Source organism: Citrobacter sp. Cpo100, from assembly GCF_030332595.1.
Lineage (GTDB): Bacteria > Pseudomonadota > Gammaproteobacteria > Enterobacterales > Enterobacteriaceae > Citrobacter > Citrobacter portucalensis.
Map to the genome: position 1 here is coordinate 230,687 of NZ_JAOWHM010000026.1, position 56,930 is coordinate 287,616.

General features: G+C 52.4%; 55 protein-coding genes and 1 riboswitch (2 of these 56 running past the window's edge). Of the genes, 30 read left to right on the top strand and 25 right to left on the bottom strand.

Translation table 11 applies throughout. The features are described 5' to 3' along the window. On the top strand, positions 1–589 hold the 3' portion of the coding sequence (ttdR, locus tag OGX96_RS04585; RefSeq protein WP_048236787.1) for an L-tartrate utilization transcriptional activator TtdR. 353 nt of this gene lie to the left of the window's left edge; 589 of the gene's 942 nt are visible here — the last part of the coding sequence; its start codon lies beyond the left edge, outside the window; its stop codon occupies positions 587–589. Between the two features lie 31 nt (positions 590–620). Here ttdR and plsY read toward each other — a convergent pair whose 3' ends face one another. Further along, complete coding sequence (gene plsY, locus OGX96_RS04590; RefSeq protein ID WP_003828443.1) at positions 621–1,238, bottom strand: glycerol-3-phosphate 1-O-acyltransferase PlsY; 618 nt, start codon at positions 1,236–1,238, stop codon at positions 621–623. 106 nt (positions 1,239–1,344) lie between these two features. On the opposite strand from plsY, the gene folB reads away from it, so the two are divergent. Together folB and bacA are read left to right on the top strand one after the other, a co-directional pair. Continuing rightward, entirely contained in the window at positions 1,345–1,713 is a 369-nt protein-coding gene (folB, locus tag OGX96_RS04595; protein WP_003024659.1) for a bifunctional dihydroneopterin aldolase/7,8-dihydroneopterin epimerase, read from the top strand. 86 nt (positions 1,714–1,799) lie between these two features. After that, a complete protein-coding gene (bacA, locus tag OGX96_RS04600; RefSeq protein ID WP_198801758.1) occupies positions 1,800–2,618 on the top strand; it encodes an undecaprenyl-diphosphate phosphatase in 819 nt (272 codons plus the stop codon). Between the two features lie 109 nt (positions 2,619–2,727). Here bacA and OGX96_RS04605 read toward each other — a convergent pair whose 3' ends face one another. Next, positions 2,728–3,963, bottom strand: coding sequence for a multifunctional CCA addition/repair protein (locus OGX96_RS04605; RefSeq protein WP_048215522.1), 1,236 nt, complete (start codon positions 3,961–3,963; stop codon positions 2,728–2,730). 62 nt (positions 3,964–4,025) lie between these two features. Then, positions 4,026–4,646: a TIGR04211 family SH3 domain-containing protein gene (locus OGX96_RS04610; RefSeq protein WP_003828434.1), complete on the bottom strand. Its 621-nt coding sequence runs from the start codon at positions 4,644–4,646 to the stop codon at positions 4,026–4,028. Between the two features lie 241 nt (positions 4,647–4,887). Here OGX96_RS04610 and OGX96_RS04615 point away from each other — a divergent pair, with 241 nt between their 5' ends. The 4 genes from OGX96_RS04615 to glgS all read left to right on the top strand — a co-directional run bounded on the left by OGX96_RS04615 (position 4,888) and on the right by glgS (position 11,156). Next, the gene (locus OGX96_RS04615) at positions 4,888–6,189 is read left to right on the top strand and encodes a CYTH domain-containing protein (protein WP_048236782.1); all 1,302 of its coding nucleotides are present in this window, start codon (positions 4,888–4,890) and stop codon (positions 6,187–6,189) included. A 125-nt stretch (positions 6,190–6,314) separates the two neighbouring features. Next, positions 6,315–9,155, top strand: a complete 2,841-nt coding sequence (gene glnE, locus OGX96_RS04620) for a bifunctional [glutamate--ammonia ligase]-adenylyl-L-tyrosine phosphorylase/[glutamate--ammonia-ligase] adenylyltransferase (RefSeq protein WP_191226764.1) — start codon at positions 6,315–6,317, stop codon at positions 9,153–9,155. A gap of 59 nt (positions 9,156–9,214) precedes the next feature. Further along, positions 9,215–10,648, top strand: coding sequence for a bifunctional D-glycero-beta-D-manno-heptose-7-phosphate kinase/D-glycero-beta-D-manno-heptose 1-phosphate adenylyltransferase HldE (gene hldE / locus OGX96_RS04625; RefSeq protein ID WP_048215525.1), 1,434 nt, complete (start codon positions 9,215–9,217; stop codon positions 10,646–10,648). A 301-nt stretch (positions 10,649–10,949) separates the two neighbouring features. Continuing rightward, positions 10,950–11,156, top strand: a complete 207-nt coding sequence (gene glgS, locus OGX96_RS04630; RefSeq protein ID WP_008785836.1) for a cell surface composition regulator GlgS — start codon at positions 10,950–10,952, stop codon at positions 11,154–11,156. Between the two features lie 33 nt (positions 11,157–11,189). Here glgS and ubiK read toward each other — a convergent pair whose 3' ends face one another. Beyond that, the gene (gene ubiK, locus OGX96_RS04635) at positions 11,190–11,486 is read right to left on the bottom strand and encodes a ubiquinone biosynthesis accessory factor UbiK (protein ID WP_020996337.1); all 297 of its coding nucleotides are present in this window, start codon (positions 11,484–11,486) and stop codon (positions 11,190–11,192) included. A gap of 132 nt (positions 11,487–11,618) precedes the next feature. Further along, positions 11,619–11,768: riboswitch (FMN riboswitch) on the top strand. Between the two features lie 106 nt (positions 11,769–11,874). Here ubiK and ribB point away from each other — a divergent pair. Then, complete coding sequence (ribB, locus tag OGX96_RS04640; protein ID WP_003828424.1) at positions 11,875–12,528, top strand: 3,4-dihydroxy-2-butanone-4-phosphate synthase; 654 nt, start codon at positions 11,875–11,877, stop codon at positions 12,526–12,528. Between the two features lie 84 nt (positions 12,529–12,612). On the opposite strand, the gene dsbI is transcribed toward ribB, so the two are convergent. From dsbI to assT, 3 genes are read right to left on the bottom strand one after another with little or no spacing between them, the layout of a single operon-like run. Next, positions 12,613–13,290 carry a protein-disulfide oxidoreductase DsbI gene (gene dsbI / locus OGX96_RS04645; protein WP_048236780.1) on the bottom strand — a complete coding sequence of 226 codons (678 nt, stop codon included), beginning with the start codon at positions 13,288–13,290 and terminating at the stop codon, positions 12,613–12,615. A gap of 14 nt (positions 13,291–13,304) precedes the next feature. Then, a complete protein-coding gene (locus OGX96_RS04650; RefSeq protein WP_008785833.1) occupies positions 13,305–13,973 on the bottom strand; it encodes a thiol:disulfide interchange protein DsbA/DsbL in 669 nt (222 codons plus the stop codon). Between the two features lie 23 nt (positions 13,974–13,996). Continuing rightward, complete coding sequence (gene assT, locus OGX96_RS04655; RefSeq protein ID WP_048215529.1) at positions 13,997–15,793, bottom strand: arylsulfate sulfotransferase AssT; 1,797 nt, start codon at positions 15,791–15,793, stop codon at positions 13,997–13,999. 396 nt (positions 15,794–16,189) lie between these two features. On the opposite strand from assT, the gene OGX96_RS04660 reads away from it, so the two are divergent. Continuing rightward, the gene (locus OGX96_RS04660) at positions 16,190–16,366 is read left to right on the top strand and encodes a hypothetical protein (RefSeq protein ID WP_071446370.1); all 177 of its coding nucleotides are present in this window, start codon (positions 16,190–16,192) and stop codon (positions 16,364–16,366) included. A 65-nt stretch (positions 16,367–16,431) separates the two neighbouring features. Here OGX96_RS04660 and zupT read toward each other — a convergent pair whose 3' ends face one another. Next, the gene (gene zupT, locus OGX96_RS04665; protein WP_003024600.1) at positions 16,432–17,205 is read right to left on the bottom strand and encodes a zinc transporter ZupT; all 774 of its coding nucleotides are present in this window, start codon (positions 17,203–17,205) and stop codon (positions 16,432–16,434) included. 147 nt (positions 17,206–17,352) lie between these two features. On the opposite strand from zupT, the gene ygiD reads away from it, so the two are divergent. Further along, positions 17,353–18,141 carry a 4,5-DOPA-extradiol-dioxygenase gene (ygiD, locus tag OGX96_RS04670; protein WP_003828413.1) on the top strand — a complete coding sequence of 263 codons (789 nt, stop codon included), beginning with the start codon at positions 17,353–17,355 and terminating at the stop codon, positions 18,139–18,141. An 85-nt stretch (positions 18,142–18,226) separates the two neighbouring features. On the opposite strand, the gene OGX96_RS04675 is transcribed toward ygiD, so the two are convergent. The 3 genes from OGX96_RS04675 to tolC all read right to left on the bottom strand — a co-directional run bounded on the left by OGX96_RS04675 (position 18,227) and on the right by tolC (position 21,696). Then, the gene (locus OGX96_RS04675; RefSeq protein ID WP_198801759.1) at positions 18,227–19,387 is read right to left on the bottom strand and encodes a glutathionylspermidine synthase family protein; all 1,161 of its coding nucleotides are present in this window, start codon (positions 19,385–19,387) and stop codon (positions 18,227–18,229) included. Between the two features lie 5 nt (positions 19,388–19,392). Next, positions 19,393–20,070 carry a DUF1190 family protein gene (locus tag OGX96_RS04680; RefSeq protein ID WP_198801760.1) on the bottom strand — a complete coding sequence of 226 codons (678 nt, stop codon included), beginning with the start codon at positions 20,068–20,070 and terminating at the stop codon, positions 19,393–19,395. A gap of 147 nt (positions 20,071–20,217) precedes the next feature. After that, entirely contained in the window at positions 20,218–21,696 is a 1,479-nt protein-coding gene (gene tolC / locus OGX96_RS04685) for an outer membrane channel protein TolC (RefSeq protein WP_137378090.1), read from the bottom strand. Between the two features lie 199 nt (positions 21,697–21,895). On the opposite strand from tolC, the gene nudF reads away from it, so the two are divergent. The 5 genes from nudF to parE are packed head-to-tail and all read left to right on the top strand — an operon-like array spanning position 21,896 to position 26,301. Continuing rightward, the gene (nudF, locus tag OGX96_RS04690) at positions 21,896–22,528 is read left to right on the top strand and encodes an ADP-ribose diphosphatase (RefSeq protein WP_048215533.1); all 633 of its coding nucleotides are present in this window, start codon (positions 21,896–21,898) and stop codon (positions 22,526–22,528) included. Then, on the top strand, positions 22,525–22,947 hold the full coding sequence (locus tag OGX96_RS04695) for a DUF1249 family protein (RefSeq protein ID WP_003024582.1): 423 nt from the start codon (positions 22,525–22,527) through the stop codon (positions 22,945–22,947). The genes nudF and OGX96_RS04695 overlap by 4 nt, the downstream gene beginning before the upstream one ends. A 24-nt stretch (positions 22,948–22,971) precedes the next feature. Further along, a complete protein-coding gene (gene cpdA, locus OGX96_RS04700; protein WP_016154517.1) occupies positions 22,972–23,799 on the top strand; it encodes a 3',5'-cyclic-AMP phosphodiesterase in 828 nt (275 codons plus the stop codon). Continuing rightward, a complete protein-coding gene (gene yqiA, locus OGX96_RS04705; RefSeq protein ID WP_003024575.1) occupies positions 23,799–24,380 on the top strand; it encodes an esterase YqiA in 582 nt (193 codons plus the stop codon). Before cpdA ends, yqiA begins: the two co-directional genes overlap by 1 nt. Before the next feature lie 28 nt (positions 24,381–24,408). Further along, positions 24,409–26,301 (top strand): DNA topoisomerase IV subunit B, encoded by a 1,893-nt coding sequence (gene parE, locus OGX96_RS04710; RefSeq protein WP_003024571.1) that lies wholly within the window; start codon positions 24,409–24,411, stop codon positions 26,299–26,301. A gap of 106 nt (positions 26,302–26,407) precedes the next feature. Here the strand turns inward: parE and OGX96_RS04715 are convergent, their stop codons facing one another. The 4 genes from OGX96_RS04715 to qseB form a co-directional block, all read right to left on the bottom strand. Then, positions 26,408–26,722, bottom strand: a complete 315-nt coding sequence (locus OGX96_RS04715; protein ID WP_003024557.1) for a putative quinol monooxygenase — start codon at positions 26,720–26,722, stop codon at positions 26,408–26,410. A gap of 30 nt (positions 26,723–26,752) precedes the next feature. After that, a complete protein-coding gene (locus OGX96_RS04720; protein WP_003828397.1) occupies positions 26,753–27,334 on the bottom strand; it encodes an NAD(P)H-dependent oxidoreductase in 582 nt (193 codons plus the stop codon). A gap of 109 nt (positions 27,335–27,443) precedes the next feature. Further along, entirely contained in the window at positions 27,444–28,793 is a 1,350-nt protein-coding gene (gene qseC, locus OGX96_RS04725) for a quorum sensing histidine kinase QseC (RefSeq protein WP_048225549.1), read from the bottom strand. Continuing rightward, positions 28,790–29,449: a quorum sensing response regulator transcription factor QseB gene (gene qseB / locus OGX96_RS04730; protein ID WP_003828394.1), complete on the bottom strand. Its 660-nt coding sequence runs from the start codon at positions 29,447–29,449 to the stop codon at positions 28,790–28,792. Before qseB ends, qseC begins: the two co-directional genes overlap by 4 nt. 148 nt (positions 29,450–29,597) lie before the next feature. On the opposite strand from qseB, the gene OGX96_RS04735 reads away from it, so the two are divergent. The 4 genes from OGX96_RS04735 (at position 29,598) to ftsP (ending at position 34,790) form a co-directional block, all read left to right on the top strand. Continuing rightward, positions 29,598–29,996 (top strand): YgiW/YdeI family stress tolerance OB fold protein, encoded by a 399-nt coding sequence (locus OGX96_RS04735; RefSeq protein ID WP_003024544.1) that lies wholly within the window; start codon positions 29,598–29,600, stop codon positions 29,994–29,996. A 118-nt stretch (positions 29,997–30,114) separates the two neighbouring features. Continuing rightward, positions 30,115–32,373, top strand: coding sequence for a DNA topoisomerase IV subunit A (parC, locus tag OGX96_RS04740; RefSeq protein WP_003828391.1), 2,259 nt, complete (start codon positions 30,115–30,117; stop codon positions 32,371–32,373). A 195-nt stretch (positions 32,374–32,568) separates the two neighbouring features. Then, positions 32,569–33,306 (top strand): 1-acylglycerol-3-phosphate O-acyltransferase, encoded by a 738-nt coding sequence (gene plsC, locus OGX96_RS04745; protein ID WP_003024540.1) that lies wholly within the window; start codon positions 32,569–32,571, stop codon positions 33,304–33,306. A gap of 71 nt (positions 33,307–33,377) precedes the next feature. Continuing rightward, entirely contained in the window at positions 33,378–34,790 is a 1,413-nt protein-coding gene (gene ftsP / locus OGX96_RS04750) for a cell division protein FtsP (RefSeq protein WP_008785819.1), read from the top strand. A gap of 16 nt (positions 34,791–34,806) precedes the next feature. Here ftsP and OGX96_RS04755 read toward each other — a convergent pair whose 3' ends face one another. Then, entirely contained in the window at positions 34,807–36,282 is a 1,476-nt protein-coding gene (locus OGX96_RS04755) for a TrkH family potassium uptake protein (protein WP_153686662.1), read from the bottom strand. A gap of 199 nt (positions 36,283–36,481) precedes the next feature. On the opposite strand from OGX96_RS04755, the gene OGX96_RS04760 reads away from it, so the two are divergent. After that, complete coding sequence (locus OGX96_RS04760; RefSeq protein ID WP_003024532.1) at positions 36,482–38,653, top strand: YgiQ family radical SAM protein; 2,172 nt, start codon at positions 36,482–36,484, stop codon at positions 38,651–38,653. Positions 38,654–38,756: 103 nt separating this feature from the next. Here the strand turns inward: OGX96_RS04760 and OGX96_RS04765 are convergent, their stop codons facing one another. The 4 genes from OGX96_RS04765 to yqhD all read right to left on the bottom strand — a co-directional run bounded on the left by OGX96_RS04765 (position 38,757) and on the right by yqhD (position 43,113). Continuing rightward, positions 38,757–39,212, bottom strand: coding sequence for an HIT family protein (locus OGX96_RS04765; RefSeq protein WP_286582322.1), 456 nt, complete (start codon positions 39,210–39,212; stop codon positions 38,757–38,759). 44 nt (positions 39,213–39,256) lie between these two features. Next, the gene (locus tag OGX96_RS04770) at positions 39,257–40,711 is read right to left on the bottom strand and encodes a DASS family sodium-coupled anion symporter (RefSeq protein WP_003828381.1); all 1,455 of its coding nucleotides are present in this window, start codon (positions 40,709–40,711) and stop codon (positions 39,257–39,259) included. A gap of 187 nt (positions 40,712–40,898) precedes the next feature. Continuing rightward, positions 40,899–41,726: a 2,5-didehydrogluconate reductase DkgA gene (gene dkgA, locus OGX96_RS04775; protein ID WP_286582324.1), complete on the bottom strand. Its 828-nt coding sequence runs from the start codon at positions 41,724–41,726 to the stop codon at positions 40,899–40,901. Positions 41,727–41,949: 223 nt separating this feature from the next. Next, positions 41,950–43,113, bottom strand: a complete 1,164-nt coding sequence (gene yqhD / locus OGX96_RS04780; RefSeq protein WP_286582326.1) for an alcohol dehydrogenase — start codon at positions 43,111–43,113, stop codon at positions 41,950–41,952. 194 nt (positions 43,114–43,307) lie between these two features. Between yqhD and OGX96_RS04785 the strand changes: the two genes are divergently transcribed. Beyond that, positions 43,308–44,207 (top strand): AraC family transcriptional regulator, encoded by a 900-nt coding sequence (locus tag OGX96_RS04785; RefSeq protein WP_153752246.1) that lies wholly within the window; start codon positions 43,308–43,310, stop codon positions 44,205–44,207. Between the two features lie 70 nt (positions 44,208–44,277). On the opposite strand, the gene yghB is transcribed toward OGX96_RS04785, so the two are convergent. Both yghB and metC read right to left on the bottom strand, forming a co-directional pair. After that, on the bottom strand, positions 44,278–44,937 hold the full coding sequence (gene yghB, locus OGX96_RS04790; protein WP_003024510.1) for a DedA family general envelope maintenance protein YghB: 660 nt from the start codon (positions 44,935–44,937) through the stop codon (positions 44,278–44,280). Positions 44,938–45,068: 131 nt separating this feature from the next. Next, on the bottom strand, positions 45,069–46,256 hold the full coding sequence (metC, locus tag OGX96_RS04795; RefSeq protein ID WP_286582330.1) for a cystathionine beta-lyase: 1,188 nt from the start codon (positions 46,254–46,256) through the stop codon (positions 45,069–45,071). 250 nt (positions 46,257–46,506) lie between these two features. Between metC and exbB the strand changes: the two genes are divergently transcribed. Beyond that, a complete protein-coding gene (gene exbB, locus OGX96_RS04800) occupies positions 46,507–47,241 on the top strand; it encodes a tol-pal system-associated acyl-CoA thioesterase (RefSeq protein WP_003024507.1) in 735 nt (244 codons plus the stop codon). 6 nt (positions 47,242–47,247) lie between these two features. Then, entirely contained in the window at positions 47,248–47,673 is a 426-nt protein-coding gene (gene exbD, locus OGX96_RS04805; protein ID WP_003828370.1) for a TonB system transport protein ExbD, read from the top strand. Positions 47,674–47,750: 77 nt separating this feature from the next. Here exbD and OGX96_RS04810 read toward each other — a convergent pair whose 3' ends face one another. Both OGX96_RS04810 and OGX96_RS04815 read right to left on the bottom strand, forming a co-directional pair. After that, positions 47,751–48,158: a hypothetical protein gene (locus tag OGX96_RS04810; RefSeq protein WP_008785811.1), complete on the bottom strand. Its 408-nt coding sequence runs from the start codon at positions 48,156–48,158 to the stop codon at positions 47,751–47,753. A gap of 1 nt (position 48,159) precedes the next feature. Next, positions 48,160–48,564 carry a hypothetical protein gene (locus OGX96_RS04815; RefSeq protein ID WP_008785810.1) on the bottom strand — a complete coding sequence of 135 codons (405 nt, stop codon included), beginning with the start codon at positions 48,562–48,564 and terminating at the stop codon, positions 48,160–48,162. Positions 48,565–48,668: 104 nt separating this feature from the next. On the opposite strand from OGX96_RS04815, the gene OGX96_RS04820 reads away from it, so the two are divergent. After that, the gene (locus OGX96_RS04820; protein ID WP_008785809.1) at positions 48,669–49,172 is read left to right on the top strand and encodes an ESA_00282 family adhesion-associated protein; all 504 of its coding nucleotides are present in this window, start codon (positions 48,669–48,671) and stop codon (positions 49,170–49,172) included. Between the two features lie 68 nt (positions 49,173–49,240). On the opposite strand, the gene OGX96_RS04825 is transcribed toward OGX96_RS04820, so the two are convergent. Continuing rightward, entirely contained in the window at positions 49,241–50,281 is a 1,041-nt protein-coding gene (locus OGX96_RS04825; protein WP_032945003.1) for an aldo/keto reductase, read from the bottom strand. 155 nt (positions 50,282–50,436) lie between these two features. Here OGX96_RS04825 and yghX point away from each other — a divergent pair, with 155 nt between their 5' ends. The 6 genes from yghX to hybB form a co-directional block, all read left to right on the top strand. Further along, the gene (gene yghX, locus OGX96_RS04830; RefSeq protein WP_286582357.1) at positions 50,437–51,324 is read left to right on the top strand and encodes a YghX family hydrolase; all 888 of its coding nucleotides are present in this window, start codon (positions 50,437–50,439) and stop codon (positions 51,322–51,324) included. A 215-nt stretch (positions 51,325–51,539) separates the two neighbouring features. After that, positions 51,540–53,180 (top strand): methyl-accepting chemotaxis protein, encoded by a 1,641-nt coding sequence (locus tag OGX96_RS04835; RefSeq protein ID WP_008785806.1) that lies wholly within the window; start codon positions 51,540–51,542, stop codon positions 53,178–53,180. Positions 53,181–53,264: 84 nt separating this feature from the next. After that, complete coding sequence (locus tag OGX96_RS04840) at positions 53,265–53,552, top strand: DUF2623 family protein (protein ID WP_003024490.1); 288 nt, start codon at positions 53,265–53,267, stop codon at positions 53,550–53,552. A gap of 188 nt (positions 53,553–53,740) precedes the next feature. Next, positions 53,741–54,859 carry a hydrogenase 2 small subunit gene (gene hybO, locus OGX96_RS04845; RefSeq protein WP_003024486.1) on the top strand — a complete coding sequence of 373 codons (1,119 nt, stop codon included), beginning with the start codon at positions 53,741–53,743 and terminating at the stop codon, positions 54,857–54,859. A gap of 2 nt (positions 54,860–54,861) precedes the next feature. Next, positions 54,862–55,848 carry a hydrogenase 2 operon protein HybA gene (gene hybA, locus OGX96_RS04850; RefSeq protein ID WP_003828357.1) on the top strand — a complete coding sequence of 329 codons (987 nt, stop codon included), beginning with the start codon at positions 54,862–54,864 and terminating at the stop codon, positions 55,846–55,848. Beyond that, positions 55,838–56,930 carry the 5' portion of a Ni/Fe-hydrogenase cytochrome b subunit gene (hybB, locus tag OGX96_RS04855; RefSeq protein WP_003828354.1) on the top strand. Its footprint extends 86 nt past the window's final position, so 1,093 of the gene's 1,179 nt are visible here — the first part of the coding sequence; the start codon lies at positions 55,838–55,840; its stop codon lies off the right edge, out of view. Before hybA ends, hybB begins: the two co-directional genes overlap by 11 nt.

Below are 56,930 nucleotides of genomic sequence, written 5' to 3' on the forward strand. Positions count from 1 at the left end.
GATGCATAGCTACCCTGAATTACAGGTGCATTTTGAGCTTTACGATCGGCAAATTGATTTGGCACAGGATAATATCGATTTAGATATTCGTATTAATGACGAGATACCGGATTATTATATTGCGCATTTGTTAACGAAAAACAAAAGAATATTGTGTGCGGCCCCACCGTATTTACAAAAATACGGTGAACCGATGACGTTACAGGAATTAAGTCGTCATGATTGTCTGGTCACCAAAGAACGCGATATGACTCACGGGGTGTGGGAACTGGACAATGGTCAGGAGAAAAAGTCGGTCAAGGTGGCGGGACATCTTTCCTCTAACAGCGGTGAGATTGTGTTGCAGTGGGCGCTACAGGGAAAAGGGATCATGCTGCGTTCTGAATGGGATGTGCAGCCGTTTCTGGCCAGCGGTGAACTGGTGCGTGTGCTGCCGGACTATGCGCAGAGCGCTAATATCTGGGCGGTTTATCAGGAGCCGCTGTATCGCAGCGTGAAGCTGCGCGTGTGCGTGGAATTTCTGGCGACGTGGTGTCAGAACCGATTAGGCAAACCGGTGGAGGGGTATCACATCCCCCACGCCGGATAAGACGCCTTTGCGTCGCTATCCGACAATAAATTCACTCGGGGTCTCGTTCGCGTTTTTTCTTCAGTTTGGTCCAGATCTTCGGCTCCTGACGACGCCACAGACGCTGAATGTTGTCATGGTGACGTAGCAGAATTAAGCACGACAGCATGGACACCGGAAAAGTGAACTGGGGATTGAACCACCAGACGTAAAAAGGGGCGATCAACGCGCTGACGATAGCGCCCAACGACGAATAGCCGCTGAGTAAGACAGTCAGCAGCCAGGTTCCCGCCATTACACCCGTTAAGTCCCAACCAATTGGCGCAATCGCGCCAAAGGCGGTAGCAACGCCTTTCCCACCTTTAAAGCCGAAGAATACCGGCCAGATGTGTCCCAGACAGGCAGCGATTGCGATCAATCCCAGCCAGAAGGGGCTGACGCCTAGCGCATAGGCACCCCAGACGGGTAACATACCTTTCAGGACGTCGAAAATCAGTACCGCGACGGCGGCTCCCTTGCCACCGATGCGCAGCACGTTTGTCGCGCCCGGATTCCCAGAGCCGCTGTCGCGCGGGTCCGGCAATCCAGCAAGGCGGCATACCAGAATAGCACTGGAAATTGAGCCACAGAGGTACGCGAAGATAATCATTCCAGGCGCGATTGCACTCATAAGCTGTTCCGTTTTGAAAATGTCGTGTAAAACGCTACTTCTGTGGATAATACGCATATTTCGCCGGAAGTGGTATCCGGGTTAGCCAAAAAGCAGGCAGGTCGTGATGGATATTGTATTTATAGAGCAACTTTCTGTAATCACCACTATTGGTGTTTACGACTGGGAACAAACGATCGAACAACGGTTGGTGTTCGATATCGAAATGGCATGGGATAACCGCAAATCGGCTAAAAGCGATGATGTGGCTGATTGCCTGAGCTATGCTGATATTGCTCAAACGGTTGTTAATCATGTGGAAGGTGGGCGCTTTGCGCTGGTAGAACGGGTTGCGGAAGAGGTGGCAGATCTCCTGCTTAGCCGCTTTAATTCTCCCTGGGTACGGATCAAACTCAGTAAACCTGGCGCGGTAGCCCGTGCGGCGAACGTCGGGGTTATCATTGAGCGTGGCAATAATCTGAAAGAAAATAATTAATTTAATAATTTCTAAAACAAACGGGTATAAAAGGGTCCTTTCGTCGGCTCTTTTTTGCCGTGGTTTCTCTATCTAGGGGTTTATTAATGAGTGATATGCACTCGCTGCTGGTGGCGGCAATTTTGGGTGTGGTCGAAGGATTGACGGAATTTTTACCCGTTTCCAGTACTGGCCATATGATTATTGTTGGCCACCTGTTGGGTTTTGAGGGTGACACTGCAAAAACATTCGAAGTGGTTATCCAGTTAGGTTCTATCCTGGCCGTTGTGGTGATGTTCTGGCGACGTCTGTTTGGCCTGATCGGCATTCACTTCGGCAAGGCTCCGCATGAAGGCACTGGCAAAGGTCGACTGACGCTGGGACATATCCTGTTGGGGATGATTCCAGCCGTGGTACTGGGGCTAATCTTCCACGACACCATCAAATCGCTGTTTAACCCGATCAACGTGATGTATGCGCTGGTGGTGGGGGGGGTACTGCTGATTGCCGCAGAATGCCTGAAGCCGAAGGAGCCGCGTGCGCCGGGGCTGGATGATATGACCTATCGCCAGGCGTTTATGATTGGCTGTTTCCAGTGTCTGGCGCTGTGGCCGGGTTTTTCTCGCTCCGGGGCGACGATTTCTGGCGGCATGCTGGTGGGTGTGAGTCGTTACGCGGCCTCTGAATTCTCCTTCCTGCTGGCCGTACCGATGATGATGGGCGCGACGGCGCTGGATCTCTACAAGAGCTGGTCTTTCCTCAGCGCATCAGATATCCCGATGTTTGCAGTCGGATTTGTGACGGCGTTTATCGTGGCGCTGGTGGCGATCAAAACCTTCCTGCAACTGATTAAACGCATCTCGTTCATTCCGTTTGCGATTTACCGCTTTATTGTGGCGGCTGCCGTTTACGTCGTGTTCTTCTGATGTCTTACCGTGGTGCCGGATGGCGGCGTTCTGCCTTATCCGGCCTACGGGTTATATCCGTTTCGAACCTGTAGATCGGATAAGTACAGCGCATCCGGCAACGCAGTGTCTACGCTTTCGGGCAACGCTGCTCCTTCCAACTGGCTACCGCCGCGATGCGACGTCGGGTCAGTTCTTCACGAATTGCCTGACCTTTGAATCCAGCTTCAACCACGTCTTTCGTTGGCACCGCCTGCGCAACCTGCCAGGCTTCGCGCAACAGTCTGCCTTGCGGATAATCTGCCGCTTCAAAACCGGTTCGCCCACGCACATCAGCCTCGCTGGTGAGGGCGATTTGCTCCACGCGCTGCGGTTTGCGCCAGGCATCGATGGAATCAAACAGCTTAACGATAGTTTTCGGCTGCAGGATCGGGAAGGTATGAATGAGGTCGTGGAACTCGGAAACCAGTTTGGCTAAATCACGGATGTCATTCGGCACGCGCAGGCGCTGGCACAGTTGTTCGACAAGCTTAACACCTGCCGGACCGTGGCCATGATGGCGCGGCCACAGCGCTTTAGGCGTCAATGCCTTGCCAAGATCGTGGCACAGCGTAGCAAAACGCACGTCGACTTCCGGACTTAACATGGCTGCCATCGACAGCGTCATCAGCGTGTGAATGCCGGTGTCGATTTCCGGATGCCACTGTGCGGGGGCTGGAACGCCAAACAAAGCATCCACTTCCGGAAACAGGACGCGCAGTGCGTCGCAGTCGCGCAGGACCTGGAAAAATACCTGTGGGTTACGGGTGGTTAATGCGCCTTCGGTTTCTTTCCACACCCGCTCTGGTGTCAGATGCTCCAGTTCACCAGCGGTGGTCATGTCACGCATCAGCGTCATGGTTTCGTCAGCAATACGAAAACCGAGGTGCGCATAGCGGGCAGCAAAGCGCGCCACGCGCAGCACGCGCAGCGGATCTTCGCTAAAGGCAGATGAAACATGGCGCAGCAGACGGTTTTCCAGATCGTCGCGTCCGTTATACGGGTCGATAATCTCCCCGTCGTCATCGCGGGCGATTGCGTTGATGGTCAGGTCACGACGCTGAAGATCGGCCTCCAGCGTGACATCTGCGGCGGCATAGCAGGTGAACCCGGTATACCCCGAGCCTGACTTACGTTCGGTACGCGCCAGCGCATACTCTTCGCGGGTTTGCGGATGCAGAAACACGGGAAAATCGCGGCCTACCTGCTGGTAGCCCGCGTCGAGCATCTCTTGCGGCGTGGCGCCAACAACAACCCAATCTTTATCTTTAATCGGTAGCCCTAATAACGCATCCCGAACAGCACCACCGACCAGATAAATCTTCACGCCACTTTCCTTTTGAAAACTATGATCCCTTAATCATATGTCAGTGTGGCGGAGAAGGCGATTCAGTTCATCCAGCGATCTTTGCGTTTACGGCTTGGGATCATGTGTGGCAGAACCAGGCCGAGCAGCAGACCAAGACCCAACACGCCGCCACCGTACATAAACCACTGCATGATGATGGTGCGCTGTTTGTCATCAAGCTGAAGGTTGGCTGCGCTGACCTTCTTTTGCGCCACGATAAGCTCGTTTTTCAGCTTCTGGTTTTCTTGTTTCAGCCCGTCGATCACGCTGTCGCTTTGCGCTACCTTTTGCTGCATATCAGCGGTGCGCTGATTCCACGTGGTATCGATATTATTGAGCTTATCGGTCAAGGTCTTAACCTGGTTTTCCAGGTCGGGAACGCGGGTACGCAGGCTCGGCGTACTGTTCAGCTCTTTCAGTGGGATCCAGGCGGTACGTCCGGTGCTGTCTTTCACCTGGCCGTAGTTAGTGTTGGCATCGGTCTGTAATAGCGTGACTTCCTCGCCGGCGTTAACCGTACCCACGAGGCGATAATTATCTCCCGGACCGCTGCGGACCCAGGTGTTCAGTTCGTCAGAGACATAGCGCTTTTCTTCGGCATGAGAGACTGCAGTGGCGCTAAGTGCGAGTAAAGTTAATCCAATCAGGCGTAATTTTGGCATCAGGCTGTCGTTATTGTCATAGAAAGTGGAACGATAGTAGTGGCATCAGTGTCTCTACGCAAAGCATTCGACATCAATCGGAATCATCTGTGTCCTTTTTGCCACCACTCGAAACTTTTACGCCCGTCAAATTGCTCGTTGCATGGCAATTTGGCGCAAAATACTATCTACTGACCATAAAGAACGAACTTAGTTCGCAGTCAGTTTTCTCAACTGTGACATAACCCATAAGTACAAGACCATGGCCCAGGAAATCGAATTAAAATTTATCGTCAATAATGACGCTGTAGATGCGCTACGTGAACGTCTGAATACGCTGGGGGGAGAACATCATGCGCCCAGCCAGTTGCTGAATATCTACTACGAAACACCGGATGCGTGGTTGCGTGGTCACGATATGGGGCTGCGTATTCGCGGTGAAAATGGTCATTACGAAATGACCATGAAAATTGCCGGACGCGTGACGGGCGGACTGCACCAGCGGCCAGAATATAACGTTGCGCTAAACGCGCCTGAGCTGGACCTCACCTTGTTCCCAACGGAAGTCTGGCCTGATGGCGAGCTGCCCGCTGAACTTGCTTCTCAAGTGCAGCCGTTGTTCAGCACCGATTTTTACCGTGAGAAATGGTTGGTTGATGTTGATGGCAGCCGGATTGAAATGGCCCTCGATCTGGGGGAGGTGAAAGCGGGCGAGTTTGCAGAACCTATCTGTGAGCTTGAACTTGAACTGCTAAGCGGCGATACCCGTGCGGTACTGAAGCTGGCAAACCAGCTGGTTTCGCAAACCGGTTTACGCCAGGGTAGCTTGAGCAAAGCAGCGCGCGGTTATCACCTTGCTCAGGGGAATGCGCCGCGCGAACTCAAACCGACACGCATTTTGAAAGTTCCGGCGAAAGCGAGTATTGAGCAGGGGCTGGAAGCGGCGCTGGAGCTGGCATTATCACAGTGGCAGTACCATGAAGAGCTGTGGGTGCGCGGCGTTAAAGGGGCGAAAGCCGAGGTGCTGGCGGCTATGGGCCTGGTGCGTCACATTCTGATGCTGTTTGGCGGTAATGTGCCGCGAAAAGCGAGCGCTCACTTACGTGATTTGTTGACCCAGTCGGAAGCGATCATTTCGTCGGACGTTTCTGCTGTATCGGCGGTTTACAGCACGCAAACGGCAATGGCCAAGCTGGCGCTGACCGAATGGCTGGTGACCAAAGGATGGCAGCCGTTCCTTGATGCGAAGGCGCAGGGAAAAATTGCCGACTCCTTTAAGCGTTTCTCGGATACCCATCTTTCACGCCATGCCGCTGAGCTGAAAACCGCTTTTGCGCAGCCGCTGGGCGATCAGTACGCCGATCAGCTTCCACGTTTGACGCGCAACATTGATAGCATGCTGATGCTGGCGGGATACTACGATGAAAATGTCGCATCAGAATGGATCGCCAACTGGCAGGGTTTGCGCCACGCCATTGCGGCCAACCAATATATTGAAATTGAACACTTCCGTAACGAGGCAATTGCACTGGAACCGTTCTGGCTGCACAGCGGAAAACGATAATCAGGGCCGAGGCCGGGATGCCTGATGGCGCTGCGCTTATCAGGCCTACGCGATGTGTGTAACTGTCATGTAGGCCGGATAAGGCGAAAAGACGCATCCGGCACCATTCAAAGGATAACCCGTAAATGAAGCAGCTCTCTTCACCGTTACAGCAGTACTGGCCGACCGTTGTTGAGCGGCTGCCAGCAGCAATATCTGAGTCCTCGCTTAGCGTTCAGGCGAAGTCAGTACTTACATTCAGCGATTTTGTCCGTGACAGCATTATTGCCCATCCCGAATGGCTGGCTGAGCTGGAAAGCGCTCCACCCCTAGCAGATGAATGGCAACACTATGCCGACTGGTTACAGCAAACATTGGCTGACGTTAGTGATGAAAACACGCTGATGCGTGAGTTACGCCTGTTTCGCCGACGTATCATGGTGCGTATCGCCTGGGCACAGACGCTGTCGCTGGTGACTGAAGAGAGTATTTTGCAGCAGCTAAGCCATCTGGCTGAAACGTTGATCGTCGCCGCGCGCGACTGGTTATACGCTGCCTGCTGTCGCGAATGGGGTACGCCCTGTAATCCTGAAGGTGTGGCGCAGCCGCTGCTGATTTTAGGCATGGGGAAACTGGGCGGCGGCGAGCTGAATTTTTCCTCCGATATCGACCTGATTTTTGCCTGGCCAGAGCACGGCAGCACACAGGGCGGGCGCCGCGAGCTGGATAACGCCCAGTTCTTTACCCGTATGGGCCAGCGGCTCATCAAGGTATTAGATCAGCCCACAATGGATGGGTTTGTCTATCGGGTGGATATGCGTTTACGCCCGTTTGGAGACAGCGGTCCGTTGGTACTGAGCTTCTCTGCGCTGGAGGATTATTACCAGGAGCAAGGGCGCGACTGGGAACGCTATGCGATGGTCAAAGCCCGCATTATGGGCGATGCCGACGGCACTTACGTCAGCGAGCTTCGTGCCATGCTGCGGCCTTTTGTTTTCCGTCGCTATATTGATTTCAGCGTGATCCAGTCGCTGCGTAACATGAAAGGGATGATTGCCCGAGAAGTGCGCCGCCGTGGCCTGAAAGACAACATCAAGCTGGGGGCGGGCGGTATTCGTGAAATCGAATTTATCGTACAGGTATTCCAGCTGATTCGCGGTGGGCGTGAACCATCGCTGCAATCCCGCTCGCTGTTACCGACGCTGAGTGCCATCAATGCGCTGCACCTGCTGTCTGATACCGATACGGAACAACTGCGAGCAGCCTATCTCTACTTACGCCGCCTGGAAAACCTGCTGCAAAGCATCAATGATGAACAGACCCAAACGCTGCCAGGCGATGAACTGAATCGCGCGCGGCTGGCGTGGGGGATGAACGTTGATGACTGGCAGCAATTAACTGATGTGCTGGCCAATCATATGGACAACGTACGCCGGGTATTTAACGAGCTGATTGGCGATGACGAAGCTGAAACCCAGGAAGAGTCGCTTTCAGAACAGTGGCGCGAACTGTGGCAGGACGCCTTACAGGAAGATGACACCACGCCGGTGCTGACGCATCTGGCGGATGACGATCGCCGACGCGTGCTGTCTCTGATTGCTGATTTCCGCAAAGAGCTGGATAAACGCACCATTGGCCCACGCGGACGCCAGGTGCTGGATCATTTAATGCCGCATCTGCTGAGCGATGTCTGTACGCGTGACGACGCCTCAGTCCCGCTATCGCGCATTACCCCTCTGCTGGTGGGGATTGTTACCCGTACGACCTATCTGGAACTGCTGAGCGAATTCCCCGGGGCGCTGAAGCATCTGATTTCGCTCTGTGCGGCCTCGCCGATGGTCGCCAGCCAGCTGGCGCGGTATCCGCTGTTGCTCGATGAACTGCTGGATCCGAACACCCTGTATCAACCCACCGCGACGGACGCCTACCGTGATGAGCTGCGCCAGTATTTGCTGCGCGTGCCGGAAGATGACGAAGAGCAGCAACTTGAGGCTCTGCGCCAGTTTAAGCAAACGCAGCTACTGCGTATTGCTGCGGCTGATATCGCCGGTACGCTGCCGGTGATGAAGGTGAGCGATCATTTAACCTGGCTGGCGGAAGCTATTATTGATGCGGTAGTCCAGCAGGCGTGGACGCAGATGGTCGCGCGCTACGGTCAACCCACTCATCTTAGCGAACGCGAGGGGCGTGGTTTTGCCGTCGTCGGCTATGGCAAACTGGGCGGTTGGGAGTTGGGTTACAGCTCGGATCTCGATTTGATCTTCCTGCATGACTGTCCGATGGACGTGATGACGGACGGTGAGCGTGAGATTGACGGGCGACAGTTCTATCTGCGTCTGGCGCAGCGCATTATGCACCTCTTCAGTACCCGTACTTCGTCCGGTATTTTGTACGAAGTGGATGCGCGTTTGCGTCCGTCAGGGGCGGCGGGGATGCTGGTGACATCAGCTGATGCTTTCGCCGATTATCAGCGTAACGAAGCCTGGACATGGGAGCATCAGGCGCTGGTGCGTGCTCGCGTAGTGTACGGCGACCCGCAGTTAACCTCTCAGTTTGATGCGATTCGTCGCGATATCATGACCCTCGTCCGCGATGGGAAAACCTTGCAGACCGAGGTGCGCGAAATGCGTGAGAAAATGCGTGCCCATTTGGGCAATAAGCATCGCGATCGTTTTGATATCAAAGCGGATGAAGGCGGCATCACAGACATTGAGTTTATTACGCAGTATCTGGTGCTGCGCTATGCGCATGAAAAACCGAAGCTGACGCGCTGGTCGGATAACGTGCGCATTCTGGAATTACTGGCGCAAAACGACATTATGGACGAGCAGGAAGCGCTGGCGCTTACCCGTGCTTATACGACGTTGCGTGATGAACTTCATCATCTTGCGTTGCAGGAACTTCCGGGCCATGTGGCGCTGGAGCACTTTGACGCTGAACGTACGCTGGTGCGTGACAGCTGGCAGAAGTGGCTGGTTGCCGAGTGAAGTGTGCTATTATCGCGCGCAAATTTTAAGACCCTCAGAGAATCTCTCAGGAGACAGGAATGAAAGTAACGCTGCCAGAGTTTGAACGTGCAGGAGTCATGGTTGTCGGTGATGTGATGCTGGATCGCTACTGGTACGGTCCTACCAGCCGTATTTCACCTGAAGCGCCGGTTCCGGTGGTGAAGGTCGATACCATCGAAGAACGTCCCGGTGGCGCAGCAAACGTGGCGATGAACATTGCCTCTCTGGGAGCGAATTCGCGTCTGGTGGGCCTGACCGGTATTGACGACGCGGCGCGTGCGCTGAGCAAAACGCTGGCGGATGTGAACGTAAAATGCGATTTCGTTTCCGTGCCGACCCATCCGACGATCACCAAACTGCGCGTGCTTTCCCGCAACCAGCAGCTGATTCGCCTGGATTTCGAAGAAGGTTTTGAAGGCGTGGATCCGCAGCCTCTGCACGAGCGTATTAATCAGGCGCTGGGTTCTATCGGCGCTCTGGTGCTCTCCGACTACGCCAAAGGTGCATTGGCAAGCGTGCAGCAGATGATTGCTCTGGCGCGTAAGGCTGGGGTGCCGGTGCTTATCGATCCGAAAGGAACCGATTTTGAACGCTACCGTGGCGCAACGCTGCTGACGCCGAACCTGTCTGAGTTTGAAGCGGTGGCGGGCAAGTGCAAAAGCGAAGATGAACTGGTTGAACGCGGCATGAAAGTGATTGCTGATTTCGACCTTTCCGCACTGCTGATCACGCGCTCCGAACAGGGGATGACGCTGCTGCAGCCGGGAAAATCGCCGCTGCATATGCCGACCCAGGCGCAGGAAGTGTATGACGTGACCGGTGCGGGCGATACCGTTATCGGCGTGCTGGCGGCGACGCTGGCGGCGGGTAACTCACTGGAAGAGGCGTGCTATTTTGCTAACGCCGCAGCCGGTGTTGTCGTCGGTAAGCTGGGGACCTCTACCGTTTCTCCGATTGAACTGGAAAACGCCGTGCGCGGTCGGGCCGATACTGGCTTTGGCGTGATGAGCGAATCTGAGCTGAAACAGGCCGTTGCCAGCGCCCGCAAGCGCGGCGAGAAAGTGGTAATGACCAACGGCGTGTTCGACATCCTGCATGCGGGCCACGTTTCCTATCTGGCGAATGCGCGCAAGCTGGGCGATCGCCTGATCGTGGCGGTAAACAGCGATGCTTCGACCAAACGTCTGAAAGGCGAAACGCGTCCAGTCAACCCGCTGGAACAGCGTATGATCGTGCTGGGCGCGCTGGAATCCGTCGACTGGGTGGTCTCTTTTGAAGAAGATACGCCGCAGCGTCTGATTGCTGGCATTCTGCCGGATCTGCTGGTCAAAGGCGGCGACTATAAGCCGGAGCAGATTGCGGGTAGTGAAGAGGTGTGGGCGAACGGCGGTGAAGTGCTGGTGCTGAACTTCGAAGATGGCTGCTCCACGACAAATATCATTAAGAAGATCCAGAAAGACAGCGATAAATAACACCTGAAAAGTTTGCCGGATGGCGGTGTGAACACCTTATCCGGCCTACGTGACGTAACGTTTGTAGGCCGGATAAGACGCTTTCGCGTCGCCATCCGGCTTTTTTTCGCTTTATTCTTCAGCCGCAGTGCCTCTTTCCCTGATATACCCGCCATATTTCATGCCCTCTTAGATTTCATAGGAAACTGTGAACCCGCGCAGTAGTTTTGCGCACAATATGTACAGAATAACTTCGTATCCGGGGAAATACTGAAATTAGAAAAAGCATATGGCCTTAGCAGATATTCAATAACTGGAGGGTATGCTCATGAACAGCAATATGTATTCACTAAACAATTTCGATTTCCTGGCCCGTAGTTTTGCCAGGATGCAGGCTGAGGGCCATCCCATTGATATCCAGGCGATAACCGGGAATATGGATGAAGAACATCGTAGCTGGTTTTGCAAACGCTATGCGCTGTACTGCCAGCAGGCGACGGAAGCCAGGAAGCTAGAACTGGAACACTAACAGAAAAACGGGCCTTGCGGCCCGTTGTCGTTTTTACTCTTGCGGATCAACTGACGGGATCGCGGGGGCAGGCTTAACGTCTGCCGTTTTATCACGTGATTCAAGCTCAGTCAGACGTTGCTCAAGCAGCGCCAGCTTTTCACGCGTGCGCAATAAAACCTGAGTCTGTACATCGAATTCTTCGCGGCTTACCAGATCCAGACGGGTCAGCTGTGACTGCAGCGTTTGACGAATTTTCTTCTCTACGTCTTCGCCAAACTCGCGGATCCCTTTCGGCATCGACTCGTGAACCTGACGAGCAATCTGCTCAATTTTTTTCGGGTCAATCATTGTGGTTTCCCTGAACTGGTACGTGTTGCTGCCTATTGTAGTGCGAACTGGCACAGGCATAAACCAGAATTGTGTGAAGCTAAGACGAGTAAAGGCGTTGATGAAGGTAATCAATAGCGTTATAGTTAACCCGCTTATTCTCAGGGCGGGGCGAAATTCCCCACCGGCGGTAAATCAACTGATGTTGAAAGCCCGCGAGCGCTTTTTGTTACGGCAAAAAGGTCAGCAGATCCGGTGTAATTCCGGGGCCGACGGTTAGAGTCCGGATGGGAGAGAGTAACGATCCAGTCGGGCATGGACCCGCTCACGTTATTTTTTTGCCGCTTAGACGGTACTCCTAAGACTGCCCTGATTCTGGTAACCATAATTTTAGTGAGGTTTTTTTACCATGAATCAGACGCTACTTTCCTCTTTTGGTACGCCTTTCGAACGTGTTGAACATGCGCTGTCTGCGCTGCGTGAAGGACGCGGTGTAATGGTGCTTGACGACGAAGACCGTGAAAACGAAGGCGATATGATTTTCCCGGCAGAAACCATGACCGTAGAACAGATGGCGCTGACCATCCGTCACGGTAGCGGTATTGTTTGCCTGTGCATCACTGAAGACCGACGCAAACAGCTCGATCTGCCAATGATGGTGGAAAATAACACCAGCGCTTACGGTACCGGTTTTACCGTGACTATTGAAGCCGCAGAAGGCGTAACCACCGGCGTTTCCGCAGCAGACCGTGTTACAACGGTGCGTGCGGCAATTAAGGATGGCGCAAAACCTTCCGATCTTAACCGTCCGGGGCACGTTTTCCCGCTGCGTGCTCAGGCAGGCGGCGTGTTGACCCGCGGTGGTCATACTGAAGCAACTATCGACCTGATGACGCTGGCAGGGTTTAAACCAGCCGGTGTGCTGTGCGAACTGACCAATGATGACGGCACCATGGCCCGTGCGCCAGAGTGCATCGAATTTGCCGGTAAGCATAATATGGCTGTAGTGACTATCGAAGACCTGGTGGCCTACCGTCAGGCGCATGAGCGCAAAGCCAGCTAATTGCTGACTACCGCGACAACCGTGGTAGGGATAAAAAAACCGAAGTCAGTTTTCTGACTTCGGTTTTTTGTTATTGCAACCTGGCTATTTTTTTCTGGCCAGTTTAAGTGCCCAGGCTCCGCTCATTACCAGCAACAGCACTAAACACAAACCAAAAGCGAGCAGGCAGGCCTGCGCCATATTCATAAAATGCCATGGCGGGAGCAGATACCAGCCTTCGGACTGCTGGTACAGATCGACAAACCACTTTTGCATACTGCTAAGCGCCACGCCATCAGGAACGACAGGTGCGTCATAGCCGCAATCTCCAGTGGGCTTAAACCATTCTGGAGCCCAGTTTGCCAGCGGCAAATTGAAAGGGAATGTCGGATCGGTGGAACATCCCTGTACGCCAAAGAGCGAATCCGGGTCCGGGTTATGTACCGCATAATGAATGCCATTAAGTTTGATAGAGAACTTAATGCCCATAATGCTGCCATAAAATGCCGCAATGCAGCCGACCAGTTTTAGAATGAGGTTTTTAGGGTTTATTGCCGCGATCAGTCCACCGAAAACCATCACAAACATGGCAAAGCGGATGTATACACATTGTTCGCAAGGGGCCATGTAGAGATAGATTTGGAAGAACGAGTGCGCCAGAATAATTAACCCACCCATGGCACAAGCCATTAGCAACCACAAAAAGCGTCGCTCCTGCCATCTCACCAGGGTATTAACCGGTGCGGTACATAAGTCTCGCCACAATCCTTTGATAAAATCCATAGCCGGTTCCCTGTTTATTTTGTCGCCAGTTCTCTGACAAGCTCAGCCATGGAATCAATCGATTTGATGCTTTTGGTGTAGATCAGGTACTTACCATTGACGACGTAAGCCGGAACCCCCTGGATTTTGGCAACATCATAAGCCGCTTTCCATTTTTCCAGTGTCTCCTGGACTACGGGTTCTTTTAAGGCGCTCTCGAAGTCTGCTTGACTCATACCTGCAGCGTCCAGTCCTGTTTTGATGAATGAAGCGGGATCTTTACCGTCAGACCAGCGTTCTTTCTTATCGTGGTAGGCAGTGTAGTAAGCAAACTTAGCTTTTTTGAACTGTGATTTGGCATCAAACAATGAAATTCCTGCGGCCTGATCCTTAGCTATCATTACTGCAAATACTTCACTGGCCTGTTTGCCGTATTCTCCTTTGGTCTCGAGATGAAACGGTGTGAAGGCGACGAGATCGGCAACTTTATCTGACACCGGGCCGGTCACGGCTTTATCATATTTGTAGCAGAATGGGCAGGCGTAGCTGAATACTTTGATCAACGTTTTATCAGCATTGGGAATCGGTTTCTCCAGCACCATATAGTCAGTACCTTCAGTAAAAGCCGATGCTGCAAATGGTGAAACCAGCGCTGCCGTTAATACCACGCTTTTAAATAATGAAGTAATCCATTTAGATGACATAATTAATCCTTAATCTAACGAAATTATTTAAACATTTGTTGTGGGCGAACCAGTAATGCGCGGTAGTGCGTTTGGTTTGGTTTATCGGAAAGGACATCAATTTCGACTTTGACTTCTTTTGTTTTGTAGTCAATTTCGTTGATTTTGCCGATGGTTGGCTGTCCAACGTCAAATAAATTAATAGAACCACCAAATCCAAACATCGTGTCGCGGTCTTTTTGATATTCAATTACCGACGTGATAGGACTGTAGAAATCATAACCGCGCTCTTTCCCGTATTCCCAAACTTGCTGAACGGTTCCTTTTTTCTCGTCAATTTTATATTCGACGAACCGGGAGTATTTCATTGTTGGTAGAGCCGGTTGTTCGAGTCCACGGCCATCGCCATTGTCAAAGATGGTTAGCGTTCCTTTGCTGGAGAGCCAGGCGGTGTGTTGGGTGTAGGTAAAATCGAAATCAGTATTCTCGCACTTACCGTTTTCATCACACTTCAGCGCGTTGCCCTTATCATCAACCGGTTTTAACAGTTTGCTTGCCAGCGCCTTATTCCAGCCTTTAGACGGTGCCAGGATCCATTTCACCTGTTTATCGCGACCGATTTTGACGACACCCTGATGGCGGGAAGAAAGAATGATGGAGTCATCTTTAGCGTCATAGGCAATGGAGTTGACGTGAGCCCAGTTACGGCCCGCACCAACGCCGAGGGCGTCACCATAGGGGGTATCTGGCTCCAGTTTCGCCTGTTGGCCTGCGTGAGCGAGATCCACGTTGACGCATACCGCGCCTGCGTCCAGCGCACCCAGTAGCGCGTCACGCATCGGGTCGAGAATTTGTGTCAGATCCCATACGTCAACAACACGTCCAGATTTATCGACTTCAATAATCTGGTCGCGGATGGTATGTACGTGAAGGCCATCTTCTTTGCGATAATCGCGTTTACCTACGCGTAGCAGTACGGTGCCGTTCACTGTTTCGACCGACTCATGTGAAGCATCCAGGAATCCGCGTGGCAGCTTATGGTCGGCCAGAACTTGCCCCAGCATATCGAATTCATACCAGTGCTGGCCCTGGACGGCGGTGAAGGTGCCTCGCGGTGTTTCACGAATACCCATCAGGTAGCCGCGCTTGTTGATATCCATGTCATGGCCGTCATAGAAGGTGTCCTGATCCAGCCACCACCGATATTCACCTTCCGTATCGACGACAAAGGTAAAGGGTGCGATATCAAAGGGGAGTGCTCCGCCAGCAGGACCCGCATCCAGGATGCCGGCATTTTTATCTTTTTCACCATGCCAGTGGAATTCTGCACCCTGCGGGGTAAAGGTGTGGGTATTCACCAGATAAAGACGATCTTCAAAACCCGGTGCTACTTTAATCACTTTTGTTTGCTGCAAATCAGATATTGAGCGGTTATCCATGTAGTGATTTACGATGGCGGAAGTTTGCACCACATAATCATCTTTCATGGCCTTACCGTTTTCTTTATATTCAACGGTTACCTTATTTGCGAACTTTTGATAAAGGCCAAAAATAGGAATGCCATCGTACGTGGCGAGTGACTCTTTGCCGACGGTATAAGTCACCGGAACGCCTTTTTCACCTTTACCATGGACGGTAACTTTAACATCTGAAATAACGTGGCTATCTAATTCAACCAGCGCAGTAAGCGGGGCATTTCCATAAGGGTCAACTACTATTGCGCCCAATTTTCCTGCAGGTTGGGCCGGTTGAAAACCAGCGGCAAGAGAGTTTCCTGCTGCTAATCCAAATGTCAGTGCCAGAGTCCCTGCCAGAAGTGTTTTTCGGTATTGTGTAAACATGGATATATCTCCTTATATTACCTATAAATATAATCTTGCTGAATATATTATGTTTTTACGGTTTTGATAAAATAAAATGGTATTGCTAATACTACTTTTGTAATGCATTAATTAATTTTGATGAAATGTATTATTCTTCAGGAGCTAATTTTTATTATTTTTTTGATAGTATGAGTGAGATATTTTAAGAACAATATTTATTATTGCGTAGTGTGATCTTGTCGACATTGTTTTAATTGTTTATAACGAGTTTGGCTAATAGCTTAGCCGCTGATTTATATGATCGAAATCATATATTTGTTTCTGAAATATGCCACTATATGAGTATGTCAGAATAAGGTTGTGTAAAATTTTAACGTTAAATGTTTAATGATGTTAAATTTTAAGGGTAGAAGAATGTTTATTGCCTGGTATTGGATTGTATTAATTGCACTCGTTGCGGTGGGTTATTATTGCCATATGAAACGTTATTGTCGGGCATTCCGCCAGGACAGAGATGCCTTACTTGAAGCGCGAAACAAACTCTTTCGTCGCTCTGGTGAAGATAACAGCGCGGTTAAGGAACAGGATTAGTCCTTCATATTCTGCTATGGATGAGCGGATGCTGTAAATTTGCAGGGTGGCATCCGCCCTCTGGATTATCCGATTCCCATTGACTGGAGGATGACGAGGCTTAATCCCATCACCGACATTCCACATAACACCCCATAGCTGGGATTATTATTGGGATCGATCTCTTTTGCCAACGGCATCAATTCATCGACGGACAGCGCCACCATAATACCTGCGACTGCCGCCATTATTGCCGCCATCACCACCGGTGATATCAGGCTACCGAGAATTAACCACGCCAGTACGCCGCCCAGTATTTCTGCCATACCTGAAATCCCTGCCCAGAATATCGCCGTACGTTTGGAGCCTGTGGCGGCATAGACGGGACCCGCCACCGCTAATCCTTCAGGAATATTGTGCAATGCAACGGCGAGGGCAATACCAAAGCCCAGCTCAAGGTTGCTACTGGCGGTAACAAACGTCGCAATCCCTTCAGGAAAGTTGTGCAGGCTGATGCCGAGCGTTAATAAAATCGCGGTGCGTTTAATAGAGCCGGGTAGAGGCTGCGTTGTTTTTTGTACCAGATCCTGAGGGTGCGCGTGCGGCAATAGACGATCCAGGCCAAAGTAGCCCAGTAAGCCAACGATGAACATTCCGTAGCCTAATACCGGCGACATACCTTCAGCGGCCAGCGCAGCAGGTAGCATCTCCATAAGGGAGATCAGTAACATAATGCCGGCGGCGAAGCCTAAAGAAAAGGCGAGAACGCGGTTAGACGGTTTTTGCCCTAACACGCCGAGAAATGCGCCGATAAACGTGGCGGCACCTGCCAGTAAAGTCAGAAGTAAAGGTACTGACATCGACAAATAAAACTCCTTATCAATCTGCTATCCGGGTTGGATCGTCAAAATAACTGATGATCTTCATCATCGTTATCTGAGTTCTTCATCAACCGAATAAGCGTATTGTGGTGGTATCAAAATGACTCCCTCAGTAAGGATATCATCATGTCTTCAACTCGTATGCCAGCATTGTTTTTGGGTCACGGTAGCCCGATGAATGTTCTGGAAGATAACGTTTATACCCGTGCCTGGCAGCAACTGGGGGAAACGTTGCCGCGTCCGAAAGCCATTGTGGTGGTCTCGGCGCACTGGTTCACCCGTGGAACGGGTGTGACTGCGATGGAAGCCCCCAAAACGATCCACGATTTTGGCGGTTTTCCGCAAGCATTATATGACACCCATTACCCGGCTCCCGGCTCGCCTGAACTGGCGCAGCATCTGGTTGACTTACTTGCTCCAGTGCCTGTGACCCTGGACAAAGAAGCCTGGGGTTTTGACCACGGTTCCTGGGGCGTGCTGATCAAGATGTATCCGAATGCGGACATTCCGATGGTGCAGTTGAGTATCGACAGCACCAAACCTGCGGCATGGCATTTTGAGATGGGCCGTAAGCTGGCGGCGCTGCGTGATGAGGGCATTATGCTGGTGGCCAGTGGTAACGTGGTGCATAACCTGCGCACTGCGCGTTGGCACGGTGAGAACACGCCTTATCCGTGGGCGACTTCATTCAATGACTATGTTAAGGCAAACCTGACATGGCAGGGACCGGTTGAGCAGCACCCATTGGTGAACTATCTCGATCATGAAGGTGGATCGTTGTCGAACCCGACGCCGGATCACTATCTGCCGCTGCTGTATGTACTTGGGGCTTGGGATGGTAAAGAGTCTGTCACGATCCCGGTAGATGGTATTGAGATGGGAAGTTTAAGTATGTTGTCGGTGCAGGTTGGATGATGAATGCCCGATGGCACTGCGCTTATCGGGCATTAAGTTCGCGTCGTAGGCCGGGTAAGGCGAAGCCGCCACCCGGCACTCTCAATTATTCGACAAAAATATGCGGATAGAAACGTGACAGATCCTGCGTGATCAACGCGCGGTCTTCACGAATGCCGATCCCGGCTGGTTGATCGTTGATCAGCCAGCTGCCAATCAGCATATAGCTGTCGCCAAACTTCGGTAGCTGATGGAACTGCTGCACGATCATGCCTTCTTCACCGTACGGTCCTTCCACGGATTCGATCGTTTTACCGTTCTCAACGATGGAGACGTTAGCCCCCTCGCGCGAGAAGATCGGTTTTACGACGAATTTATCCATCTGCGGATGGTCGTCTTCGGCGAAGTACGCTGGCAGCAGGTTCGGATGGTCCGGGAACATTTCCCATAACAGCGGCAACAGTGCTTTGTTGGAGATAATGCTCTTCCAGGCCGGTTCCAGCCAGCGAACGCCAGCGTCTTCCAGCTTGGTGGAGAACATTTCACGCAGCATGAATTCCCACGGATAGAGCTTGAACAGGTTAGCGATTACCTGATCCTGCATGTCGGTGAACTGACCTTTTTCACCAAGACCAATATCTTCTACATAGAGGAATTCTGTAGCGATCTCAGCTTCGGCAGCGCAATCCTGCAGATACTGGATCGTACCGCGATCTTCTATCGTATCACGACAGCAGGTCAGATGAAGCAGTTGAAAACCATACTGCTCACGCAGCTCGGTGAAACGCTCGATCAGTTTTTCCTGCAGACTGTTGAACTGATCGCTGCCTTCCGGCAGGTTGCCTGCATTGAGCTGATCTTCCAGCCAGATCCACTGGAAAAACGCGGCTTCGTACAGCGAGGTTGGCGTATCGGCGTTGTTTTCTAAAAGCTTGGGTTCACCCGTGCCGTCCCATGCCAGATCGAGACGTGAATAGAGCGACGGTTGCTGTGTCTGCCAGGACTGGCGGACAAAGCCCCAGGTATGCTTCGGAATGCGAAACTTGGTCATCAACTCATCGCTGGCGATGACCTTTTCCACCACTTTGAGGCACATTTGATGCAGCTCTGCGGTGACCTCTTCCAGCTTTTCAACCTGAGCAAGGGTGAGCTTATAGTACGCGTCTTCACACCAGTACGGCTCGCCGTACATAGTGTGAAAATTGAAACCGTATTCGGTGGCTTTGTCGCGCCAGTCCGGGCGCTCAACAATACTGACTCTTTCCATGACGATCAGCCACCCATTGAACGTGTGGTGGTGCCGCTTGCGCTACGCTGCATGGTGCTCTGTTTGGCCACTGACTCACCAAATCCGCCGCGGGTTACGGTAGAGGTGGTGGCAGGTTTCGGTGCCATAGCGGTTTTCGGTACGGTCATGGTGCGACCCGGCGTTGCTGCGCCGTAGTTTTTACCGCTGGCATCCGTGTATTTGCCGTAAGCAGGGCTGGCTGGGTTTTTCGAGCTGAACAGCGGTTGCTGAGCGCCCATTCCGCCGCCCATCAGTCGACCCATCATGTAGCCTGCCATCAGCGGCATCCAGAAGCTGCCGCTGCTTTGATTCTGTGCCTGAGCCTGGCCTTCACCGGTCGGCGCCATACCCGCTTGCGCAGGAGCCTGCTGGCACTGGCCTTCGCCGAATTCAGCGATACAGTCTTCACGAGTGGCGTATTTTGGCGCGGTACGTTCAGCTTCTTTCAGCGCATTGTTAAACGCGGTAGTACATTCGGCGTTTTTACCCGGATTCGCCGCAGAGCAGTCGTCAGCGTTCTGATAAAGCGAAACCGTTTCGTCGCTCTTTTCACAGCCCGCGAGCATAAACACAGCGGTAACTGCCAGGGCGACAGGAGTCAGATGGCGCGCGCTCCAGCTTTTGCGGAACGAGGCGTGATGTATAGATTTTGTCCGTTTCATTTATGTCTTCCAGTACCCAGTGGTAACTCTGCTCAGAATAGAGGATGACTGGTCGAAATTGAAGCGGTAAGAGGCGAGAATGCGGAAGAAGGGGCGGATCTTTACGTTGTCTTACGTTCAGACGGGGCCGAAGCCCCGTCATCAGCATCAGTTACGGAACGGGTTGTTGCCGGTGCTGCTGGTTGAACGTGCTGCTGTCGGCTGTGCCGCAGGCGTCGCGCTGTTGGACGTATAACCGTCCGCTGCGGCGTCTTGCTGCGCATTTTCCGGCGCGATCGTATCCGGAGTCGTGGATACTGGTTTACCCAGCGTATTGTTCAGTGCCACCAGATCCTGCTCGTTCAGCGTACCGAGCGCAGATTTGACGTTTAACTGGTTAATAAGATAGGTATAACGCGCATTCGCCAGTTGCTGCTTGGCGTTGTACAGCGTGGTGGTGGCATCCAACACATCCACAATGGTACGTGTACCTACGGAATAGCCGGCTTCCATCGCATCCAAAGAACTTTGTGCAGAGACAACCGCTTGTTTGTAAGCGTTAATGCTACTGATAGACGCATTAATGTTGTTGAACGAAGAACGAACGGTCTGCACCACGCTGCGGTGTGCGCTTTCCAGTTGTTCACTCGCGCCAACAAAGTTGTACTGCGCTTGTTTCACCTGCGAGTTAACCATTCCGCCCTGGTACAGCGGCAGTGAGAAGCTCAGACCGATTTTATTCTGGCCCATGTTGCTGTCGTCATACTGGGAGCTGTTGGTTTTGGACCCGCTGTACGAGGTGTCAGATACCCCGGTAGAGGCGGTCAGGTCCAGAGTCGGTAAATGACCATCCTGCGCCAGACGAATCTGCTCACGTGCCAGATCCTGGCTCAAACGGGCCTGCAATAACGACAGGTTACGGTTTTCTGCTTCTTTCAGCAGCGCATTCACCGCCTGCGGCTTGTTGGTTTTAAAACCATCAACGTTCAGTGAAGCCAGTTCCGGGTAGTAGTTACCGGTTACCTGGCGCAACTGTTCTACTGCGTTATCCAGATTGTTACGCGCGGTAACTTCATTCGCCAGTACAGTATCGTATTGTGAACGGGCGTTTTGTACGTCAGTGATGGCAACCAGGCCAACGTTAAAACGCTGAGTGGTCTGATCTAACTGACGATAGACCGCATCTTTCTGTGCCTGAGTGTAAGAAAGCACGTCAATTGCGTTCAGTACGTTAAAATAGGCCGTGGCGGTGTTCAGGATCAGCGTTTGCTGATCGGTCTGATAGGTCACGTCCTGGATGCCCGCTGATTTTTCTTGCAGCGTCAGGGCACGCCATTTAGACATGTCGAACAGCGTCTGAGTCAATTGTAATGACGCGCTGGTTGCATTGGAGTTGACGCCATTTGCATCACGGTAACCATTGCTGTAGGTGTAATCGGCACCTAAACCCAGTTGCGGCAGCAATGGACTACGCGCTTCGTTAATTTTTTCGAATGCAGCATCGCGATCGGCGGCGGATTTACGCAATTCCGGGTTGCTCAGGCGTGCTTGCTGATAAACCTGCATCAGGTTTTCTGCCTGGCTCAAAGTACTGAACCCCGACAGGCTCAGGCCGATAAGGATGGGGAGCAATTTCTTCATTTGCATTCCTTGTTGTGAAGCAGTATTTAGCGCTGATCAAATTGTAAAAATATTTGCTGATTCTAGCAGAATCCGCCACTTCAAAAAGTTGGCGTTACGTGCCATACGGCGTTAATTTGCATCAATTTAACACAAGGGCGTTCAAACATCAGTCAAACGACCTTGAAATTCACATTTTAATCACTATTGGTTTCAGGACCGCACAATGAGTAAACCAGACAACTTGCCAATGACTTTCACTAAAAATGATGTAGAAATTATTGCACGAGAAAAGCTATACCGCGGTTTTTTTTCACTGGATCTTTATCGGTTTCGCCATCGCCTGTTTAACGGGGGGATGAGCGGCGAGGTAACGCGCGAAATTTTTGAGCGCGGACACGCGGCAGTCTTGCTACCCTTTGACCCTGAGCGAGATGAAGTTGTGCTGGTCGAGCAGATCCGTATCGCGGCATTTGATACCAGCGAAAGCCCGTGGTTACTGGAAATGGTGGCCGGGATGATCGAAGAGGGCGAAACCGTTGAAGATGTAGCCCGTCGTGAAGCAATGGAAGAGGCCGGGCTGGAAGTTAAACGGACGAAGCCCGTTCTGAGCTATCTGGCAAGCCCGGGTGGCACCAGTGAGCGCCTGTCTATTTTAGTCGGCGAAGTGGACGCCACGACCGCGAGCGGGATCCATGGTCTGGCTGATGAAAACGAAGATATTCGTGTTCATGTGGTGAGCCGGGAACAGGCTTATCAATGGGTTGAAGAGGGGAAAATCGACAACGCAGCGTCTGTCATCGCCTTGCAATGGTTACAGCTGCACTATCAAGAGTTAAAAACTGAGTGGAAAAAATGAAGCGTTACACACCTGACTTCCCTGAAATGATGCGTCTGTGCGAAACCAACTATTCGCAATTGCGCCGCCTGCTGCCACGTAATGATGCAGCCGGTGAAACAGTGAGCTATCAGGTAGCAAACGCACAATATCGGTTAACGATCGTTGAATCGACCCGATACACTACGCTTGTTGCGATCGAACAAACGGCACCGGCCGTCACATACTGGAGCCTGCCGTCATTGACCGTGCGCCTGTATCATGACGCAAGGGTGGCTGAAGTGTGTTCAAGTCAGCAGATCTTTCGCTTCAAAGCGCGGTATGATTATCCAAATAAAAAGTTGCATCAACGCGACGAAAAGCATCAAATTAATCAGTTTTTGGCCGACTGGTTACGGTACTGTTTAGCACATGGAGCGATGGCGATTCCGGTTTATTAGCGTCGTGAAACCTAAGGACACCATTTGGAAAGCCTGTTAACCCTTCCTTTGGCTGGTGAGGCCAGAGTCAGGATCTTACAAATTACAGACACTCACCTGTTTGCCGAAAAGCATGAAACGCTGCTGGGTGTGAACACCTGGGACAGCTATCAATCCGTACTGGATGCAATACATGCAGAGTCGCCTGAGTACGATCTGATCGTCGCGACGGGTGATTTGGCGCAGGATCAATCCGCTGCGGCTTATCAGCATTTTGCTGAGGGCATCGCAAGTTTTCGTGCGCCCTGCGTTTGGCTACCGGGCAATCACGATTTTCAGCCGGCAATGTACAGCGCGCTGCAGGATGCGGGCATTTCCCCGGCCAAACGCGTTTTCATTGGCGAACAGTGGCAAATATTGCTGCTCGACAGCCAGGTGTTCGGCGTTCCCCACGGTGAGTTAAGTGAATTCCAGCTCGAATGGCTGGAGCGTAAACTTGCTGATGCGCCAGAGCGTAATACCTTGCTACTACTGCATCATCATCCCCTGCCTGCGGGCTGCAGCTGGCTCGATCAGCACAGTCTGCGTAATGCCGCTGAACTGGATAACGTGCTGGTGAATTATCCTCGCGCCAAGTATCTATTGTGCGGGCATATTCATCAGGAACTGGATCTGGACTGGAACGGACGCCGTCTGCTGGCGACGCCGTCGACCTGCGTGCAGTTTAAACCGCACTGTTCCAACTTCACATTGGATACCATCAGCCCAGGCTGGCGGACGCTGGAGCTTTTTGCCGACGGGACGTTGCAGACTCAGGTACGTCGTCTGCAGGGTAATCGGTTCCACCCTGATACCGCTTCAGAAGGCTACTGATGTCTACGCTTCTCTATCTTCACGGATTTAATAGCTCTCCTCGTTCGGCGAAGGCGTGTTTACTGAAAAACTGGCTGGCGGAACACCACCCGCACGTTGAGATGATCGTGCCGCAGCTACCTCCGTATCCGGCGCAGGCCGCAGAGATGCTGGAATCGATCATTCTTGAACACGGCGGAGAGTCGCTGGGGATTGTCGGTTCCTCTTTAGGCGGCTATTACGCCACCTGGCTGTCGCAATGTTTTATGCTGCCGGCAGTGGTGGTGAACCCTGCCGTACGGCCTTATGAACTGCTGGTCGACTATCTCGGTCAAAACGAGAACCCCTACACGGGGCAGCAATATGTGCTAGAGTCACGCCATATTTACGATCTTAAAGTCATGCAGATTGACCCGCTGGAAGCGCCGGATTTGATCTGGCTGCTCCAACAAACGGGCGATGAAGTGTTGGACTACCGCCAGGCGGTGGCGTATTACGCCTCCTGCCGTCAGACAGTTATTGAGGGCGGAAACCACGCATTCACGGGCTTCGAAGATTATTTCAACCCGATTGTCGATTTCCTTGGACTGCACAGTTTCTGACGATCAATTCGAATTGCTTATTTAAACCATGACGCAAACTTATAACGCTGATGCCATTGAGGTACTCACTGGGCTTGAGCCGGTACGCCGTCGCCCTGGGATGTACACCGATACGACCCGTCCGAACCATCTTGGGCAGGAAGTGATTGATAACAGTGTGGATGAAGCACTGGCGGGCCACGCGAAACGCGTGGACGTGATCTTACATGCCGACCAGTCTCTGGAAGTCATTGATGACGGACGCGGCATGCCGGTAGATATTCACCCTGAAGAAGGCGTTCCGGCGGTTGAGCTGATCCTCTGTCGTCTGCACGCGGGCGGCAAGTTCTCTAACAAGAACTACCAGTTCTCCGGTGGTCTGCACGGTGTGGGTATCTCCGTTGTTAACGCCCTGTCCAAACGTGTGGAAGTGAACGTGCGCCGCGACGGGCAGGTATACAACATCGCGTTTGAGAATGGCGATAAAGTGCAGGATTTACAGGTTGTCGGTACCTGCGGCAAACGCAATACCGGGACCAGCGTGCACTTCTGGCCCGATGAAAGCTTCTTTGACAGCCCGCGTTTTTCTGTTTCGCGCTTAACGCACGTACTGAAAGCAAAAGCGGTACTGTGCCCTGGCGTTGAGATCACTTTTAAGGATGAGGTCAACAACAGCGAGCAGCGCTGGTGCTACCAGGACGGTCTGAATGACTATCTGAGCGAAGCGGTGAATGGCCTACCGACGCTGCCGGAAAAACCGTTTATCGGTAATTTCAGCGGTGAGACGGAGACGGTGGACTGGGCGCTGCTCTGGCTGCCGGAAGGCGGCGAGCTGCTGACCGAAAGCTATGTGAACCTGATCCCAACCATGCAAGGTGGTACGCACGTTAACGGTCTGCGTCAGGGACTGCTGGATGCGATGCGCGAGTTCTGCGAATACCGTAACATCCTGCCGCGTGGCGTGAAGCTGTCGGCGGAAGATATCTGGGATCGCTGTGCTTATGTGTTGTCGGTAAAAATGCAGGATCCGCAGTTTGCCGGACAAACCAAAGAGCGCCTCTCTTCGCGTCAGTGTGCGGCATTCGTCTCTGGCGTGGTGAAAGATGCATTCAGCCTGTGGCTGAACCAGAACGTGCAGTCAGCCGAACTGCTGGCTGAGATGGCGATTTCCAGCGCGCAGCGTCGTCTGCGTGCGGCGAAAAAAGTAGTGCGTAAAAAGCTGACCAGCGGTCCGGCGCTGCCGGGTAAACTGGCGGACTGTACCGCACAGGATCTTAATCGCACCGAACTGTTCCTTGTCGAAGGTGACTCGGCGGGCGGATCGGCCAAGCAGGCGCGCGATCGTGAATATCAGGCGATCATGCCGCTGAAAGGTAAGATCCTCAATACCTGGGAAGTCTCTTCCGATGAAGTGCTGGCTTCGCAGGAGGTTCACGATATTTCCGTGGCGATCGGTATCGATCCGGACAGCGACGATCTGAGCCAATTGCGCTATGGCAAGATCTGTATCCTGGCGGATGCGGACTCCGATGGCCTGCACATCGCCACGCTGCTGTGCGCGCTGTTTGTGAAGCACTTCCGCACGCTGGTGAAACACGGTCACGTCTACGTGGCGCTGCCGCCGTTATACCGTATCGACCTCGGCAAAGAGGTCTATTACGCGCTGACGGAAGAAGAGAAAGCGGGCGTACTGGAGCAGTTAAAGCGCAAGAAAGGCAAGCCGAACGTGCAGCGCTTTAAAGGTCTGGGTGAAATGAACCCGATGCAGCTTCGTGAAACTACGCTGGATCCGAACACCCGTCGCCTGGTGCAGCTCATTATCGATGATGAAGACGATCAGCGTACCAACGCAATGATGGATATGCTGCTGGCCAAGAAGCGTTCTGAAGATCGTCGTAACTGGTTGCAGGAGAAAGGCGACCTGGCGGATCTCGAAGGGTAATTGCATGTAGAAAAGCCGGAGACGGGCGTAAAATGCCTTATCCGGCTCTCATCTGACGAAGCGATTTATGCCGGATAGCTAAGCGTCACCCGGCAAATCGACAATCTTAAATGCCCGACTCCAGAATACGAATATTCATGTCCAGCACGTCACCTTTCACGGCTTCGCTGTAGGCTTTCATATGCGGGGTCTGCAAATGCGCTTCAAGATGCGCGATGCTTTCCCACTGCTCAACCATCACGATTGAATCTGGTGCTGTAGTCTGAAAACTCACACCTGCGGCATGATCCACCATCGGCGCATAGCCGTGGCAGCCTTCTTCTTTCAGTACGGTCGGAACGATTTTGGCAAACTGATCCAGTACCGCCTGGCGGTGATGTTGACCTGGACGTGTACGGATTTCTGCAATAACGGTAAGCATGGTTAACTCCTTCTAATTCCAGGTTACCAGTTAACCAAAAATTTCGGTCAGATGCTTGCGATATTCTGCGATATAACGCGGGACGTCCGGCATTTTAATCACGTCATTGGTGATAAAGGTCGGCAGCGCTTCCATTCCCAGGAACTGGTTTGCTTTATGGAAAGGGAGATAGACGCCATCAACGCCAACGCCATGGAAGAACTGGTCTTTTTCAGTGAAGGCTTCCATCGGTGCGTTCCAGGTCAGGGACAGCATGTATTTTTTGCCCTGAATCAGCCCGCCGGAGCCGTATTTTTTAGAGGCATCTGAACGTGTGCGGCCGTCGCTGGCGTACAGCGTACCGTGACCTTCGGTAAACACGTCATCGATGTATTTTTTCACGGTCCACGGTGCGCCCATCCACCAGCCAGGCATCTGCCAGATAACCGCATCGGCCCAGACGAAATTCTGCACTTCTGCTTTTACGTCATAATCGCTGTCTGCGCGTACGACTTTAACATCATGCCCGAGGTCGCGCAGGATACCGTCCGCGACCTCGGTCAGGGTGTCATTCAGTTGACCATTAGAATGGCCGAATTTTTTCGCCCCGTTGATAATCAGAATGTTGCTCATTTTGTGTCCTCAAGGAAATACGTTTGAGGACGATTTTACTCCCACCAGCGGTGCGGTGAAATTAGCAAAATGTGCAAAGTCTTTTGCTATATGAGCAACAATAACGCAATTACCAACTGACTTTTGCTTCAAAGCCACCTTCCGGAGCGTTGCCGAACGAGGCTGACATTCCATGCAGTGTTGCGATACGACGGACAATCGACAGACCGAGACCGCTGCCGGTCACGCTTTGTCCCGGTGGACGATAAAAGCGTTCACCGATGTGTGTAAGTACCTCTGGCGCAACGCCAGGACCGTTATCTTTGACGCTGAAGTTACGGGCGTTGAGCGTCACTTCCACAATGCTCCCCTGCGGACTGTAGCGAATGGCATTATCCAGCAGATTTCGTACCATCAGGCTGAGTAACAGCGGCTGTCCTGTACGCGTGATATTGTGCGCGTTAATCTGCAAACGTACGTCAATGTGCGCCTGCTGGGCCGGGTGGTAGATATCCATCACCGCGGATTGCAGTAGCTCCTCCAGCGAGATTTCTGCCACATCCTGAAGATTATCGAGGGAGTCGAGGCGCGAAAGCGTCAGGAGCTGATCGACCAGTCGGGTGGCGCGTTCAATTCCCGCATGCAGCTGCACCAGCGCTTTTTCCCGCGTTTGCGGGTCGTCGTCTGACAGTTGCACCACTTCGGTTTGCACCTTCAGCGCGGTCAACGGACTGCGCAGCTCGTGAGCGGCGTCAGAGGTAAAGCGCCGTTCGCGGACCATCATAGAGTGGATACGGGTAAACAGCTGATTAAGCGATTCAACCAGCGGGCGCACTTCGCTTGGCACACCTTTCGGGTCGAGCGGTTCTTCTGATTCCGGGGCGCGCCAGCGCAGAGCTTGCGCCAGTTTTTTTAGCGGCCTGAGTTCGCGACTCAGCATGACCACCAGGATCAGCAACATCAGCGGCAGCGCAACCAGCCACGGGGTTAACTGTGCGGTAAGGATCGACAGCGCCATATCCTCCCGGTATTCCCACTCCTGGCCCACCACAATGCGATATTTTCCATCAGCGGAATTCAGCCACAGGAAGCGCCAGGAATCGTTGTCGCCCCTGAGTTGGCCGTCGCTAAACCCCTCCCGGCTGTAGCTGTAGGGAATATCCTGGCCATTGTCGCCATCGTGTAGCACCATTTTGCCGTCGGTGGAGTAGATGGCAAACGCCAGTGCGTCGTCATCAATATGGCCATGTTTCAGTTTTTTTGGCGTGCGGGCCATATTGCTTGAGGTGGTGACATCGCTGATATCCAGCGTGCTAAGCCGCTTGGCGAACAGCATCAGCTGCGTATCAAACAGCTCATCGACATTATCGGTAGTCTGCCTCCAGGCCACAAAACTGGATACGGCCCAGGTTGCTGAGGCCAGAATCAGAAAAATAAGCGTTAGCCTGACTCGCAGGCTGAGGCGTTGTGTGAGCTTCATGCGTCACCCAGGGTATAGCCAATGCCATGCACGGTACGGATAAAGTCGCTGCCGAGCTTACGGCGTAAGTGATGGACGTGGACCTCAACCGCATTGCTGGAGACATTTTCGTCCCAGGTATACAGTTTTTCTTCAATCAGTTTGCGGGGCAGGACGCGACCTTTGTTGCGCATCAGCAGTTCCAGCAGCGCGAACTCTTTAGGTTTGAGTGACAAAGGTTCACCCGCCGCCGTGGCGACCAGCGCGCCGGGATCGAGCGTTACCTGGCCATGGCACAATGTGTTGCTGGCCTGGCCGCTGGCACGACGTACCAGTGCCTCCAGTCTGGCGGCAACTTCGATCAGCGCAAAGGGTTTGCACAGATAGTCATCTGCGCCCAGGCGCAGGCCTTCAACGCGTTCTGCCAGCGCGTCGCGAGCGGTCAGAATCAGCACAGGCTCCTGCTTTCCGTTGGCTCGCCATTCGCGCAAAATGTCCCGTCCGTCTATGCCTGGCAGTGTCAGGTCGAGGATTACCGCATCATAAGGTGCGCTGTAGAGTGCTTCTTTCCCTTGGCGACCTTCGGTAAACCAGTCGATGCTGAAACCCATTTTACTCAGACCTGTTTTCAGGCCATCGCCAATCAACGTGTCATCTTCGATCAGTAAAATACGCATATGTTCATCCCTGCGAACTCATTTGCAGTTAGTAAACCTGTGGCTACAGCCTCTGTACAGCAAAAAAAGTATCTTTTTTTGCCTTAAGAACTTGTTAAGGATTAACTTATTTAATAGTCGTAAACCAACATGAAAGGGAGACATGACGATGAAAAAATTAGCTGCAATGGTTGCCGTAATGGCACTGTGTTCCGCACCTGTTCTGGCAGCTCAGCAGGGTGGCTTCTCTGGGCCAACGACAACCACCACGCAGAGCCAAAACGGCGGATTTGTCGGCCCGAACGGTAGCAGCACGACGGTAGAAAGCGCCAAATCACTGCGTGATGACACCTGGGTTACCCTGCGCGGGAACATCGTTGAGCGTATTTCCGACGACCTGTACGTGTTTAAAGATGCGACCGGCACGGTGAATGTGGATATCGATCACAAGCGCTGGAACGGCGTAACCGTCACACCGCAGGATGTGGTTGAAATCCAGGGTGAAGTGGATAAAGACTGGAACTCCGTTGAAATCGACGTAAAACAGATTACCAAAGTTGCTAAGTAATCCCCATCAGGGCCGCATTCGCGGCCCTTTTCTTTGTGACTCAACACGCCAGATAGGGTAGTATCTGCGGCAATATTGCCCTTCAATAGAGGGGTACAAAGTTGAGGAACCACGATTAATGAGCGATATGGCAGAGCGCCTGGCGCTGCATGAATTCACGGAAAACGCCTATCTGAACTATTCCATGTACGTCATCATGGACAGGGCGTTGCCGTTTATTGGCGATGGTTTGAAACCCGTTCAGCGTCGCATCGTATACGCGATGTCCGAACTGGGGCTGAATGCCAGCGCCAAATTTAAAAAATCCGCCCGTACCGTCGGTGACGTGCTGGGTAAATACCATCCGCATGGCGACAGCGCCTGCTATGAAGCGATGGTGCTGATGGCGCAGCCGTTCTCTTACCGTTACCCGCTGGTTGACGGGCAGGGGAACTGGGGGGCACCGGACGATCCGAAATCCTTCGCGGCGATGCGTTATACCGAATCCCGTCTGTCTAAATATGCGGAAGTCCTGCTGGGCGAACTCGGTCAGGGAACGTCGGACTGGGTGCCAAACTTCGACGGCACCATGCAGGAGCCGAAGATGCTGCCTGCGCGTCTGCCAAATATTCTGCTGAACGGCACGACCGGTATTGCCGTTGGTATGGCAACGGACATTCCGCCACATAACCTGCGTGAAGTGGCAAAAGCAGCGATTACTCTGATTGAGCAGCCGAAAACGACGCTGGATCAGTTGCTGGATATCGTGCAAGGGCCGGATTACCCGACCGAAGCGGAGATCATTACTTCGCGCGCGGAAATTCGTAAGATTTACGAGAACGGACGAGGCTCCGTACGTATGCGTGCGGTATGGACGAAAGAAGACGGCGCGGTGGTGATTTCCGCGCTGCCGCATCAGGTTTCCGGGGCAAAAGTGCTGGAGCAGATCGCTGCTCAAATGCGCAATAAAAAGCTGCCGATGGTAGACGACCTGCGCGACGAATCGGATCACGAAAACCCGACCCGTCTGGTGATTGTCCCGCGCTCTAATCGTGTGGATATGGAGCAGGTGATGAACCACCTGTTTGCCACTACCGATCTGGAAAAGAGCTACCGTATCAACCTGAACATGATCGGTCTTGATGGTCGTCCGGCGGTGAAAAACCTGCTGGAGATCCTCACCGAATGGCTGGCGTTCCGCCGCGATACCGTACGTCGCCGCCTGAATTATCGTCTGGAAAAAGTGCTCAAGCGCCTGCACATCCTTGAAGGTTTGCTGGTGGCGTTCCTCAACATTGACGAAGTCATCGAAATTATTCGTCATGAAGATGAACCTAAGCCTGAGCTGATGTCGCGGTTTGGCATTTCTGAAACCCAGGCTGAAGCCATCCTTGAGCTGAAATTGCGCCACCTTGCCAAACTCGAAGAGATGAAAATCCGCGGTGAGCAGGATGAGCTGGCGAAAGAGCGCGATCAGTTGCAGGCCATTCTGGCTTCCGAACGTAAAATGAGTAACCTGCTGAAGAAAGAGCTGCAGGCCGATGCGGACGCCTATGGCGACGATCGTCGCTCTCCGTTGCAGGAACGCGAAGAAGCGAAGGCGATGAGCGAGCACGACATGCTGCCATCTGAGCCGGTTACCATTGTGTTGTCCCAGAGTGGCTGGGTGCGTAGCGCCAAAGGCCATGACATCGATGCACCGGGATTAAGCTATAAAGCGGGCGACAGCTTTAAGTCGGCAGTGAAGGGTAAGAGCAACCAGCCGGTGGTGTTCGTCGACTCGACCGGACGCAGCTATGCCATCGACCCGATTACGCTGCCGTCGGCGCGCGGTCAGGGTGAACCGCTGACCGGGAAGCTCACGCTGCCGCCAGGCGCGACGGTTGAGCACATGCTGATGGAAGGCGACGATCAGAAACTGCTGATGGCCTCCGATGCGGGCTACGGTTTTGTCTGTACTTTCAATGACCTGGTCGCACGTAACCGTGCTGGTAAGGCATTGATTACACTGCCAGAAAATGCGCGCGTGATGCAGCCGGTGGTGATTGAGGATGAAACCGATATGCTACTGGCTATTACTCAGGCTGGTCGCATGTTGATGTTCCCGGTGAGCGATTTACCGCAGCTGTCGAAAGGCAAAGGGAACAAGATCATTAATATCCCTTCAGCGGAAGCGGCGAAAGGCGAGGATGGTCTGGCGCAACTTTACGTGCTGCCGCCGCAGAGCACGCTGACCATCCACGTCGGTAAGCGCAAAATCAAACTACGTCCTGAAGAGTTGCAGAAAGTGACCGGTGAGCGCGGCCGTCGCGGCACGCTAATGCGTGGTCTGCAGCGTATCGACAGCATTGAGATTGACTCGCCTCGACGCGCCAGTCACGGCGACAGCGAAGAATAACGCTACCGTCCGGCTCTCCCTGTTAAAGCCCAGGGAGAGCCAACGTTAAAAATTCCCGTGAAACCGTTGTTTATTCGTGCGTTGCGATTAACAATACGCTTTTCCAGAGAGCCGCCCTTAACAAAGCCCTAACCTGATACCGCGTGATGAATCAGGTGACGTAAAATGCCAGGCTCTTAGGCCTTAGAGGTTGTTATGCTATATATTTTTCGTTTAATTATTACTGTTATTTACTGCGTTCTGGTCTGTATTTTCGGTTGCATATACTGTCTGTTCAGCCCACGAAATCCAAAACACGTTGCAACGTTCGGCCATATGTTTGGCCGCCTGGCTCCCCTTTATGGCCTGAAGGTCGAGTGCCGCATGCCGGCAGACGCGCAGAACTATGGTAATGCTATCTATATTTGTAACCATCAGAACAACTATGACATGGTTACCGCTGCGAATATCGTTCAGCCGCCGACGGTGACGGTAGGTAAAAAAAGCCTGCTGTGGATCCCTTTTTTCGGACAGCTGTACTGGTTAACCGGTAACCTGTTGATTGACAGAAACAATCGCGCTAAAGCGCACAGCACCATTGCTGCCGTGGTGAATCATTTCAAAAAACGCCGCATTTCTATCTGGATGTTCCCTGAAGGGACGCGTAGCCGCGGTCGCGGTCTGCTGCCGTTTAAAACCGGCGCGTTCCATGCAGCGATTGCTGCTGGTGTCCCGGTCATTCCGGTGTGCGTTTCCACAACCTCGAACAAGATAAAACTCAATCGACTCAATAATGGTCTGGCAATTGTCGAGATGTTGCCACCGGTGGATATTAGCCACTTTGGGAAAGATCAGGTTCGTGAACTGGCAGCGCATTGCCGCACGCTGATGGAACAAAAAATCGCAGAACTCGATAAAGAAGTTGCTGAGCGGGAAGCCGCCGGTAAGGTTTAATCCGCGCAATTCGGGTTTTTTACAGGAAATGACTTCCTGCGTGTTAATAGCCAGTTTTTTATGGAGTTTATATGTCATTCAGTCGGCGTCAGTTCATTCAGGCATCGGGGATCGCACTGTGTGCAGGTGCTGTTCCGCTGAAGGCTAATGCTGCCGGTCAGCAACAACCGTTACCCGTGCCTCCGCTGCTGGAATCCCGCCGGGGGCAGCCGCTATTTATGACGCTGCAACGTGCGCACTGGTCCTTTACACAAGGCACGCGCGCACCTGTATGGGGAATTAACGGCCGCTATCTGGGACCGACAATCCGTGTCTGGAAAGGGGATGACGTCAAGCTTATCTACAGCAACCGTCTGACTGAAAATGTCTCGATGACCGTCGCCGGGTTGCAGGTACCAGGCCCGCTGATGGGCGGCCCGGCGCGCATGATGTCCCCGAATGCTGACTGGGCGCCGGTGCTACCGATTCGCCAGAATGCCGCCACGTTGTGGTATCACGCTAATACGCCAAATCGTACTGCTCAGCAGGTCTATAACGGTCTTGCCGGGATGTGGCTGGTTGAAGATGAAGTGAGTAAATCACTGTCTATTCCCAACCACTATGGCGTGGATGATTTTCCGGTCATAATCCAGGACAAGCGGCTGGACAACTTTGGCACGCCGGAATACAGCGAGCCCGGCAGCGGTGGCTTTGTCGGTGATACGCTGCTGGTCAATGGGGCGCAGAGCCCGTATGTCGAAGTCTCCCGCGGCTGGGTGCGCTTGCGTTTGCTGAACGCTTCAAACTCGCGTCGTTACCAGCTGCAAATGAGTGATGGCCGTGCTCTGCATGTGATTTCCGGCGATCAGGGTTTTTTACCTGCGCCTGTTTCGGTGAAGCAGCTCTCGTTGGCTCCGGGCGAGCGTCGTGAGATCCTGGTGGATATGACTAACGGTAATGAGGTCTCTATCACCTGTGGTGAGGCGGCCAGTATTGTCGACAGGATCCGCGGGTTCTTTGAGCCCTCCAGTATTCTCATCTCCACGCTGGTATTGACGTTGCGCCCGACAGGTCTTCTGCCGCTGGTGACTGACAGCCTGCCAATGCGCCTGCTGCCAACGGAAATCCTCAGCGGTTCGCCGATTCGCAGCCGTGATATCAGCCTGGACGACGATCCTGGTATCAACGGTCAGCTGTGGGACGTCAATCGTATGGATATTACTGCCCAGCAGGGCTCCTGGGAGCGCTGGACGGTGCGGGCGGATATGCCCCAGTCCTTCCATATTGAAGGTGTTTCGTTCCTGATCCGTAATGTGAATGGCGCGATGCCGTTCCCGGAAGACAGAGGCTGGAAGGATACTGTCTGGGTTGATGGCCAGGTTGAATTACTGGTTTATTACGGACAGCCTTCCTGGGCCCATTTCCCGTTCTACTTTAATAGCCAGACGCTGGAAATGGCGGATCGTGGCTCAATCGGACAGATGTTGGTGAACCCGGCGCCATAATGCGCCGGGGTTTTCGTTACGCCCGCCAGAACATGCGCGAGAACAGGATCAGAATGGGGTAAATCTCCAGACGCCCCATGATCATGGCTGCACACATCAGTAGCTTTGCTTCCTCGTTTAAGGTACCAAATGTCGTGGCGGTGACGCCAAATCCTAGCCCCATATTGTTGATGCAGGCGGCGACGGTAGCGAAAGAGGAGAAGAGATCGTAGCCCATCAGATTGAGCGCCCAGATAAAAAAGCTGGTGAACAAAACGTAGAGAAAGAAAAAGCTCCATACCGAACGCACCACCCGGTCGCTTACCACGCTATTGCCCACTTTGATATTCAGCAGGGCGCGAGGGTGCGCGAGCTGATGTAACTCCTGACGGCACTGCTTGAACATAATCAAAAAGCGCAGCACCTTAATCCCCCCGCAGGTCGAACCCACACAACCGCCGAAGAAACTGGCGCTGAGCAGCATGAAGATCGTGTGCGAAGGCCACTGCGCGTAATCCGCCGTCGACAGGCCATTATCTGTCAGCATCGAACTGGCCAGAAAAAAAGCATGCACCAGGCTGTCCGTTAATCCGTACATGCCTGCCCGCCAAACTTGCCAGGTGGCGATCAGAGTGACCACCAACGCAATAAGCAAAAAGAAACGCAATTCGGCATTACGACGAAAGGGTTTGAAGGTACGTTTCACGATAGCAACGTACCAGAGGGTGAAGTTAAACGCAGACAGCAGTGAAAATATCCCGGCGACAAGCTCAATGGTATGGCTGTTATAAAAGCCGATGCTCTCGCTGCGAGTGGAAAATCCGCCGAGAGAGACCGTCGACAGCCCGTGGCATAAGGCGTCGAAAAACGACATCCCGGCAGCCCAGTAGGCCAGAGTACAGATCAGACCCAGAATGACATAGGTCATCCACAGCGTGCGTGCAGTATCAGCAAGTCTTGGCGTGAGGCGTTCTTCTTTAAAAGGGCCCGGCATTTCAGACTGATACAGCTTCATGCCACCAATACCCAGCAGCGGCAATACCGCCACGGCGAGGACGATAACACCCAGACCGCCAATAAAATTGAGCTGAGCCCGATAGTACAGATACGACTTCGGCAAGGCGCTGACGTCATCAATCACCGTTGCGCCTGTAGTGGTAATCCCAGAAACTCCTTCAAACAGGGCATCCGCAAAAGAGAGGTTTAAGCCATCGTCCATCCACATCGGCATCGCGCTGATAAACGAAAACAACAGCCAGAACAGGACGATAATGACGAAACCATCCCGGGTGCGCAGTTGAATCCCCGCATGTTTGGTTGCCAACCACGCCCCGCCGCCGAGGGTGAAGAAAGTCATAAACGTGCTGAAAAAAGCGAACAAGCTCCGCTCTTTGTTTAACAAAGCGATGAGCATCGGTGGCAGCATAGAAAAGCTGTAGAGAAGAACCAGAAATCCGCACAGGTGAACAACAACCCGTAACTGGGAAATATGCAGTGAATCGTTGAGTCGCAATGAAAAATCCCCCGCCGAAAAAGAGTTATCTCAGCTGGCCGGCATGGTCTTAATTATGATCGATAAAAATGATCGTCGTAAAATTTAACAATTTATATAACTTTCTACTGGTCTGGTTCAGACTCCACTTCATTTCTTGCCGACATACAGCGTATAATCCTCGGCCTTTGATTATTTTTTTACCATTTTTGGAAGCATTATGAGCGCAATATCCCTGATCCAGCCGGACAGAGACCTTTTCTCCTGGCCGCAGTACTGGGCTGCCTGTTTTGGCCCAGCACCGTTTTTGCCGATGTCACGCGACGAAATGGACCAACTTGGCTGGGATAGCTGCGACATCATTCTGGTTACCGGCGATGCATACGTCGATCATCCCAGCTTTGGCATGGCAATTTGCGGACGAATGCTGGAAGCGCAGGGCTTTCGCGTAGGGATTATCGCCCAGCCGGAGTGGAACAACAAAGACGATTTTATGCGTTTGGGTAAACCGAACCTGTTCTTTGGTGTGACCGCAGGCAACATGGACTCGATGATCAACCGTTACACCGCCGATCGTCGACTGCGCCATGACGATGCCTACACGCCGGACAACGTTGCGGGCAAACGTCCGGACCGCGCCACGCTGGTCTATACCCAGCGCTGTAAAGAAGCATGGAAAGATGTGCCGGTTATTCTCGGCGGTATTGAGGCCAGCCTGCGCCGTACGGCGCACTATGACTATTGGTCTGATACCGTTCGCCGCTCTGTTCTGGTGGATTCCAAAGCCGACATGCTGATGTTCGGCAACGGCGAACGTCCGCTGGTGGAAGTGGCGCATCGTCTGGCGATGGGCGAAACCATCGATCAGATCCGCGACGTGCGTAACACTGCGATTATGGTTAAAGAAGCGCTGCCGGGCTGGAGTGGGGTGGATTCCACGCGCCTCGACACGCCGGGCAAGATTGACCCGATCCCGCATCCGTATGGTGAAGATCTGCCGTGTGCTGACAACAAGCCTGTCGCACCGAAAAAGCAGGAAGCGAAAGCGGTAACCGTACAGCCGCCGCGCCCGAAACCGTGGGAAAAAACCTACGTGCTGCTGCCGTCCTTCGAAAAAGTGAAGGGCGATAAAGTGCTGTATGCGCATGCGTCGCGTATCCTGCACCACGAAACCAACCCAGGCTGCGCGCGTGCGCTGATGCAAAAGCATGGCGATCGCTACATCTGGATCAACCCGCCAGCCATTCCGCTCTCTACCGAAGAGATGGATAGCGTTTTTGCGCTGCCGTACAAACGCGTGCCGCATCCGGCGTATGGCGACAGCCGCATTCCGGCCTATGAGATGATCCGTTTCTCGATCAACATTATGCGTGGCTGCTTTGGCGGCTGTTCGTTCTGTTCGATCACCGAGCACGAAGGCCGCATCATCCAGAGCCGCTCTGAAGACTCGATCATCAATGAAATCGAAGCCATTCGCGACACCGTTCCAGGCTTTACCGGCGTGATTTCCGACCTCGGCGGCCCAACGGCGAACATGTATATGCTGCGCTGTAAGTCACCGCGCGCGGAGCAAACTTGCCGTCGTCTGTCATGCGTCTACCCGGATATCTGTCCGCATATGGATACCAACCATGAACCGACGATTAACCTTTATCGTCGTGCGCGTGATTTGAAAGGCATTAAAAAGATCCTCATCGCTTCGGGCGTGCGTTACGACATCGCGGTTGAAGACCCGCGTTATATCAAAGAGCTGGCGACCCACCACGTTGGCGGCTACCTGAAGATTGCGCCAGAGCATACCGAAGAAGGCCCGCTGTCGAAGATGATGAAGCCGGGGATGGGCAGCTACGATCGCTTTAAGGAATTGTTCGATACCTACTCTAAGCAAGCGGGTAAAGAGCAATACCTGATCCCGTACTTTATTTCCGCGCACCCGGGTACGCGTGACGAAGATATGGTGAATCTGGCGTTGTGGTTGAAGCAACGTCGTTTCCGTCTGGATCAGGTGCAGAACTTCTATCCATCGCCGTTGGCGAACTCCACAACCATGTATTACACCGGGAAAAACCCGCTGGGTAAAATTGGTTATAAGAGTGAAGACGTGGTGGTGCCGAAAGGTGATAAGCAGCGTCGTTTGCATAAAGCCCTGCTGCGTTACCACGATCCAGCCAACTGGCCGTTAATCCGCCAGGCGCTGGAAGATATGGGTAAAAAGCATCTGATCGGCGGTCGTCGCGAATGTCTGGTCCCGGCGCCTACGCTGGAAGAGATGCGCGAAGCGCGTCGCCAAAACCGTCATACTCGCCCGGCATTGACCAAGCACACACCGGTGGCGCATCAGCGCCAGACGCCTGCCGCAAACAAAAAACGCGGGAAAGTGGCAGGGCGTTAATCTGCCTTGCCCGGTGGTGAAACGCTTATCAGGCCTACAAATAGCACGATTTTGTAGGCCGGATAAGGTGCTTGAACCGCCATCCGGCAGAGAGACTCAGTATTTATGCTTCACGAATTCTGTCCGCTAATGCGGCCAGTTTTGCATCATCCGCTCGTTCATGATCGTGTGACGAAAGATATCCTTCATACTGCTCGAAAAATTTGTTCTGCCGCGCTTCAATCGGTTTCCAGTGGGTTAGATCGCCAGTACCGTGCATGGGGCTTAATTTGCTGTGCACATGGTCTACGCCGAAACCTTCGAAGAACATACCCGTACGACTGACATCCGGGAAAGCCTTATCCAGTTTCTTAGCCACTTTTTGGGTCGCCAGCATCAGATCAGCCAGTGCCTGCGGCGGCATATCGAAGGCATAGCTGGGATAATGCTTTTTCGGGATCACCACGGTAAAACCGTCGGTGTTCGGGAAAATCGACAGAAAAGCCATATGATGCTCGTCTTCCCAGACCTTATGGCAGGGTGCTTTACCTTCAACTATTTGACAGAAAATACAGGTCATTCCTTTTCTCCGCAGGTAAGGTGATTCGTCAGGACGCAGTCAGTTTAGTACAGACCCAACACCTTCCACCACATCAGACCCACGGTGATAAACACCGCCTGGTTAAACAAGCTGATGATAAATCCTGTACGCCACCAGACGCCCGTTGGAACGTACCCGGCACCAAACAGGATTGGACCGCGAGCGTGGGTGTACTGGGTGAGCGAGCAGTACAAACTGCTGGTGAAGGCCAGCATTAATGCCGTGGGGGCTGCGGGAATATTCAGATGCAGACCGACACCAAGGAAAACGGCGTACAGAGCGGCAATCTGTGCATTACCGCTGGCAAAAAAGTAGTGGGTATAGAAGTAGGCGGCGTTCAACAGCAGCAGGACGATCACCCAACTGGTACCGTGCATAGTACTGCTCAGGCTATCGCCGATCAGATTGCCAAACCAGGTGGTGAAGCCCAGTTTTTTCAGCTGGTTCGCCATCATCAACAGCGCGGCAAACCAAATCAGTGTGTCCCATGCGCCTTTCTCGCTCTTCACATCTTCCCAGCTCAGAACGCCGCTTAGCAATAAAATGGACAGTCCCACGAACGAGGCAGTGGTGGCGTCGACGCCTAACGTATCGCCAAAAATCCACAGCACCAGCAGTACGCCGACGGTAGCCAGCATCAGCCATTCGCCGCGAGACATACTGCCCATTTCCGCCAGCTCTTTGCGCGCCAGGTTAGGGGCATCCGGCGTGTGTTTAATTTCCGGGCGCACGATCCAGTAGACCAGCAGTGGAACCAGCAGTAAGGACACCAGGCATGGCAGCAGCGCCGCCATAAACCAGCCGCCCCAGGTCAGCGTGACGCCCGCATTGGCCGCCAGCTTCACCGCCAACAGGTTGCCGGTATAGCCGGTCATAAAGAGCGCGGCGGTGACGTCGTTGACGTTGCCAATACAGGTGATAAGAAAGGTACCGATTTTACTGCGGGACTCATCTTCCGGGTTCGAATGGAAACTGCGTGCCAGAGAGTCAGCAATCGGATAGATGACGCCGCCGCAGCGTGCTGTATTACTCGGCATTGCCGGGGAGAGGATCAGATCGGCAAAGGCCAGACCATAGGCGAGTCCCAGAGTGCGCTTGCCGAGCAGACGGATCATCTGCAGCGCAATGCGTCGTCCGAGGCCGGTTTTGATAAACCCGCGGGCAATCATAAAAGCCACGACGATAAGCCAGATAAGTGAACTGTTCAGCTCACTCAGTGCTGTGGTGATAGCGCCGCTGGCGGTTTTATCCCCGGCAGCATAGGCGAGTGCAAAAACCGTAATCCCAATAATGCCGACCGCGCCGATGGGTAAAACTTTTGCCACGATAGAGGCAATAGTCGCGACGAAAATGATTGCCGAATGCCAGGCTGGCGCACTTAGCCCGGAAGGTGGAGTAAGCTGCCACAGTCCGGCAGAAATGAATATTATAAGAATTAATGGGAGCCATTTGACTCCGCTACTTTTTTTCTCAGTCACGTTTACGCACCTATAGATATGGTGAATATATTCATCAAATAAATATATTTATTTAATAATTAACAGGTTATGTTGCGTAATGCTGCTCCAGCGACTGCAAGAAATACATCAATATATATGTGTGAATTGTTTCCTGATATTTCAAATCAGTAAAGGCCCGACGAGAGTGTCGGGCTGGAGGAAGGGGTTAACCGCCGAACTGATCCGGGTCTGGCCCCAGACGTTTGCCCTGATCGAGTTTCGCGATTTCGCCTAATTCGTCTTTATCCAGGCGGAAGTCCCAGACGTTAAAGTTTTCTGCGATACGCGCAGGGGTGACAGATTTTGGAATCACCACCAGCCCGCTATCCAGATGCCAGCGGATGACAATCTGCGCCGGTGATTTGCCATATTTCTCAGCGAGGTCACGGATGATCTTTTGATCAAAGACGTCTTTGCCGCCCTGCGCCAGCGGGCTCCAGGATTCGGTCTGGATTTTATGCGTTGCGTTCCAGGCATGCAGTTGGCGCTGTTGCATAAGCGGATGAAGTTCGATCTGGTTAATCACCGGAGGTACGCCGGTTTCATCCATCAACCGCTGGAGATGATTGATCTGAAAGTTGCACACGCCAATGCTCTTAATCAGCCCTTCTTTTTGCAGGTCGATCATGTTTTCCCACGCTTCAACGTAGTGGTCGATCGCCGGAACCGGCCAGTGCATCAGGTATAGATCGAGGTAATCAAGCTGGAGTTTTTCAATGCTTTCGAGCAAGGCTTCCCGGGGGCGTTTTTGGTCATCATTCCACAGCTTGGTGGTGATGAATAACTCGTCCCGTGGTACGCCAGCATCGCGTATTGCTTTGCCGACACCTTCTTCGTTTTTGTACGCCGTAGCGGTATCAATTGAGCGATACCCCACTTCCAGCGCTTTATGAATGGCGGTGATGACTTCTTCGTTGCTTGCCTTCCAGACCCCCAGGCCCAGTTGTGGCATGACGTTACCATCCTGTAGCTTGATAATGGTTGGACCGGTCATAATTCCCCCCACACTTAATCCTTCAGGCTGCCTCTTTGTTGGCTGCTTGCGTTTACCCCGGTCACGTACTTATGTACGCTCCCGGGGATTCACTTAATTGCCGCCTCGATGCCTCATGAATGATTGGGTGTAAATTGAGTTCACCGGGGCAGCCCCCGGTGAGTTAGGTGTGACTTAAGCCTGGTATAAATACCCAAAAACGAAAGGCGGAGGTTAAAAAACCTTAGCGGGCAGCTTCGTAAATCCGACGGCTGACTTCAAGCGTAATGTCCTGATGTTCGCCCAGTTGCGTACCACCGTGTGCTTCCAGTTTTTCCAGCAATGCCGGGATGGAGCTACCGTCCAGGCCATAGTCAGACAGGCGAGTGGGTACGCCCATTTGTTCGAAGAAAGCGCGGGTAGCGGCAATGGCGGTGTCGATGCGCTGGTCGTCGGAACCTTCGGTGATATTCCAGATACGCTCTGCGTATTGCAGCAGTTTGGCACGCTTGGTATCACGTTTTTCATTCCACAGCGCTGGCAGAACGATGGCCAGCGTTTGAGCATGATCCAGACCGTGCATTGCGGTCAGTTCATGGCCCAGCATATGCGTTGCCCAGTCCTGCGGTACGCCTGCGCCAATCAGGCCGTTCAGCGCCTGGGTTGCCGCCCACATAACGTTCGCACGCACGTTGTAGTTTTCCGGCTCCTGCAAGGCTTTCGGACCTTCTTCTACCAGCGTGAGCAGAATGCCTTCGGCAAAGCGATCCTGAATTTTCCCGTCTACCGGATAAGTCACATACTGTTCCACGGTATGAACAAAAGCATCCACAACGCCGTTTGCAACCTGACGCGGCGGCAGGGTGTAGGTGTAAACCGGATCCAGTACGGCAAACACTGGCTGCACGAACGGGGTCATAAAGGCCAGTTTATCGCCGGTGGTTTTACGCGAAATTACCGCGCCGGAGTTAGATTCAGAGCCGGTTGCAGGCAGGGTTAATACGGAGCCCATCGGGATGGCGCTTGTTACGTCGTTGCCGTGGGTTTCCAGAATGCGCCATGGATCGATGCCGTCAGCGTACTGTGCAGCTGCCGCGATGAATTTGGTGCCGTCCAGCACTGAACCGCCACCTACCGCCAGCAGAAACGTCACTTTCTCATCACGCACGATTTTTACTGCGTTCATCAGCGTTTCGTAAGACGGGTTTGGCTCGATACCGCCAAACTCCAGCACATCCAGGCCTTTCAGCGCGTCCTGAACCTGTGCCAGGACGCCAGTTTTTTTCACGCTGCCGCCGCCGTAGGTAACCAGTACGCGAGCGTCCTGAGGAATTTGATCGCGCAGCTCAGCAATCGCGCCTTTACCAAACAAAATACGTGTTGGGGTATGGAGATTAAAGTTGTTCATTGCTCGTTCCCTTTGGTGGGTAATAAAAGAGGGCAGGTGAGTGTCTGCCGGATGATGAACATTGTGGTCGCCCGCCGCGTTGCTCTCAATGCTCATTTCTGCCGATGTCTTGCCCATTTCTACAGACTGCTGGAGAAAACGGATAAATCTGCGCATTATGTCAGGGTCGAAAACCGATGATGAAATGGTGCCCCATGAACCGTGATGAGATCTGTCTTCTGCTGACAAATAAAATTAAGCAGCTGAAAAACAATGAAAATAAACTTAACGAATTGCTGCCAGATGTCCGCCTGCTACACGGTACGGAGCCGGCGGCTCGTACACCGGTCATGTATCAGCCAGGCATCATATTTCTCTTTTCGGGACATAAAATTGGTTACATCAATGAGCGCGTATTTCGCTATGACGCCAACGAATACCTGCTGCTAACCGTACCTTTACCCTTTGAATGTGAAACCTATGCGACGCCAGAGGTTCCTCTGGCCGGTATTTATCTGAATGTCGATATCCTGCAATTGCAAGAGCTGCTGATGGACATTGGGGAAGACGAACTGTTCCAGCCCGCCATGGCGGCCAGCGGGATTAACTCTGCAACGCTCTCTGACGAAATTCTCTGCGCTGCTGAGCGCCTGCTGGATGTGATGGAGCGACCGCTGGATGCGCGCATCCTGGGGAAACAGATTATTCGCGAGATCCTCTACCATGTGCTGACCGGACCGCGCGGCGGCGCGTTACTTGCTCTGGTCAGTCGCCAGACGCATTTCAGTTTGATAAGCCGGGTGCTGAAGCGGATTGAAACCAAGTACACCGAAAACCTCAATGTAGAACAGCTGGCGGCAGAGGCGAACATGAGCGTGTCGGCGTTTCATCATAATTTTAAAGCGGTGACCAGCACGTCGCCGCTGCAATATCTTAAGAGCTATCGCCTGCATAAAGCACGGATGATGATGGTTCACGATGGGATGAAGGCCAGTGCGGCTGCCATGCGCGTCGGCTATGAGAGCGCATCGCAATTCAGTCGGGAGTTCAAACGTTTCTTTGGCGTAACGCCGGGGGAAGATGCGGCAAGAATTCGTATGATGCAGGGGAGTTGATTTCTTGTAGGCCTTAAAACCGCGCGCCATCAGGCATAATGCCGGGAATTACCCCGGCTACGGATAATACTCAGGCGCTACAGTATTTTTTTTTAATCACCACGAACAATGTTCCCAACAATCCTGCGGTTAACAGGGCAATCGGCAGGATCATTAGAAAGGTCATCACCTGATCTTCATGGCGTTTAACGAACGGGATCATGCTCAGCGCATAGCCGAAACTGGTGACGACGGTGACCCACAGCAGGCCACTCAGCCAGTTAAAAAACTGGAACCGACGGTTAGGAAGCCCTGAAATGCCCGCCATCGTTGGCAGCAAGGTGCGAACGAACGCCAGGAAACGCCCTGCCAGCAGCGCCATCAGGCCGTGTTGATCAAACATGCAGGTGGCGCGCTGATGGTATTTTTCCGGTAATTGCGCCAGCCAGCCTTTCACCGTGCGCGTGTTGCCTAGCCAGCGTCCCTGAATATAACTCAGCCAGCAGCCCAGACTGGCTGCGGCCGTCAGAATAGCTATGGTAGGTAAAAAACTCATCACGTCCTGAGCGATCAGCGCTCCTGCCAGTAATAACAGGCTGTCTCCGGGTAAAAAGGAGGCGGGCAGCAGGCCATTTTCTAAAAACAGCGTGGCGAACATGACGAAGTACACCACGCTCACCACGTGCGGATCCGCCAGTGCGGCAAAATCGTGTTGCCAGAGCGCGGAGACAATATCTTGAATGACTACCATGGACTTTCCTGTGGAACAGCGTTTATGTGTGGATTGTACTCCTGAATTGCCCGGGATGCCTTGATCCCGGACGCAACAATTGCAGACTTTTCCACCAGAAGTGTCTGCATATATGTCCATCTGTGGCAATTTTACTCGATTCGGGCAAATCCTGCGGCCAAATCGGCAATCAGATCGTCAACATTCTCTAAACCGATATGTAAACGGATGAGCGTTCCGCTGAAATCCACCTCGCCTTGCGGACGGATTGCCGCAATGTGTTCCGGCTGGTTGGCGAGAATCAGCGACTCAAAACCGCCCCAGGAGTAGGCCATACTGAACAGGCTGAAGTGATCCAGATACGCAGCAAGCTCCTCATTATTGAGCTTCTTATTCAATACAAAGGAGAACAGGCCGCTGCTGCCGGTAAAATCACGCTTCCAGAATTCATGCCCTTTGCTGCCGGGCAGTGCCGGGTGGTTCACGCGGGCGACCTGCGGATGGCTGACCAGCCACTCGGCGACCTTTAAGCTGCTTTCATGGTGCTGACGCAGGCGAACGCTCAGCGTACGCAGTCCACGGCTGGTCATATAGGCGGTATCGGCGTCCAGCATTTGCCCCATCAGATAGGCATTTTCGCGCAGTTGATCCCAGCAGCGGGCATTAGATACCGCCGTGCCGACCATGCCGTCAGAATGACCAATCAGATATTTGGTGCCTGCCTGAATAGAGATATCAATGCCAAAATCCAACGCTTTGAACAGCACCCCGGCAGCCCAGGTGTTATCAATCATGATGATTGCATCCGGCGCGACGCTTCTGACGGCGGCAACAATAGCTGGAACATCATGCACTTCCATAGTGACAGAGCCGGGAGATTCCAGAAATACGACTTTCGTGTTCGGCTGTATGTGCTTAACGATATCGGCGCCAACCAGCGGATCGAACCAGCCGGTGGACACGCCGAGCTTGCCGAGAATTTTGGTACAGAAATCCTGACTGGGTTCATAGGCTGTGTTGGTCATCAGCACATGATCCCCTTGCTCCACAAAGGCAAGGATGGTGTTGGCAACGGCCGCCGCACCGCAGGGGAACAGCGCGCAACCCGCACCACCTTCCAGTTCGCACATCGCTTCCTGAAGAGAGAAATGCGTCAGGGTTCCGCGACGCCCATAGAAAAGCGCACCGTTCGCCCGGTTGTGCGTGGCCTGTTTTTTGGCCTCTACGGTGTCAAAAACCAGCGAAGAAGCGCGCTGGATCACGCTATTTACCGAGCCCAGCGTGTACTTTTTACTGCGTCCTGCGTGAACGAGTTTGGTTTCAAGTTGCTTATCTGCCATGTTGTCTTACCTGTTTTTATACGTCTGGATGTCTAAACTACCATGAATCAAAGATGACGCATCCTGCAGAACGGTCATACAGTAGAAAATAATCTCAAAATGCTTCTGGTGACTTTTTTACTGCGTAAGCGCAAGGAAAAGAAACCAAAGGTGCGGCAATATGTAAATAGTAATGAGAACGACTATCAATTCGACGTCGTTTTGATATGATTACGCTCAGATTTTGTGATTTGCGTCCTGGAGATACAGAGTGGGTAATAATTTGATGCAGACGGATCTTTCCGTCTGGGGTATGTATCAGCACGCCGATATCGTGGTTAAGTGCGTGATGATTGGGCTGATTTTGGCGTCAGTGGTCACCTGGGCTATCTTCTTTAGTAAGAGCCTTGAGTTCTTTACTCAGAAACGCCGCCTTAAGCGTGAACAGCAACTGCTGGCGGAAGCCCGCTCTTTAGATCAGGCAAGTGAAATTGCCGCAGGATTCGATGGCAAAAGCCTGGGCGCACAGTTGATTAACGAAGCGCAGAACGAGCTGGAACTGTCAGAAGGCAGCGACGATAACGAAGGCATTAAAGAGCGTACCGGCTTCCGTCTGGAGCGTCGTGTGGCGGCGGTAGGTCGTCATATGGGCCGCGGTAACGGATACCTGGCCACCATCGGGGCTATCTCTCCATTCGTCGGTCTGTTCGGTACCGTATGGGGCATCATGAATAGCTTCATCGGGATTGCACAAACCCAAACGACCAACCTCGCCGTTGTTGCGCCGGGTATCGCAGAAGCGCTGTTAGCGACCGCAATCGGTCTGGTCGCAGCAATTCCAGCTGTTGTTATCTACAACATTTTCGCACGTCAGATTGGCAGCTATAAAGCGATGCTGGGCGACGTCGCGGCACAGGTGCTGTTGCTGCAAAGTCGCGATCTGGACCTGAATGCAAGCGCATCCGCGCATCCGGTACGTGCAGCGCAGAAATTACGTGTAGGATAATGTTCCATGGCAATGAGCTTTAATGAAAACCTGGACGATAACGGTGAAATGCATGAAATCAACGTGACGCCGTTTATCGACGTTATGTTGGTTTTATTGATCATCTTTATGGTTGCCGCGCCGTTGGCAACCGTAGATGTGAAGGTGAATCTCCCTGCCTCCACCAGCACGCCGCAGCCGCGTCCGGAAAAACCGGTTTACCTGTCAGTTAAAGCCGATAAGAGTATGTTCATTGGCAACAATCAGGTGACGGATGAAACCATGATTAACGAGCTAAATGCGCTAACTGAAGGGAAGAAAGACACCACGATTTTCTTCCGGGCAGATAAAACCGTTGATTATGAGACCATGATGAAGGTGATGGATACGCTGCATCAGGCGGGCTTCCTGAAGATTGGTCTGGTTGGCGAAGAGACAGTGAAAGCGAAGTAATCTTCCTCATTGCCGGGTAATGGTTACCGCCTTACCCGGCGTGTCTCTCCTGATTCAACTCCCTCGCACACTTGTTCTTATCTGTTCTCATCTAACGCGACCGTGGTTATCCTGGTGGGTTCGTAGTTCCCTTCAGACAGCTTTCGCGTCAGGCGTAAGGTGGCCGTTTCCCGCGCGAGTATATGCTGGTAGGTGCTTTCCAGTCGGGCCATGATTTTGTCCCGCAGTTCTGGTTGCTGCTCCATAATGGCTTCGATCGCGGCACCGTAGATCTCTTCTTTAGCCTGTAGCGAGTAAATTTCACGGCGATTTTGCCATTTCATCCGCACCAGTGCAGCGGGAATAGAGACTATCTCCTGAGCAACGCTTTCCAGTGTCGCGTTTTTATTGGCAATCAACACGGCTAAATTTTGCTTTAAGACAAACTCATCGCTTTTATGGTTATCTAAAGCCAAATAAACATTATTATCCTCAACATCTTTCATTTTATTTCTCTTCCAGAGAATAAAAAATAGGGTCGCTGGTTTCACGGGTAATTAAATTAAGCCAAATTTTGTTGCCCTGTTCATTTATGATGGCTGTTTTTTGAGTCAAAATTTTACTTAATTCTTGTGCATTAATGTCGCCTTCTGCCTGTAGTGAATTGAGCAGGCGAGAGAATGACTCAATTTTTGCTGCACGAAATAGACGCTCTTTTAAATGACGGTCGCACTCTTCAAATAGCATATTTCGTGACTGGCCGGTAGCAGCAGAGCTAATCAAAATATCGGATTCGTAATCGCTTAATGTTATCTTCCCCTGAGTCAAATTTTCACTATTATCTGTGGAGGTGGTATTGTCAGGTGAGCTGGATAAGTGAAAACGCGAGGGAACAAGATGCTCGGGAAGCATGTTGAAATATCCTTTGATGCCAATGATATGTTGTTTTAAATAAACCATGCCGCGTTGACAATAGCATGGCGTAATTTTAAAATCAAAAAAAATGGAGCCAGTATATGAACAGTATATTTTATTCTGTTATTACCCTGCTATTGCTGACCTGCGGGGTACTTTTGTTGATGCGCAGTGCAAATAAAAACCGTAATGCAGAAAATGGATACGCTGAAAACCAGCCGGAAATACTGAGTAAAGAAGAGGGTGAAGATCATTTCTCGGTACTGATGAATTCGATTACTCCGGTTTGGTATTGGCGTGTCAATCACGAATATATCGATTTTATCCACTCGACGATCAAACGGATGACAATGGTGGAGCTGAATGAGACGCCAGGGCTATTTGATGCACAGCGGCGTTGCAGCGATCTCAACTCTGCGGTGTATAAATATTACGACAATATTAAAAAACGCTGTCTGAGTGGCGAGAAAGTCCCGCATGCCGATTTGGACGTGCTTAACTTACGTCAGTGCTTCAGGGAGTTCAGCCTGGAAGCATATCCTGCACTTGTCGCGCTGGTGTGGCCGGAATATCAGCGCCCAGAAATCAAAGCAGAAGAGGTGTGAGGAGCTGGCTGGCCCGTATTACGTGCCGGGAAGAACAACGTTGCTACCCGGCACGGGATTACCTACGGCTATTTGTCAGATGAGGCCTGCCACAGGTTCAGCTTACCGTCCGCGACGTGCTTATCGATCTGCGCCAGTTCTTCGGCGCTGAACGTCAGATTCGCCAGCGCCTGAACGTTCTCTTCCAGTTGCTCCGGTCGACTGGCGCCAATCAATACCGACGTTACCCTGTTGTCTTTTAGCAGCCAGCTTAAGGCCATTTGTGCCATCGACTGTCCACGCTGTTGCGCCATCTCATTAAGCAAACGCAGGCTGGTAAGGTTTTCTTCCGTCAGCATGTTTTCCGTTAATCCACGAACCTTTTTCCCTTCACGCTGCATGCGTGAACCTTCCGGAATACCGTTAAGGTATTTCCCCGTCAGCAGTCCCTGAGCCAGCGGCGTAAATGCGATGCAGCCCATGCCGTTGGATTCCAGCGTATCCAGCAGGCCGCTGCTGTCTACCCAGCGGTTAAGCAGGTTGTAAGACGGCTGATGGATCAGCAATGGAATTTTCCATTCCCGCATCAACTCGGCCATTTTCTGCGTACGTTCCGGAGAATAGGATGAGATGCCGACATACAGCGCTTTACCGCTTTGCACGGCGTGGGCCAGCGCCGAGGCGGTCTCTTCCATTGGCGTATTTTCGTCAACGCGGTGAGAGTAGAAGATATCGACATAGTCGAGACCCATGCGTTTCAGACTCTGGTCGAGGCTGGCGAGCAGGTATTTGCGCGAACCGCCAGAACCGTATGGCCCAGGCCACATGTCATAGCCTGCCTTGGTGGAGATAATCAGTTCATCGCGATAGTGTGCAAAATCCTCGCGCAGTAATCGGCCAAAATTCTCTTCTGCGCTGCCTGGTGGCGGCCCATAGTTATTGGCTAAATCAAAATGCGTGATGCCTAAATCAAATGCTTTACGCAACAGGGCGCGCTGTGAATCCAGCGCCTGAACGTGCCCAAAACTGTGCCATAAACCCAGCGATAGCGCGGGTAAACGCAAACCGCTGCGCCCACAGTAGCGATAGAGCATCTGCTCGTAACGTTCAGGATTGGCAAACCAGGCCATGAGATCTCCTTAGTGCAGGTGAATTTCGAAACAACGTTTCTATTCTAGCGGGTTCACGGTGAATATCCCGTTCACCAGGTCACATTGAGATGAAAAACTGGGCAAAAACAGGTCACTGTGCTTTGCTTAAAAAAACACCAATCAGGAGTGCGACGATGCCGCGTTTGACTGCCAAAGATTTTCCGCAAGAACTGCTCGACTACTATGACTATTACGCGCATGGCAAAATAACGAAACGCGAGTTTCTCAATCTGGCAGCGAAATATGCAGTGGGTGGCATGACGGCGTTGGCTTTATTCAATTTATTGAAACCCAACTATGCCCTCGCAACGCAGGTAGAATTTACCGATCCCGATATTTTGGCGGAATATATTACCTATCCTTCGCCTGAAGGGCATGGTGATGTGCGGGGGTATTTAGTTAAACCTGCGAAGGTGACAGGGAAAGTTCCGGCGGTGGTGGTAGTGCATGAGAATCGTGGGCTGAATCCGTATATTGAAGATGTGGCGAGACGGGTGGCGAAGGCGGGCTTTATGGCACTTGCGCCGGATGGATTAAGTTCGGTAGGGGGATATCCGGGCAATGATGATAAAGGTCGGGAATTGCAGCAGCAGGTTGACCCCGTAAAGTTGATGAATGATTTTTTTGCCGCCATTGAATTTATGCAATCTTATTCAGGGACGACGGGAAAGGTAGGTATCACCGGATTTTGCTACGGTGGTGGTGTGTCGAATGCCGCTGCTGTAGCTTTCCCTAAACTGGCCTGCGCGGTGCCTTTTTATGGGCGGCAGGTTCCTGCATCAGATGTCCCCAAAATAAACGCGCCTTTATTACTGCACTATGCGCAATTAGACACACGTATTAATGAGGGATGGCCTGCCTATGAAGCGGCGCTTAAGGCCAATAAGAAAGTCTATGAAGCCTATATCTATCCCGGCGTTAATCATGGCTTTCACAACGATTCGACCCCCCGTTATGATAAAGCTGCCGCTGATTTAGCCTGGGAACGTACTCTTGCGTGGTTTAACAAATATTTGCGATAGAAAACAATAGATTATTTAATGCTTATAACTAATTACCTGAATAATAATGCTACCTAATTTCATTAGCATTCATATTGATATAGTGTGGAGAGAGAGTGGATGTACTTAAGAAAGTAAAAAAATAAAGAACGCATTATATCTTCTCTACTGCCTGCCGATAACAAGGATAAGTATCGCCTGATGGCGAATTCCTCATCAACGGCAAGGAAATTATTATGCGTTTGCTGAAAAACTTCACTATTCGTATTGTCATGTTGGCAATACTGGGACTTTTTTGCCTGCTCTGGTCGGGCGTGGGTTTATTCAGTCTTCATTCGTTATCAAAAATATCTGAAGGCAATGATATTGACCGTCATCTTGTCCATCAGATGACGGTTCTCAGTCAGGGCAACGATCAGTACTTTCGCTTCGTAACGCGCTTAAGTCGCGCCATGGATGTCAAAATGAGTGGCGGAACGCCTGATTTTGCGCCAGCGCAACAGTCCCTGGAGAATATGAGCAAAAAACTCCAGGAGATGAAAACATTATCTCCGGGCCCTATGGACCCTGACGTCGCTAACGCAGTACTGACGAAGTGGCAGGCGCTGCTGGACAACGGCGTGATCCCGCAAATGCAGCTGGCGCAGCAGGGAACGCTTACGGCCTTTGCTGAGCATGCCAGCACTATTACACCCGCGTTGAGCCGTGAATTTGGCGCCAGTGCCGAGCGTTTTAACGCCACGGCAGGCGAGCGACTCGATACCACCCGCGTGATGGTCGATGGCAAAACCTCTATCATCCGGACGCTAATTATCACCGCCGTGATCCTTGGGATTGCCCTCCTTTTCTTTACCGACCGCTACCTTGTTTCCATGATGGTGAAACCGCTGGGACGTATTCGCCAACAGTTCCAGCAGATTGCGCAGGGCGATCTCAGCCATCCCATCGAAGATTTTGGTCGTAACTGTGTGGGTCAACTGGTGCCGTTATTGTGCGCGATGCAGGATAGCCTACGTGAAGCCGTCAGTACCATCCGTTCAGGTAGTGACAACATCTGGCGAGGGGCGACGGAAATTTCGACCGGCAATAACGATCTCTCCTCACGTACTGAAGAGCAGGCTGCGGCTCTGGAAGAGACCGCTGCCAGCATGGAGCAACTGACCGCAACGGTAAAACTGAACGCAGAAAATGCGCGTGAAGCCAGCCAGCTTGCCGATACGGCCACAGAAACGGCAGGCAAAGGGAGCACGCTGGTTTCAGAAGTGGTAGAGACGATGGACGGCATTGCCGCCAGCTCTAAACAGATCGCGGAAATCACGTCAGTTATTAATAGTATTGCTTTCCAGACCAACATTCTGGCGCTGAACGCGGCGGTTGAAGCAGCCAGGGCAGGCGAGCAGGGGCGCGGTTTTGCCGTCGTCGCCGGTGAAGTACGTAACCTTGCCAGTCGCAGCGCCGGGGCGGCGAAAGAGATTGAGACGCTGATTGGCGAGTCATCGCGTCGTGTTGATCAGGGTGCTCGTCTGGTTAAAGAAACAGGATTAACCATGGAGGCGATTCTGCGCGGCGCCACCGAAGTGACTGTCATCATGAAGCAAATTGCCTCTGCCTCGGAAGAACAGAATAAGGGTATCTCGCAGGTGAGCGTGGCGATCACGCAGATGGACAGCGTAACGCAACAGAACGCTGCATTGGTAGAACAAGTTTCCGCCGCGGCAGTGGCGCTGGAACGACAAACAGAGGAGCTGCAACGCTCGGTGCAACAGTTCCGCCTTTCCGCTAATGATGTGCAATACGCAGCCAGCCAAACCACTTCCTCTTCAGCAGACAGCAAAACGTCTGCGGCCGCTAAAACGGATGAGTGGGTGTCCTTTTAAGCCGTTATAAAAAGTTCGTGATACCTCTGGTCTTTGCTTAAAAAATCGCTATATAATTTATTATATAGCGATTGGAGGTTATGCATGGACAACCATTTTGGTAAAGGCCTGATGGCCGGATTAAACGCCTCAAGTGCGGACAGTGCACGCTCGGTGGCGAATTTTTGTGCGGATTATAAGCGTGGTTTTGTGCTGGGATTTTCACATCGAATGTTTGAAAAAACGGGCGATCGACAGCTCAGCGCGTGGGAAGCGGGGATCCTGACGCGCCGTTATGGGCTGGATAAAGAGATGGTGATGGATTTCTTTAAAGAGAACCAGTCCAGTACAACAATTCGGTTTTTCATGGCTGGCTATCGACTCGAAGCTTGATCCGAAAGGGGTATTATCTTGCTTTAATTAATTACACTATTGACCTACGCCTTCGTTTTGTTGCTCCGCCGAAGTATTATAATGCACATAACCATATAAAAAGTGTGGTAATGGCGCGCCGATCGCAATATGCAACATGCGAATGGTGCAAAATAAAAGCCAGGTCTTCGCAACGGAATAACTATAAAATGACTGGAGATAACTCTCTCATCAATTCGAGCGGCATTAATCGCCGTGATTTCATGAAGCTTTGTGCAGCACTGGCCGCTACCATGGGGCTCAGTAGCAAAGCCGCCGCAGAAATGGCCGAATCAGTTTCTCGTCCTCAGCGCCCACCGGTTATCTGGATTGGTGCTCAGGAGTGTACGGGTTGTACTGAATCGCTGCTTCGCGCGACACACCCTACAGTGGAAAACCTCGTTCTGGAGACAATCTCTCTGGAATACCATGAGGTGCTCTCTGCCGCCTTCGGCCATCAGGTCGAAGAGAACAAACATAACGCTCTGGAGAAGTACAAAGGGCAATATGTTCTGGTAGTAGATGGTTCTATCCCACTGAAAGATAATGGTATTTACTGCATGGTTGCCGGCGAGCCGATCGTGGATCACATCCGCCGGGCCGCAGAAGGCGCAGCCGCTATCATTGCCATCGGCTCTTGCGCCGCGTGGGGTGGTGTTGCTGCCGCTGGCGTTAACCCAACGGGTGCCGTCGGCCTGCAAGAAGTTCTGCCAGGCAAAACCATCATCAACATCCCCGGCTGTCCGCCGAACCCGCATAACTTCCTCGCAACGGTCGCGCATATCATCACTTATGGTAAGCCGCCGAAGCTGGATACCAAAAACCGTCCGACATTCGCCTATGGCCGTTTGATTCACGAACACTGCGAACGTCGCCCGCACTTCGATGCTGGTCGTTTTGCTAAAGAGTTTGGTGATGAAGGCCACCGTGAAGGTTGGTGCCTCTACCATCTGGGCTGTAAAGGACCAGAAACCTACGGCAACTGCTCAACGCTGCAATTCTGCGATGTGGGCGGCGTGTGGCCGGTGGCTATCGGTCACCCTTGCTACGGCTGTAACGAAGAAGGTGTCGGCTTCCATAAAGGTATTCACCAGCTTGCTCATGTGGAAAACCAAACTCCGCGTTCCGAGAAACCTGACGTCAACATGAAAGAAGGCGGCAATGTTTCTGCCGGAGCGATTGGACTGCTGGGTGGCGTAGTAGGACTGGTTGCCGGCGTCAGCGTGATGGCGGTTCGTGAACTGGGGCGTCAGCAGAAGAAAGATAACGCTGACTCACGGGGAGAATAACCGTGAACAGACGTAACTTTATTAAAGCAGCCTCCAGCGGGGCATTGCTGTTGGGCGCAGCGCCGTCCATCAGCCATGCGGCTGCAGAAAACCGTCCGCCGATCCCTGGTTCTCTTGGGATGCTCTATGACTCGACGCTGTGCGTAGGCTGCCAGGCCTGTGTCACCAAGTGTCAGGATATCAACTTCCCGGCGCGTAACCCGGAAGGCGAGCAAACCTGGTCGAACAACGACAAACTGTCGCCGTATACCAATAACATCATTCAGGTGTGGCGTAGCGGAACAGGCGTTAACAAAGACCAGGAAGAAAATGGCTACGCATACATCAAGAAACAGTGCATGCACTGTGTTGATCCGAACTGCGTTTCCGTTTGCCCGGTCTCCGCGCTGAAAAAAGATCCGAAAACCGGCATCGTCCATTATGACAAAGATGTCTGCACGGGCTGTCGTTACTGCATGGTCGCCTGCCCGTACAACGTGCCTAAGTACGACTACAACAACCCGTTTGGTGCACTTCACAAATGTGAACTGTGTAACCAGAAAGGCGTTGAGCGTCTGGACAAAGGTGGTTTACCGGGTTGTGTTGAAGTGTGCCCAGCCGGTGCGGTGATTTTTGGTACGCGTGAAGAGCTGATGGCTGAGGCGAAAAAACGTCTCGCGCTGAAGCCTGGTAGCGAATACCACTATCCGCGTCAGACGGTGAAAGCAGGCGATACCTATCTGCATACGGTACCGAAGTACTACCCGCACCTGTACGGTGAGAAAGAAGGTGGTGGTACGCAGGTTATGGTACTGACGGGTGTTCCTTACGAGGATTTGGATCTGCCGAAGCTGGATGATCTTTCAACTGGTGCGCGTTCCGAACATGTTCAACATTCCCTGTACAAGGGCATGATATTACCCCTGGCTGCGCTGGCGGGCTTAACCGTGCTGGTTCGTCGTAACACGAAAAACGACCATCACGATGGAGGAGACGATCATGAGTCATGATCCTAAACCGCTGGGCGGAAAAATAATCAGCAAACCGGTCATTATTTTTGGGCCGCTTATCGTCCTGTGTATGCTCCTGATCGTGAAACGTCTGGTCTTCGGACTGGGCTCAGTCTCCGATCTGAACGGCGGTTTCCCATGGGGTGTATGGATCGCGTTTGACCTGTTGATTGGTACTGGCTTCGCGTGCGGTGGTTGGGCGCTGGCGTGGGCGGTGTACGTTTTCAACAGAGGCCAATACCATCCGTTGGTTCGTCCGGCGCTGCTGGCGAGCCTGTTTGGCTACTCGCTGGGTGGTCTGTCGATCACCATTGACGTCGGTCGTTACTGGAACCTGCCGTATTTCTACATTCCGGGCCACTTCAACGTGAACTCGGTACTGTTCGAAACGGCGGTCTGTATGACCATCTATATCGGCATCATGGCGCTGGAATTTGCTCCGGCTCTGTTTGAACGTCTGGGGTGGAAAGTTTCCCTCAAACGTTTGAATAAAGTGATGTTCTTTATTATTGCCCTCGGCGCGCTGCTGCCAACCATGCACCAGTCTTCAATGGGTTCATTGATGATTTCTGCGGGTTATAAGGTGCATCCGCTATGGCAAGCTTATGAAATGCTGCCGCTTTTCTCGGTATTAACCGCCTTTATTATGGGCTTCTCGATCGTCATCTTTGAAGGCTCGTTGGTACAAGCCGGTCTGAAAGGTAACGGTCCGGACGAAAAAAGTTTGTTCATCAAGCTGACGAATACCATCAGCGTGCTGCTGGCGATTTTCGTCGTCCTGCGCTTTGGCGAACTGATCTATCGCGACAAGCTGTCCTATGCGTTCTCGGGCGATCTTTACTCCCTGATGTTCTGGCTTGAAGTCGTGCTGATGGTCTTCCCGCTGGTGGTGCTGCGCGTCACTAAGCTGCGTAATGACTCGCGCATGCTGTATCTGTCTGCGCTGAGCGCATTGCTGGGTTGTGCAACATGGCGTCTGTCCTATTCGCTGGTGGCGTTCAATCCTGGTGGTGGCTACCACTACTTCCCGACCTGGGAAGAGCTGTTGATTTCTATTGGTTTTGTGGCTATTGAGATTTGTG

What these genes read in the sequence shown, in the direction of transcription:
- plsY (WP_003828443.1), bottom strand. Translation starts at nt 1,238, where the DNA reads ATGAGTGCAATCGCGCCTGGAATGATTATCTTCGCGTACCTCTGTGGC.
- folB (WP_003024659.1), top strand. Translation starts at nt 1,345, where the DNA reads ATGGATATTGTATTTATAGAGCAACTTTCTGTAATCACCACTATTGGT.
- bacA (WP_198801758.1), top strand. Translation starts at nt 1,800, where the DNA reads ATGAGTGATATGCACTCGCTGCTGGTGGCGGCAATTTTGGGTGTGGTC.
- OGX96_RS04610 (WP_003828434.1), bottom strand. Translation starts at nt 4,646, where the DNA reads ATGCCAAAATTACGCCTGATTGGATTAACTTTACTCGCACTTAGCGCC.
- OGX96_RS04615 (WP_048236782.1), top strand. Translation starts at nt 4,888, where the DNA reads ATGGCCCAGGAAATCGAATTAAAATTTATCGTCAATAATGACGCTGTA.
- glnE (WP_191226764.1), top strand. Translation starts at nt 6,315, where the DNA reads ATGAAGCAGCTCTCTTCACCGTTACAGCAGTACTGGCCGACCGTTGTT.
- hldE (WP_048215525.1), top strand. Translation starts at nt 9,215, where the DNA reads ATGAAAGTAACGCTGCCAGAGTTTGAACGTGCAGGAGTCATGGTTGTC.
- glgS (WP_008785836.1), top strand. Translation starts at nt 10,950, where the DNA reads ATGCTCATGAACAGCAATATGTATTCACTAAACAATTTCGATTTCCTG.
- ubiK (WP_020996337.1), bottom strand. Translation starts at nt 11,486, where the DNA reads ATGATTGACCCGAAAAAAATTGAGCAGATTGCTCGTCAGGTTCACGAG.
- ribB (WP_003828424.1), top strand. Translation starts at nt 11,875, where the DNA reads ATGAATCAGACGCTACTTTCCTCTTTTGGTACGCCTTTCGAACGTGTT.
- dsbI (WP_048236780.1), bottom strand. Translation starts at nt 13,290, where the DNA reads ATGGATTTTATCAAAGGATTGTGGCGAGACTTATGTACCGCACCGGTT.
- OGX96_RS04650 (WP_008785833.1), bottom strand. Translation starts at nt 13,973, where the DNA reads ATGTCATCTAAATGGATTACTTCATTATTTAAAAGCGTGGTATTAACG.
- assT (WP_048215529.1), bottom strand. Translation starts at nt 15,793, where the DNA reads ATGTTTACACAATACCGAAAAACACTTCTGGCAGGGACTCTGGCACTG.
- OGX96_RS04660 (WP_071446370.1), top strand. Translation starts at nt 16,190, where the DNA reads ATGTTTATTGCCTGGTATTGGATTGTATTAATTGCACTCGTTGCGGTG.
- zupT (WP_003024600.1), bottom strand. Translation starts at nt 17,205, where the DNA reads ATGTCAGTACCTTTACTTCTGACTTTACTGGCAGGTGCCGCCACGTTT.
- ygiD (WP_003828413.1), top strand. Translation starts at nt 17,353, where the DNA reads ATGTCTTCAACTCGTATGCCAGCATTGTTTTTGGGTCACGGTAGCCCG.
- OGX96_RS04675 (WP_198801759.1), bottom strand. Translation starts at nt 19,387, where the DNA reads ATGGAAAGAGTCAGTATTGTTGAGCGCCCGGACTGGCGCGACAAAGCC.
- OGX96_RS04680 (WP_198801760.1), bottom strand. Translation starts at nt 20,070, where the DNA reads ATGAAACGGACAAAATCTATACATCACGCCTCGTTCCGCAAAAGCTGG.
- tolC (WP_137378090.1), bottom strand. Translation starts at nt 21,696, where the DNA reads ATGCAAATGAAGAAATTGCTCCCCATCCTTATCGGCCTGAGCCTGTCG.
- nudF (WP_048215533.1), top strand. Translation starts at nt 21,896, where the DNA reads ATGAGTAAACCAGACAACTTGCCAATGACTTTCACTAAAAATGATGTA.
- OGX96_RS04695 (WP_003024582.1), top strand. Translation starts at nt 22,525, where the DNA reads ATGAAGCGTTACACACCTGACTTCCCTGAAATGATGCGTCTGTGCGAA.
- yqiA (WP_003024575.1), top strand. Translation starts at nt 23,799, where the DNA reads ATGTCTACGCTTCTCTATCTTCACGGATTTAATAGCTCTCCTCGTTCG.
- parE (WP_003024571.1), top strand. Translation starts at nt 24,409, where the DNA reads ATGACGCAAACTTATAACGCTGATGCCATTGAGGTACTCACTGGGCTT.
- OGX96_RS04715 (WP_003024557.1), bottom strand. Translation starts at nt 26,722, where the DNA reads ATGCTTACCGTTATTGCAGAAATCCGTACACGTCCAGGTCAACATCAC.
- OGX96_RS04720 (WP_003828397.1), bottom strand. Translation starts at nt 27,334, where the DNA reads ATGAGCAACATTCTGATTATCAACGGGGCGAAAAAATTCGGCCATTCT.
- qseC (WP_048225549.1), bottom strand. Translation starts at nt 28,793, where the DNA reads ATGAAGCTCACACAACGCCTCAGCCTGCGAGTCAGGCTAACGCTTATT.
- qseB (WP_003828394.1), bottom strand. Translation starts at nt 29,449, where the DNA reads ATGCGTATTTTACTGATCGAAGATGACACGTTGATTGGCGATGGCCTG.
- OGX96_RS04735 (WP_003024544.1), top strand. Translation starts at nt 29,598, where the DNA reads ATGAAAAAATTAGCTGCAATGGTTGCCGTAATGGCACTGTGTTCCGCA.
- parC (WP_003828391.1), top strand. Translation starts at nt 30,115, where the DNA reads ATGAGCGATATGGCAGAGCGCCTGGCGCTGCATGAATTCACGGAAAAC.
- plsC (WP_003024540.1), top strand. Translation starts at nt 32,569, where the DNA reads ATGCTATATATTTTTCGTTTAATTATTACTGTTATTTACTGCGTTCTG.
- ftsP (WP_008785819.1), top strand. Translation starts at nt 33,378, where the DNA reads ATGTCATTCAGTCGGCGTCAGTTCATTCAGGCATCGGGGATCGCACTG.
- OGX96_RS04760 (WP_003024532.1), top strand. Translation starts at nt 36,482, where the DNA reads ATGAGCGCAATATCCCTGATCCAGCCGGACAGAGACCTTTTCTCCTGG.
- OGX96_RS04765 (WP_286582322.1), bottom strand. Translation starts at nt 39,212, where the DNA reads ATGACCTGTATTTTCTGTCAAATAGTTGAAGGTAAAGCACCCTGCCAT.
- dkgA (WP_286582324.1), bottom strand. Translation starts at nt 41,726, where the DNA reads ATGACCGGTCCAACCATTATCAAGCTACAGGATGGTAACGTCATGCCA.
- yqhD (WP_286582326.1), bottom strand. Translation starts at nt 43,113, where the DNA reads ATGAACAACTTTAATCTCCATACCCCAACACGTATTTTGTTTGGTAAA.
- OGX96_RS04785 (WP_153752246.1), top strand. Translation starts at nt 43,308, where the DNA reads ATGAACCGTGATGAGATCTGTCTTCTGCTGACAAATAAAATTAAGCAG.
- yghB (WP_003024510.1), bottom strand. Translation starts at nt 44,937, where the DNA reads ATGGTAGTCATTCAAGATATTGTCTCCGCGCTCTGGCAACACGATTTT.
- metC (WP_286582330.1), bottom strand. Translation starts at nt 46,256, where the DNA reads ATGGCAGATAAGCAACTTGAAACCAAACTCGTTCACGCAGGACGCAGT.
- exbD (WP_003828370.1), top strand. Translation starts at nt 47,248, where the DNA reads ATGGCAATGAGCTTTAATGAAAACCTGGACGATAACGGTGAAATGCAT.
- OGX96_RS04810 (WP_008785811.1), bottom strand. Translation starts at nt 48,158, where the DNA reads ATGAAAGATGTTGAGGATAATAATGTTTATTTGGCTTTAGATAACCAT.
- OGX96_RS04815 (WP_008785810.1), bottom strand. Translation starts at nt 48,564, where the DNA reads ATGCTTCCCGAGCATCTTGTTCCCTCGCGTTTTCACTTATCCAGCTCA.
- OGX96_RS04820 (WP_008785809.1), top strand. Translation starts at nt 48,669, where the DNA reads ATGAACAGTATATTTTATTCTGTTATTACCCTGCTATTGCTGACCTGC.
- OGX96_RS04825 (WP_032945003.1), bottom strand. Translation starts at nt 50,281, where the DNA reads ATGGCCTGGTTTGCCAATCCTGAACGTTACGAGCAGATGCTCTATCGC.
- yghX (WP_286582357.1), top strand. Translation starts at nt 50,437, where the DNA reads ATGCCGCGTTTGACTGCCAAAGATTTTCCGCAAGAACTGCTCGACTAC.
- OGX96_RS04835 (WP_008785806.1), top strand. Translation starts at nt 51,540, where the DNA reads ATGCGTTTGCTGAAAAACTTCACTATTCGTATTGTCATGTTGGCAATA.
- OGX96_RS04840 (WP_003024490.1), top strand. Translation starts at nt 53,265, where the DNA reads ATGGACAACCATTTTGGTAAAGGCCTGATGGCCGGATTAAACGCCTCA.
- hybO (WP_003024486.1), top strand. Translation starts at nt 53,741, where the DNA reads ATGACTGGAGATAACTCTCTCATCAATTCGAGCGGCATTAATCGCCGT.